We start from the raw sequence: 54,929 nt of genomic DNA, 5'->3' as shown, positions 1-54,929 counted from the left end.
AAAATGTAGGCCTGATAAGCGCAGCGCCATCAGGCAACCTGCACCGCCGGATGGCGGCTCCACCTTATCCGGCATACAAGGAACGTGCTTTCTCTAACCACCGCAAAATGAAGGCAGAAATCTGCGATACATCATTAAGATCCAAAACGGGTACCGCTACGGCAAGTGGAATATCACTGGCAACCGCAATAACATGCTCATCAAGAATTAATTCTTCCTCGCTGTGCCCACATCCCTGACGAAAAAGTAAGATCTTCGCAACTGCCTCGTGTTTAAACCCTTCTACCAGCACCATATCCAGCTTTGATGCATCCATCCGGCTCACCAGCCATGCCAGATCCAACTCTTCTTGCCCCGGCGTTTCAGTCATTAACGCCCAGCGCTGCTGACTGGCAACCAGCGTCTGTGCCGCCCCGGCCTTACGTAATTCGTAGCTATCTTTACCCGGTTTATCGACATCCATATCATGATGGGTATGCTTAATCAGCCCTGGCCGAATACCGTGCGCACAAAGTGCTGGGATCAGTTTTTTCAGCAGTGTTGTTTTTCCCGTGCCGCTCCACGCGGCAATGGCGAGTAGCGGTATCATGGTCTCTTTTGCCATTGCGCGAGTTCCTCCGGCGTGTTGACGTTCACAAATGCCTCCTTACAATCGCTAAAATCAACGGCGTGTCCGCCTGCCTGGCGCATAAAAATCATTACCCGCCGCTCGCCTGCTTGCAAATAAGCTGTCAACTGGGGCTCAACGGCACGATTAATCAACGCGATCGTTGGATGATCGCGTTCTCCATCATGAACCCAAACCACGGGTGCGCCATGACGCTGCGCTGCTAAACGATCGACCAGGTTGTGGGGGATACAGGGATTGTCACAGGGGCAAAACAGAAACCAGTCGCCTGCTACCTGCTGAAAAACGGAAAGCATACCCGCCAGCGGACCGGGAAAGTCAGCGATTGAATCCGGAATGACTTTCAGGCCGCTGGCCTGGTAGATATCCAGATGGCGATTAGCACTAATGACGACCGTAGCAAGTTGTGGCGCGAGCGCGTCGGCAACGTGTCGCCAGAGCGGTTTCCCGTCCAGTTCAAGCAAACCTTTATCCGCACCTCCCATCCGCCGGGCTTTACCGCCTGCCAGCACCACGCCGGTTATTACTTCATCCAGATTCACCGATATCGCCTCTTTTATTGTGGGATTGACCCTGCTACCGTGTCTGTATCAAGAATAAGGAGCACAGCTATGAAATGTAAACGCCTGAATGAAGTCATTGAACTCCTCCAGCCAGCCTGGCAGAAAGAGCCTGATCTTAATCTGACGCAATTTTTGCAGAAACTGGCGAAAGAGTCAGGTTTTGACGGCAAACTGGAAGATTTAACTGATGATATCCTGATCTACCATCTGAAAATGCGCGATTCCGCCAAAGACGCTGCCATTCCAGGGATTCAAAAAGACTATGAAGAGGACTTTAAAACGGCGCTTTTACGCGCCCGCGGCGTTATTAAAGAGTAAAACCTTGTAAGCGGCGCCACCGAAATCGTCACGAAATGATATCCTGAATCATTCGTAGTATTTTCCGGATGATGGGATGAACGACAACGCTTTTACTTTCCAGACGCTACACCCGGAAACCATCATGGATGCGCTGTTTGAACAGGGGATCAGGGTGGATTCCGGGCTGACTCCACTAAACAGTTATGAAAACCGCGTCTATCAGTTTCAGGATGAAGACCGTCGACGTTTTGTCGTTAAGTTTTATCGTCCTGAGCGCTGGTCTGTTGAGCAAATTCGGGAAGAACACCAATTCGCGCTTGAACTGGTGAAGGATGAGGTTCCGGTTGCTGCTCCGCTCGCGTTTAATGGCCAGACGCTGCTAGCGCATCAGGGCTATCATTATGCCATTTTCCCCAGCGTAGGCGGTCGTCAGTTTGAAGCAGACAATATCGATCAGATGGAGGCGGTAGGGCGTTATCTTGGCCGATTGCATCAGACGGGGCGAAAACGTCCTTTCACTTTCCGGCCTGACATTGGGCTTGCAGAGTATCTTTTTGAACCTCGCCAGGTATTCGAAGATGCCGCACTGATTCCCTCCGGGCAAAAAGTGGCTTTCCTGAAAGCCACTGATGCTCTACTGTCTGCAGTTACCGAATGCTGGCGCACCGATTTCGCCACTCTGCGATTGCACGGCGATTGTCATGCCGGCAACATTCTATGGCGTGATGGACCGCTGTTTGTCGATTTAGATGATGCCCGTAACGGCCCGGCGATACAGGATTTATGGATGCTGCTGAACGGCGACAAAACCGAACAGCGAATGCAGCTTGAAACCATTATTGAAGCTTATGAAGAAGTTAGTGAGTTCGATACGGCTGAAATTGGTCTCATTGAACCTTTACGCGCCATGCGTTTAGTTTATTATCTTGCCTGGTTGATTCGTCGTTGGGGCGATCCTGCGTTTCCAAAAAACTTTCCCTGGTTAACAGGGGAAGATTACTGGCAGCGACAGACAACGACTTTTATTGAGCAGACTAAAATTTTGCACGAACCCCCTTTACAATTAACGCCAATGTATTAATCGGAGAGAGTTGATCATGAAAAAGATTTGGCTGGCGCTGGCTGGTATGGTTTTAGCTTTTAGCGCCTCGGCAGCACAGATCAGCGACGGTAAACAGTATATCACGCTGGATAAACCGGTCGCTGGCGAACCCCAGGTACTGGAGTTTTTCTCCTTCTACTGCCCACATTGTTATCAGTTTGAAGAAGTGCTTCATGTGTCTGACAATGTGAAGAAAAAGCTGCCGGAAGGCACCAAAATGACCAAGTACCACGTTGAGTTCCTGGGGCCGTTGGGCAAGGAGCTCACCCAGGCATGGGCGGTGGCGATGGCGTTGGGTGTAGAAGATAAAGTCACGGTCCCGCTGTTTGAAGCCGTACAGAAAACCCAGACAGTACAATCTGCTGCGGATATCCGTAAAGTGTTCGTTGATGCGGGCGTCAAAGGCGAAGATTACGATGCGGCATGGAACAGCTTCGTGGTGAAATCGCTGGTTGCGCAACAGGAGAAAGCCGCGGCTGACCTGCAACTGCAGGGCGTTCCGGCGATGTTCGTCAATGGCAAATACCAGATTAACCCACAAGGCATGGATACCAGCAGCATGGATGTTTTTGTTCAGCAGTATGCTGATACTGTGAAATATTTGGTTGATAAAAAATAAAAAGAACGCCGGTCACTGACCGGCGTTTTTATAAGATGTTTTAATCTCTTCTATCTGTATATCTTTCTTATCCCACAGCGTATTAAGCCAACGTTGAAAACGGCGTTTGAATGTTTTGTCGTTCACGTAATCGCCGTGCAGTTCTTCATTTATGGGTTCCAGTTGCACCCGAACAACAATATGCGTCAGCCTACCGCTTAGCATATCGTAGAAGGGGTGACGATCGTTGTTTGGGTAACACAACGTAATATTAAGCAGCTTATCGAACTGTGAGCCTAAAACATTAATCGCCATTGCAATACCGGCTGCTTTTGGCGGCAACAGATGTTGATAGGGGGAATGCGTTTGCTGGCGTTTCTCATGCGTAAATCGCGAGCCTTCAACAAAGTTAACGATAGTGGTGGGATACCGACGAAACTTTTCGCAAGAGCGACGAGTTGTTTCAACATCTTTGCCGCGTCGATCGGGGTGGCGGAGTAGGTAGCTACGGGAGTAGCGCTTCATAAACGGCATATCTAATGCCCAGCACGCCAGGCCGATGAACGGCACCCAGACCAATTGCTGTTTAAGAAAGTACTTATTCATTGGGATATGCTTGCGGAACAGAACGCAAAGCACAACGATATCGGCCCAGCTGCGATGATTACAAATCAGTAAATACCAATTTTTCTTGCTCAGCCCTTCTAACCCTTCTACATCCCATTGCAAGTGCGGATTAAGGCGTAACAGCGCTGCAAGGCCAGCACACCAGCAATACATCATGAAATTGCAGAAAATGGAGACCTTGCGCCAGATACCGGGAACAGGAAAAAGGAGCTTTACCATACCGGCAACGATGATCGGTACTGAGCAAACAATAGTGACCAGGATGGTTAATACGATACTCAATGGGAGCGTGATAGCCGCGAGTATTCTCGTCATAATAAATTATTCAAAAGTTAGCCATAAACGGTGCGCGAAAAGGGCGCAAGAGGCTGATTCTATCAGAAAACGATGCTAATGATGGCGCTGAGTGAAATAGAAACACTCGTAACAACTATCCACATTATGATAACGGCATGAACCAGATAATCAGAAAAACGTGATGTTAACAACTCATTGAAAATAATGGGTAATTATTAAGAGGTGAAGGCTATCGCGCTGATTTTAAAGTAATGGTAAGAATTTACACACAAAGTTATCCACAGGTTGTTTTGCGAGCGATCCTGAAGATCGACAAAACTTTTCCGCAAATGCGGCGAAAAACTCAAGTTTTCCTCCTGTATGTGGCATCCTTTAACCATAATCTGTTAAACAGGCACGGACATTATGGTTCAGATCCCAGAAAACCCACTTATTCTCGTAGATGGCTCATCCTATCTCTATCGCGCCTATCATGCGTTTCCGCCGTTAACCAACAGCGCGGGAGAACCTACGGGCGCAATGTATGGTGTCCTCAACATGTTGCGCAGCCTGATCATGCAGTATCAGCCGACGCATGCTGCGGTGGTGTTTGACGCCAAAGGAAAAACCTTCCGTGATGAGCTCTTTGAACATTACAAATCGCATCGTCCTCCGATGCCGGATGATCTGCGTGCGCAAATAGAGCCGTTACATGCCATGGTTAAAGCCATGGGGTTACCTCTGCTGGCGGTCTCTGGCGTAGAAGCGGATGACGTTATCGGTACACTGGCGCGAGAAGCGGAGAAGGTGGGGCGTCCGGTATTAATCAGCACCGGCGATAAAGATATGGCACAGTTGGTGACGCCGAATATTACGCTGATCAACACCATGACTAACACCATCCTCGGCCCGGATGAAGTCGTTAATAAGTACGGTGTGCCGCCTGAGCTGATTATCGACTTTCTGGCGCTGATGGGGGACTCCTCAGATAATATTCCAGGCGTACCAGGCGTGGGTGAGAAGACGGCGCAAGCTTTGCTTCAGGGATTGGGCGGCCTGGATACGCTGTACGCCGAGCCGGAAAAAATTGCCGGTCTCACTTTCCGCGGTGCCAAAACGATGGCCGGTAAATTAGCGCAGAATAAAGATGTAGCGTACCTGTCTTATAAACTCGCCACCATTAAAACGGATGTTGAGCTGGAGCTGACCTGCGAACAGCTTGAAGTACAGCAGCCGATTGCGGATGAACTGCTGGGCCTGTTTAAAAAATATGAGTTTAAGCGCTGGACGGCGGACGTTGAGTCAGGCAAATGGCTACAGGCAAAGGGCGCGAAACCGGCGGCCAAACCGCAGGAAACGGTCGTTATTGATGAATCGCCCAGCGAACCGGTAGCGGCGCTCTCTTATGAAAATTATGTCACGATTCTGGACGACGTTACGCTGGAAAGCTGGATTGAAAAGCTGAAAAAAGCGCCAGTTTTTGCTTTCGACACGGAGACCGACAGCCTGGATAATATCGCCGCCAATCTGGTGGGCCTCTCGTTTGCCATCGAACCTGGCGTTGCCGCGTATGTACCTGTCGCGCATGATTATCTGGACGCTCCGGATCAAATCTCCCGCCAGCGTGCTCTGGAACTGCTGAAGCCGCTGCTGGAAGATGAAAAAGTGCGCAAAGTGGGGCAAAACCTCAAGTACGATCGCGGCGTCTTGCAAAATTACGGTATTGAGCTGCGCGGTATCGCCTTCGATACCATGCTTGAGTCTTACATTCTGAACAGCGTCGCCGGACGCCATGATATGGACAGCTTGTCCGATCGTTGGCTGAAGCACAAAACTATCACCTTTGAAGACATTGCCGGTAAAGGTAAAAACCAGCTCACCTTTAACCAGATCGCACTGGAGGAAGCGGGGCGCTATGCGGCAGAAGATGCGGATGTCACGTTACAGTTGCATCTCAAAATGTGGCCTGAGCTCCAGCAGCACAAAGGCCCGCTGAATGTTTTCGAAAACATCGAAATGCCGCTGGTGCCGGTGCTGTCACGCGTTGAGCGCAATGGCGTAAAAATCGATCCTGCCGTCCTGCACAAACATTCGGAAGAAATCACACTACGTCTGGCGGAACTGGAAAAGAAAGCGCATGACATTGCGGGCGAGGCGTTCAACCTGTCCTCGACGAAGCAGTTGCAGACCATCCTGTTTGAAAAGCAGGGTATTAAGCCGCTGAAGAAAACGCCTGGCGGCGCGCCGTCAACGTCGGAAGAGGTGCTGGAAGAGCTGGCGCTGGACTATCCGCTGCCGAAAGTGATTCTGGAGTATCGTGGTCTGGCGAAGCTAAAATCCACCTATACCGATAAGCTGCCGCTGATGATTAACCCGAAAACCGGGCGCGTCCATACGTCCTATCATCAGGCGGTAACGGCGACGGGACGTTTATCGTCCACCGATCCGAACCTGCAAAATATTCCGGTACGCAATGAAGAGGGCCGCCGCATTCGTCAGGCATTTATTGCGCCTGAGGATTATCTCATCGTATCTGCGGACTATTCACAGATTGAGCTGCGTATTATGGCGCATCTTTCCCGTGATAAAGGGCTGCTCACGGCGTTCGCCGAAGGGAAAGATATTCACCGTGCAACGGCGGCGGAAGTCTTTGGCTTGCCGCTGGATAGCGTGACCGGGGAACAGCGCCGAAGTGCGAAAGCCATTAACTTTGGCCTGATTTACGGGATGAGCGCCTTCGGTCTTTCTCGCCAGCTTAATATTCCGCGTAAAGAGGCGCAGAAGTATATGGATCTCTACTTCGAACGCTACCCTGGCGTGCTGGAATATATGGAGCGCACCCGCGCTCAGGCAAAAGAACAAGGCTATGTGGAAACGCTGGAGGGACGCCGCCTTTACCTGCCGGATATTAAATCCAGCAACGCGGCGCGGCGCGCGGGGGCGGAACGCGCGGCGATCAATGCTCCCATGCAAGGAACGGCTGCCGATATCATCAAGCGCGCCATGATTGCCGTCGATGCCTGGCTACAGGCCGAGCAGCCGCGCGTGCGGATGATTATGCAGGTACACGATGAATTAGTGTTCGAGGTGCATAAAGACGACTTAGATGCGGTAGCAAAACGTATCCATCAGTTGATGGAAAACTGCACGCGTATTGATGTGCCGTTGCTGGTGGAAGTCGGTAGCGGAGAAAATTGGGATCAAGCGCACTAAGCATTTAAGGAAGAACGCGCTTTTTTCGTAATTAAGCAACATAAGCACGGGGGTTTTGTGATGGGTATTAGAATTCCCTATGTAAAGAATGAAAAAAAATTACGAAAAGGTCTTTCTGTGTTGCTCAAAAAAGAGTAAAGTTATTCACGTAGGGTACAGAGGTAAGATGTTCTATCTTTCAGACCTTTTACTTCACGTAATCGGATTTGGCTGAATATTTTAGCCGCCCCAGTCAGTTTATGACTGGGGCGTTTTTTATTGGGCGCAAGAAAAGTTTCGCTCACACCGTAGGCCGGATAAGACGCGCAGCGGCGCCATCCGGCATAGCGGATGATTATTCCCCGTCCTGAATCTCTTCGACCGGTGCCAGTTCGCTAAACCAGCTATCCAGCTTCTGACGTAACTTATCTACGCCCTGCTTTTTCAGCGAGGAAAACGCTTCTACCTGCACATCGCCATTAAAGGCCAGCACGGCTTCACGTACCATATTCAACTGCGCCTTGCGCGCGCCGCTGGCCAGTTTGTCCGCTTTGGTCAGCAGAACCAGAACCTGGATATTGCTCTCTACAGCCCACTGGATCATCTGCTGGTCGAGGTCTTTCAACGGATGGCGGATATCCATTAAAACGACTAAGCCCTGTAGGCTTTGACGTTTCTCCAGATATTCCCCCAGCGCGCGTTGCCACTTGCGTTTCATCTCTTCCGGGACTTCCGCGTAGCCATAGCCCGGCAGGTCGACCAACCGTTTGCCATCTACGACTTCAAACAGGTTAATCAATTGGGTACGGCCCGGCGTTTTAGAGGTGCGCGCCAGGCTTTTTTGGTTGGTCAACGTGTTCAGGGCGCTGGATTTGCCTGCATTGGAACGGCCAGCAAAAGCCACTTCAATTCCGCAATCGGAAGGTAAATGGCGAATATCAGGCGCACTCATCACAAAATGCGTCTGTTGATAATTCAGGTTAGTCAAAGCGGTCGTCTCCGTCAGTCAAAGCATTGTGGCGATTATACCTGAACGCCAGCAAAAGGCGGATTTTTCGGCGCGGCGGTGCTGTAAGTAAAAGCCCTACGCTTTGTGAGACATTGTCCATTACACTTATGCGACATGACAGAGTCGTTGTCAGGCTCAAAGCCAGTTAATATAGTTAAATCATGAATTTATAGAAAGGTAATTGTCTGAAAAAAAGGGATTTGCCGTGTCGGTATCTTGTGAGTTTACCCCAAAAGAGTAAAGTAATGCACATAGCGAGGACGCTAACAGGATCAACGACTCAGGATGAGGGTCAGGAGCGCCAGGAGGCGAAGACACAGGATTGTCAGGAAGACAAACGTCCGGAGACGTTAGTAAAAGGAAATGGAAACAACATGGAATGTTCCAGGCTAAGGGAAAAACAGGGCGTGTTGATAGCCAACAGGGATGGTGGAACCCGTTAAGGGTCGTGAGTCAAGAAAAAAGGCGGCAGATTACTCTGTCGCCTTTTTTCTTTGCTTGCTTTCTGCTAGATTCCGCCTCAATTCTATACTGAATAAAACGGCTTAAAGATCTGACATCATGAAAAAACCAACCTCTGCACCGCGCAGTAAAGCCTTTGGCAAACAGCGTCGTAAAACGCGTGAAGAGTTAAACCAGGAGGCGCGCGACCGTAAACGCCTGAAAAAACATCGCGGTCATGCGCCGGGAAGTCGCGCGGCGGGCGGCAATTCCGCTTCGGGCGGCGGCAATCAGAATCAACAAAAAGATCCACGTATTGGCAGTAAAACACCTGTTCCATTGGGCGTGACTGAAAAAGTGACCCAACAGCATAAACCGAAAAGTGAGAAACCTATGCTTTCACCGCAGGCGGAGTTGGATTTACTGGAAACGGATGAGCGCCTGGATGCGCTGTTAGAACGTCTGGAAGCGGGCGAAACCCTGAGTGCGGAAGATCAAGCCTGGGTAGATGCCAAACTGGATCGTATTGATGAACTGATGCAGAAGCTTGGCTTGTCTTACGATGACGATGAAGAAGACAACGAAGAGGACGAGAAGCAGGAAGATATGATGCGCCTGCTAAGAGGCGGCAACTAACGGGTTTACACCGTGGGCTTGCCCGTCCTGCTTATAACCCTTCCGGTTATATGTTATCTGGTGTGGTTATTCGTTAAACTACAGCGATTGTCGCGGCGACAGAAATGGCTGCGCAGCCGGCTTGCCGCCCGTCATGGCGTGAAGCCGGTACGCCGTACCCGCCAGAGACGCCATCGGAAGGAGTGAGCATGTCTGAACAGCAAATAGACTGGGATCTGGCCCTGATCCAGAAATATAACTATTCCGGGCCACGATATACCTCGTACCCAACCGCGCTGGAGTTTTCTGAAGACTTCGAGGACGCCGCATTCTTGCAGGCTGTGGCGCGTTATCCTGAACGTCCGCTCTCGCTGTATGTGCATATCCCGTTTTGTCACAAGTTGTGTTATTTCTGTGGCTGCAACAAGATTGTCACCCGCCAACAGCATAAAGCTGACCAGTACCTTGACGCGCTTGAGCAGGAAATTCGCCATCGCGCGCCGCTGTTTGCAGACCGTCATGTCAGCCAGCTTCACTGGGGCGGCGGTACGCCTACTTACCTGAATAAAGCGCAAATCAGCCGTTTAATGACGCTGTTGCGTGAAAATTTCCACTTTAATACCGACGCGGAAATCTCGATCGAAGTCGATCCCCGTGAAATTGAGCTGGATGTGCTCGATCATTTACGTGCGGAAGGTTTTAACCGCCTGAGTATGGGCGTGCAGGACTTTAATAAAGAGGTGCAGCGCCTGGTTAACCGCGAGCAGGATGAAGAATTCATCTTTGCGTTGCTTAATCACGCCCGCGATATCGGCTTTACCTCGACCAATATCGACTTGATCTACGGTCTACCGAAACAGACGCCGGAAAGCTTCGCTTTCACGCTGAAGCGTGTGACGGAACTGAACCCCGATCGTTTGAGCGTCTTTAACTATGCGCATCTGCCAACGCTTTTTGCCGCCCAGCGTAAAATTAAAGATGCCGATTTACCCAGCGCGCAGCAGAAACTGGATATTTTGCAGGAGACGATCGTATCGCTTACTCAGGCCGGTTATCAGTTTATCGGGATGGACCATTTTGCCCGTCCGGACGACGAACTGGCCGTCGCGCAGCGCGAAGGCGTGCTGCACCGTAATTTTCAGGGCTATACGACCCAGGGCGATACCGATCTGTTAGGGATGGGGGTTTCTGCTATCAGCATGATTGGCGATGGCTACATGCAGAATCAGAAAGAGCTGAAGCGTTATTACCAGCAAGTGGATGAGCGGGGCAATGCGCTATGGCGTGGTATTACGCTGACCCGTGATGATTGCATTCGTCGCGATGTTATCAAAGCGCTGATTTGTAACTTCCGCCTGGATTTTAACGCTGTCGAACAGCAGTGGGGTTTGCATTTCGCTGAGTATTTTGCCGAAGATTTGCAGTTACTGTCGCCGCTGGCGAAAGATGGGCTGGTGGATATTAGCGAGAAGGGAATTCAGGTGACGGCGAAAGGTCGTTTGCTGATCCGCAATATCTGCATGTGCTTTGATGCTTATTTGCGCCAGAAAGCGCGGATGCAGCAGTTCTCGCGCGTCATTTAGCCGGGTTGCCCGGTGGCGCTGCGCTTACCGGGCCTACACGTTGCGACAACCTGTAGGCCGGATAAGCATTAGCGCCATCCGGCACATTGTCAGCTGAACAGTCCCACCAGCGCGGCACACAACACGGCGGCTAGCGCAGTTTGTGGCGTGTGGCTGTCGACCGCTCCACTCGATACCAGATTAATAATAGATTCTAACATAATGAATCCCCCCGTTTGCCGGGCATGATCATACTGAACTCATCGGAACAGTAAAGCGCAAAATAGCAGCGTTTTGCGCTCAATTATTAATCTTTACACTCGCGGGTAATGTTTACTCCATTCCCAGCTCTTTCAACTTCCGCGTTAGGGTGTTTCGCCCCCAACCGAGCAGCCTGGCGGCTTCCTGTTTATGACCCTGCGTATGGCGTAACGCCGTGGTCAGTAGCGTTCTCTCCAGTTCTGGCTGCGCTTCAGAAAGCAGGTTTTGATGACCGGCTCGCAAGGCGCGGTCCGCCCATTGCGCCAGTAATGTAGCCCAGCTATCCGGCGGCAGGTGGGACGGGCTATCCGGCGCCGAGGCTTCAAACAGTTCGCCCGGTAAATCCTGGATCAATACCTCCTGTCCGGCGGCCATGACGGTGAGCCAGCGGCAGGTATTTTCTAACTGACGCACGTTACCAGGCCATGCCAGGCGCGTTAACGCCGTTTCGGTTTCCGGATGTAATAATTTGGCTTCCACACCTAATTCACGGGCGGCGACCTGCAAAAAATGGCGCGCCAGGCGCGGAATATCCTCACGGCGTTCACGCAACGGCGGAAGATGGATACGAATCACGTTCAGGCGGTGGAACAGGTCTTCGCGGAATTTCCCTTCCTGAACGCGTCGTTCGAGGTTCTGGTGGGTGGCGGCGATAATGCGCACATCCACTTTTACCGGCGCATACCCGCCCACGCGGTAGAACTGTCCGTCAGCCAGCACGCGTAACAGACGAGTCTGGACATCCAGCGGCATATCGCCAATTTCGTCCAGAAACAGCGTGCCGCCGTCAGCCTGCTCGAAACGGCCCTGCCGGATGGTATTCGCCCCGGTAAAAGCGCCTTTCTCATGGCCAAACAGTTCGGATTCAATCAAATCTTTCGGGATGGCCGCCATATTGAGCGCGATAAACGGCGCTTTGGCGCGTGGGCTATGGCGATGTAGCGCATGGGCGACCAGTTCTTTACCGGTTCCTGATTCGCCGTTAATCAGCACGCTAATCGAAGAACGCGACAGCCGACCAATAATGCGAAACACATCCTGCATGGCGGGCGCTTCGCCTATCATGTCTGTTGTCGGGCCGTTAACCTCGATATTACGCGGCTGCTGCTGCTCCTGATAGTGGCTAATCGCGCGCTCGACCAGAGCGACGGCTTCATCAATATCAAACGGTTTAGGCAGATAATCAAACGCCCCCTGCTGATAGGCGCTCACGGCGGCATCTAAATCGGAATGCGCGGTCATAATGATGACCGGAAGCATCGGGTGACGCTGTTTAATCTGCTTTAATAGCGCCAGCCCGTCCATTCCCGGCATTCGGATATCCGACAGCAAGACGTCCGGCGTTTTACTGGCCAGCGCAGCCAGTACTTCATTACCATTCTCAAAGGTGGTACAGGTCAACCCTGCCCCGGCGAGAGCACGCTCAAGCACCCAACGGATGGAACTATCATCATCGACGACCCAGACTATTCCTCGTTGCATAAACACCTCTATTTCCGAATCGGCAGGTAAACCGAAAACTCGGTATGCCCCGGCCAACTGGTAAATTCAATTTTGCCGGCGTGTTGATCGATAAGATTGCGGGCGATAGATAACCCAAGCCCGGTGCCGCCTTCGCGACCGCTGACCATCGGGTAGAACAGCGTATCCTGTAAATGGGGAGGAATGCCCGGCCCATTGTCTTCAACGTCTATACGCGCCGCCAGGCGATAGCGTTCGCCATGCAGCGTTAACTGGAAGGCGGTACGCGTACGCAGCGTAATTTCGCCGCCTTCCGGCCCCAGCGCCTGCAAGGCATTGCGGACAATATTCAGCAGTACTTGCTCAATTTGTTCCGGGTCGTGCGGCAGTTCTGGCAGACTGGGGTCATAATCGCGGATAAGCCGGACATTATCCGGCAGTTCCATCGATACCAGCGCCACCACGCGCTCCGCGACTTTATGTATGCTCTCGGTAATGTGCATTCCCGGGTGCTGCGGCCCCAGCAAACGATCGACAAGGTTGCGTAGCCTGTCGGCCTGTTCAATGATGACTTTGGTATATTCCGTTAGCGCCGGGTCGGGCAGCGCCTTGCTGAGTAGCTGCGCCGCGCCGCGCAGGCCGCCGAGCGGATTTTTGATTTCGTGCGCCAGACCGCGCACCAGATCGCGGGCGGCGATTTGCTGCGCGTGCTGCAACTGCTCCTGACTCAGACGACGCTGGTTATCCATCGGCGCCATTTCGAGCAGTATAAAATCGTCGGGCAGACGTTGGGCGGTCAAAGAGAGAATATGCGAGCGACTATCAATCACCAGCGTCACTTCGTTATCGGTAAAGCCTTGCCCTGCCGCTAAACTTTCGCGCATCAGGTCAATGTTTAACGAAAAATAGCTCAACAGTTCAGGTAACGGCGTCCCGAACAGTTTGCGTGAGCTTTGCGCGAGCAACTGCTGCGCGGCAGGATTGGCGTAATGGATTGCCAGCGCGTCGTCGACCACTAGCACGCTGTTGATTAACGAATTGAGGATCTGCCCAGCATCGGGCTGTATGCCGCTTGCCATTCAGCAGTCTCCTGGAAAAGGTTGCACCATTTTAGTGCATTATAGCTTTTTACCACTAAAAAGCGCGTGAGATCAGATTGTTGGTGGAGAAAAAAGCCCATCCAGGGATGGGCTGAAAGTTTCCACGGCAACTCAAAAACTCCTGACGCCTTTCACGCTGCTGTTGTGTTGGCTGCTTTCGCTTACCCCAGTCACATCGCTATCTATGCTCCTGGGCATGTGCTCAGTTGCCGCCTTGCAGCAACGCGAAATTCGTCGGATTTTTAATATACGATTAAACGCTGTAGTACAGCTCAAACTCTACCGGGTGCGGGGTCATACGCACGCGGTCATCTTCTTCGCGACGCAGCGCAATATACGCATCGATCGCTTCATCCGTGAACACGCCGCCTGCTTTCAGGAACTCGCGGTCCAGGTCCAGCGCGTTCAGCGCTTCTTCCAGAGAACCCGCTACCTGTGGGATCTCTTTCGCTTCTTCCGGCGGCAGGTCATACAGGTTTTTGTCCATGGCTTCGCCCGGGTGAATCTTATTCTTAATCCCGTCCAGACCGGCCATCAGAAGGGCGGCAAAGCACAGATACGGGTTAGCCGCCGGGTCCGGGAAGCGAACTTCGATACGGCGCGCTTTCGGAGACGCCACCACCGGAATACGGATGGAGGCGGAACGGTTACGGGCGGAGTAGGCCAACATCACCGGCGCTTCGTAACCCGGGACCAGACGCTTGTAGGAGTTGGTGGTCGGGTTCGCCAGGGCGTTGATGGCTTTGGCGTGTTTGATGACGCCGCCGATGTAGTACAGCGCCTGCTCAGACAGACCGGCATATTTGTCGCCAGAGAACAGGTTGGTGCCGTTCTTCGCCAGCGACATGTGGCAGTGCATACCGGAACCGTTATCGCCGAACATCGGTTTTGGCATAAAGGTCGCGGTCTTACCGAAGCGGTGAGCCACGTTATGCACGACATATTTGTAAATCTGAATTTCGTCGGCTTTTTTGGTCATGGTGTTAAAGCGGGTCGCCACTTCGTTCTGACCTGCGGTCGCTACTTCGTGGTGGTGCGCTTCAACGACCAGGCCCATCTGCTCCATGACCAGACACATTTCAGAACGGATATCCTGCGCGGAGTCAACTGGCGGAACCGGGAAATAACCACCTTTCACGCCCGGACGATGGCCTTTGTTGCCGCCTTCGTACTTGGTAGAGGAGTTCCAGGCGCCTTCAATATCGTCAATCGCCACATGTGAGCCGGAGATAGATGCGCCGAAGCGGATGTCGTCGAACAGGAAGAATTCAGGTTCCGGCCCAAACAGGACGGTATCGGCGATACCGGTCGCGCGCAGGTAGTCTTCCGCACGTTTTGCGATGGAACGTGGGTCACGGTCATAACCTTGCAGAGTGCCAGGCTCCAGGATGTCGCAACGGATAATCAGGGTAGAGTCCGCGAAGAACGGGTCAATCACTGCGGTGGATGCGTCTGGCATCAGCACCATGTCGGATTCGTTAATGCCTTTCCAGCCGCCGATAGAGGAGCCGTCAAACATTTTGCCTTCTTCAAAGAATTCGGCATTTACCTGATGAGCAGGAATCGTGACGTGCTGTTCTTTGCCTTTGGTATCGGTGAAGCGCAGATCGACAAACTTCACTTCGTGCTCGTTCAGCATCGTCAAAACGTGTTCAGCGGACATACTTGTACTCTCCCGGATTGGTCATGGTCGGTCGTCGTGGTAACGAGATCTTCAATTCTGCTGGCCGTGTCGCCGTAAAAATATAAAGCGAAATCTGTGCCAACTTTCACATTGCCCCCAAAAGGCGTTATCATGCGCACCATCGTGCAAAAGGGCTGCACCACGGTGACTATGTTGCACCAAAATAGTGCTTTAATGTGAACATTAAGCACCACATTGGTGCAATAGAACGCAAGCCACCCTTTTAACGCTCCGTGAAAGCGATCACAAAGAGACTCTGCAATACTTGTTTGCGGAGGATGTTTGTGATCCTGTTTTGTAGTGCGATTAATCCGTGTACAATAACGCGCTATTTCTAATGCCTGAGGCAAAGTTGTGATCGAAAATTTGCGTAACATCGCCATCATCGCGCACGTTGACCATGGTAAAACTACCCTGGTTGATAAGCTGCTCCAGCAATCCGGTACGTTCGACGCGCGTGCCGAAACTCAAGAGCGAGTGATGGACTCCAACGATTTGGAGAAAGAGCGTGGTATTACTATCCTCGCTAAAAACACCGCTATTAAATGGAATGATTACCGTATCAACATCGTTGATACTCCCGGGCACGCTGACTTCGGTGGTGAAGTAGAGCGCGTCATGTCCATGGTTGACTCTGTGCTGCTGGTGGTTGACGCATTTGACGGCCCGATGCCGCAAACGCGCTTCGTGACCAAAAAAGCCTTTGCTCATGGCCTGAAACCCATTGTGGTTATCAACAAAGTTGACCGTCCTGGCGCGCGCCCTGACTGGGTTGTTGACCAGGTATTCGACCTGTTTGTTAACCTCGACGCGACCGACGAACAGTTGGACTTCCCGATCATCTACGCTTCGGCGCTGAACGGTATCGCGGGTCTGGACCACGAAGATATGGCGGAAGACATGACCCCGCTGTATCAGGCGATCGTTGATCATGTTCCGGCGCCGGACGTTGACCTCGATGGTCCGTTGCAGATGCAGATCTCCCAGCTGGACTACAACAACTACGTTGGCGTTATCGGCATCGGCCGTATCAAACGCGGCAAAGTGAAGCCGAACCAGCAGGTCACTATCATCGATAGTGAAGGGAAAACCCGTAACGCGAAAGTAGGTAAAGTGCTGACGCATCTGGGTCTGGAGCGTATCGACAGCGATATCGCCGAAGCGGGCGATATCATTGCGATCACCGGTCTGGGCGAGCTGAACATTTCCGACACCATCTGCGACCCGCAGAACGTTGAAGCGCTGCCGGCGCTGTCCGTTGATGAGCCGACCGTGTCTATGTTCTTCTGCGTTAACACCTCGCCGTTCTGCGGTAAAGAAGGTAAGTTTGTGACTTCTCGTCAGATTCTTGATCGTCTGAACAAAGAGCTGGTGCATAACGTGGCGCTGCGCGTTGAAGAAACCGAAGATGCGGATGCGTTCCGTGTATCCGGTCGTGGCGAACTGCACCTGTCCGTGCTGATTGAAAATATGCGTCGTGAAGGTTTCGAACTGGCGGTTTCCCGTCCGAAAGTTATCTTCCGTGAAATCGACGGTCGTAAACAAGAGCCGTACGAAAACGTGACGCTGGACGTCGAAGAGCAGCACCAGGGGTCTGTCATGCAGGCGCTGGGCGAGCGTAAAGGCGACCTGAAAAACATGAATCCGGACGGTAAAGGCCGCGTACGTCTCGACTACGTGATCCCAAGCCGCGGGCTGATTGGTTTCCGTTCAGAATTCATGACCATGACTTCCGGTACGGGTCTGCTGTACTCCACCTTCAGCCATTACGACGATATTCGTCCGGGTGAAGTGGGCCAGCGTCAGAACGGTGTACTGATCTCCAACGGTCAGGGTAAAGCGGTGGCGTTTGCGCTGTTCGGTTTGCAGGATCGCGGTAAGCTGTTCCTGGGTCACGGCGCGGAAGTTTACGAAGGCCAGATTATTGGTATTCACAGTCGCTCCAACGACCTGACGGTAAACTGCCTGACCGGTAAGAAACTGACCAACATGCGTGCGTCCGGTACGGATGAAGCGGTGATTCTGGTTCCGCCAATTAAAATGAGCCTTGAGCAAGCGCTGGAGTTCATTGATGACGACGAACTGGTAGAAGTCACCCCAACCTCTATCCGTATCCGTAAACGTCACCTGACGGAAAACGATCGCCGCCGTGCGAACCGTGGTCAGAAAGAAGAGTAATTAACGCTCTTACGGATAAAAACCCTGCCGAAATGAAAACTCGGCGGGGTTTTTTTATTCACATTGAGAAAGGGATAAGGTCGTCAAAAAATTAGCAATCGCTGGCGTATTATGCCGACCAATGACGCTATCCGCATAAACCTTTGCCCGAGCGCTGGCATTCCCCATCGCTACACCCAATCCGGCTAAACGTAGCATTTCCGCATCGTTATCATTATCGCCAAACGCCATCACTTCGCGCATTGCGATATGCTGTTGCTGTGCATATCTGACGAGGCTTTGTCCTTTGCTACACCCCTTCTGGAGAATATCCAGTTGATGATGCCAGGACCAGGTACAGCTTAGCTGTAATTCATGCTGTATAAACTCAGCAATATGTTGTAGTTGTTTTATGTGCCGATGAACGACGCTGATTTGCCAAATATTCTCCCTACTGCTTAGCTCATCAGCCTGAAAGATTATTTTATCATCAGCACGAATTGTCGGTTTAAGCGGATATACCCGCGCCAGTATTTTTTCCGTTTGTAAGTGCGTCAGCGGCAGCGGATGAAGGATCTGCTGTTGAGCCGGTTGATAAATATAACTTCCGTTACAACAGATCATCGGTTCGTTGAGCGCCAGCGTTTGATAATACGCATAGGCTTCACGATGAGAGCGGCCGGTGACAAGCATTATTCGGCAGCCCATGTCCTGCATCTGACGGATAGCGGTTAGCGACTCTGGCAGAATTTGTTTATTACGGTTTAGCAGCGTTCCATCAAGATCAAAAGCGATTAAACGATATCGCATGAGCGCCCGATCCTAAAGCAGCGTGAGGTATCCAGGTGATTCAGCAATGGAATATCGAGACGGTGCTGATAAGCGAGAAAACAGTGGCATTGTTTTGCCTGGCAGGCGGGAGAATTAAGCCGTTGCTGATATAAATTACCCATTTTAATTTTGCTGATATGACAAGCAAAAAGATCGCCTTCTGCATTCATAAAAATACTTTTTCTTCCTGCGGTACAGATATCCAACTGGGCTGGCCACTGCTGCGTTTCAATCACATACAGCGGATCGAGTTCGCCGAAGGCGATGGTTTCCTCAACGGTATGCCGGGTATTGGCACACTCGTTGGCGTTAAGCCAAAAATAATTCTGGTCAGGCAACTGCTGGCGTAGCCAACGAAACTGGTCGATATCTTTCATACTGGCGACAGCCCCCGCGCACCAGGTTATTCCGGCGGCAGAGAGCGCTAAACACTGCTGGAGAAAGCGCTCAGCGGTAATTTGTGAGGGATGAAAAGAACACCATAACCGAAGCTTTGAGATATCTCCGCCGCCAGCACGAAATGACTCCAGCAATGACATTAACGAAAAAGAGGCGTTAGTTTGTATGCCGACCGCCTGAACATGAGGATAGCGGCTAATTTCTGCCAGCGCCGCCATGTAATAACGCAAGCGTAGCGCCTCGCCATAAGGCGTAATCATCACATTCAACGGCGTACCTAAAAGAGGCAAATGGTCAACCATGCGCCATAGCGCGGCTTCGTCGCGTTTTTTATCGTTACGGGCGTGTTTATGGAACGGGCAATAGCCGCAATGATAATTACACGATTTAAGATAGCCGCGATAAAACAGCGTGTGAATATCGCGCAGGGCGGGGGTGCTCATCTCTGCCGATTCTCCCGTAGCATCACCTCAGGCGAAACGAACACAGGAGCAAGGCAATCGGATAATGCCATACCGGTCTCCGTTAGCCGGAGGCGACTGCCATTCTGATAACAGTAGCCCTGCCGTATAAAGCGTTCCAGGTCGGGGAAATCCCTTAGCGCATCGCTGGCAAAATATTGCTGATAATCGCTAAGAGAAAGTCCCTGCCAGAAAAATAGATTTTTAATGATAAAGCGGCGTTTCATTTCATCAGGGGGAAGCAGATAACCGTGATTAATGACGGTCTTATCCGGGCTGTCGATAAACGCCTGAATGATTTTTCGTGATGTCTGCAGGTTCGACGACCACGGCGAACAGTAATGCAGATTGCCAAGATAACTTCTGCCGCCCGCGCCGAGCGCCAGTGAGTTTTCAAATCCGCAGCTTTCCGCCGCGGCGGATGGCGCTGGATTAAGGACGAAACGGCGCATGGACGTTTGGGTGTAGCCCGCGTTGCGTAAAAGATCGCGGGCTAAAACGTAGTAGCTATGCATATTTTCCTGGCGAGGCATATTATAAAGCGGATAAAGAAACAGCTCTTCCGGTTGATAAACGAGCGCCTGATGTAACGATTCCGTCAGGCTTGCGTGAGTCTGACCGGGAATGCCGTAAATAATATCAATATTGAGTGATGGAAAATGACCTGCCTTTAGCCATTCCAGCGCCTGGTGCGCGCTGGCGGCATTGTGGCGGCGATGCAGCGTATGTAACTCGCTATCATGAAAACTTTGTACGCCAATACTGACGCGATTAACGGAAAAGGCGTTTAATAGCGCTACTTTTTCTGCCGTGGTATCCGTAGGGGAAGTTTCAATTGTTTTATAAATATTCCAGTCAACATTGAGCACATCAAAGACGGAAAAAAATAACTTCTCTAATTGCGCAATGTTTAATAGCAGAGGTGTGCCGCCGCCTACGGTAAAGCTTGCCCAGTGGACGGGCGCCAGCGCCATTTGTCGGCCCTGGGTAATAATCGCGTCGATATAGCTATCAATGAACGTATTATCTGCGCCTGTGCAGGTAAATAAATTACAGAACCCGCAGCGACTTTGACAAAACGGCATATGAACATACAGATGTGTGTCGTGCTCGTAAATGCGCGGTTTTACTTCGCTAAAGCTGACGTTCTCCAGCTCCCGATAAGCCGTCTTATGCGGATAACTGTACATATACTGACGATAAATATCATTGTTATTCATATTAATGATTACAGCTCAGCAAGAAATGCATATAGGGAACGGTATTAACGATCGGATGATTAAAACTATGGAAATATTTCCCGTCTTCGCCATAGCAGGTACCGTGATCGGAACAGACAATAACGAACGTTTCGCCGCCGGTTTGGCGGAAAATGTTTAGTAATCCGTCGATGCGGGCGTCGATATAGCGTAGCGCGGCGGCATGGGTCTCTACGGTATCGCCTGGGGCCGCGCCCTCAACGTAAAAATGGTTAGGGTAATGAATCGTATCAATATTGATATACATCATGACCGGTTGGCTGCCAGCACGCTCGGCCATGATTTTCTGGATATAATGGATCTGATTATCCATACTTTCTTTAACCGTACAGGCAAAGCGTGGATGCCAGTAACTCTCTTTAAACATCGACGGGAACACTTTTCCCATGCCGGAGCGGTTATTAAAGAAAGAGACGCCGCCAATACAGATGGTCTGGTAGCCTTTATTTTCCAGACTTTTTATCCATGTTGCGTCATCAAAGGCAAATGCATTTTTCGGCCCTTTACGACCAAGTCCGATATCTTTTGGGAAAAACAGTATGGTCTGATTAACGGTATCATCAATAGGTTTTGGCATAAAACCTGAAAACATGGCGTGATGCGAAGGCCAGGTAAAATTACCGGCCGCCTCGCATTTCGTCCATTGTCCATAATGATTAAGGTTTGGCGTATTTCCGGCGGTTTGTTCCTGAAGCGCAATATCGTAGCGTAACGAGTCCAGCACAATAAAAAGAATATGAACGTTATTACTAATTAGCGCATTCATATTGAGTTCGCCATCGCCGGTGTCAATCGACGCGTGTAGCGAGACGGGGACTTCATCCATTGAATTATACATTTTGCTTCCTCATGGCCCGGATTTGCGCCTGATAAATTAGATTGTTCTGCTGCGCATCCTGATAAATCAAATCACCCTGGCCATTAATTTCAATAATATACGGCGTCAGGCTGGTAGTAAGTAAAACATCAATACCCGCTAAGCGAATGCCAGGAAAAAGCCGCATGGCATTTTGACAGAGCGTATCGATCTCAGTCACTTTTGCGGCAGATAGCTCCAGACTTTCGAAGCGGCAAGCCTGGTTTTGCAGATGTAAGTTAGTAATGGGCTGCGAGGAGGTTCTGACTACTCGCCAGATAATTTCGCCATCCAGGCAGACGATACGTAAATCATAGGTTTTACGCTTTACGCTGGCTTTGGGCAGCCACTGCTCGACGAGGTTTTCCTGCTGAAGAACGCCATCAATAATGAGCTGGATATCTTCTTTCTGACGATACTGTTGGATTTTTTTGCTGTTAAATAGCTGTTGTCCTGATATGGCAATCGCGCTGTAAAGCACCTGCTTTATGCCATCAGGGTGGCGACGCAAAGCGATAACGCCCGCCGCGCCAGAACCCAGCGAGGGCTTAATGAACACGCTGGCGACCTTTTTTTCCTCCATGATAGCGGTGAGATGTGCAAAACTTTTTACGTCTTCCGCTACCAACGGCGGCGTGGGGATGCCGTGTTCTAGTAAGCGCCGCTTGCAGCGTTTTTTATCCAACAGGTGAACGAGGCCCGCCGGATGGTTAAGCCAGGTGACGCCAGGACGCGCCGCCATGTTCTGCAAAAAATGGATATAGTCCAGACCGATCGCGTTTATTTTGCGGATGTCAGTTTCACTGTGTACTGGCGGGTCGATTTTAACGATGCCAGAGGTCAGCGAAGCGTCCAGCGCGTGCGGATGAGTCAGCGCCGTGACGGATTCCCCAAGTACGGCGGCAGCCTGCATAAAATAATGTGTGCGCTTGCTCTGACGGGGGCCAATGAGCGTAATCACAATAAATCCCTTTATCGGTGAGTAGGGGAATGTGCACATTCCCCAACACAATCACTCGGTGTACATCGCATTCATATAAATATCGCCATCGTAATCATCAGGCTCCAGCGCTTCTGAAAGATTAAGGGTTATCGGCAGCGCGGCTTTTAGCTTTTCCTGCATCTCCGGCGTCAAATAGTGGTGGTAGAGATCGAGTGTTTCCAGATGCACAATTCGGTCTTTATGCTCCAGCAGCGCCTCTGCGCCGTTGTCCGTTAAGGTACCGCACGAGAGTTCCAGCACGTTAAGCTGCGGCAGGATATTACTTTCCAGCACCCGGCGGACGATATCATCCTGCTCTTCGCTGTTCATCAACCCCAGATGGGTGAGCTGAGGGAAAAGGTCTTTGGATGCCAGCGCCATCACGTCATCCAGCGAACCGTCAAAACCGTATTCCTCTACGCCCAGGAAGAGCTTCAGCGTTTTTAATGCAGGGAGCTGCGCATTTTGTAGTTCGGCAAGTACGTTAGAAGGGATGCCGCCGGAAATGATTTCCAGGTGCTCCAGTTTCTCATGATGTATAGCGCCCAGTCGCAGATCCGACGCGCCTTTAATGATCAGTTCTTTCAGATTGGGTAACGCCGCATAGAGCCTGGAATAGTTACCTTGTTTAATCCAGGAGATCTCGCAGTCTTCGCTCTCCATATCACCGATAAACAGTGATTCCAGGTGAGCAAAGCGGGGGGCGTTCTCCACAATCATATCAATAATAGGCTGGCAGGTTTCGTCTTCCCAACAATCACCCCAGTTACCAATGGTCAGTGAGCGAAGCTTTGGCAGATCTTCATCGGTTAAAATCAAATTAATGAGCTGTTCCTGGGTTAATTTATTGTCCCAATCAATATTAAATCGCTTATTCATTTGTTTCCCTTCTCTATAAGCATGAATACGGTAAAACGCTTTGCGAATATTATCATGGCGCTTAGGGGCGGGATATCGGGAGTCTGATTCAGGATGAATGAGCGGGCAGAACAACTACCCGCTGTGATGCAGATTCGGAAAATAGAGGCGATAATATCAGAAGAAATACTTCGCCCCGATACGAATCTGGTTTTGCTCTCTATGGTAGGGGCCCACGTTACGATCTAACCAGCGTAATTCAAAGTAGGGCAGCCAGTGTTCATTGATACGATAACGGAAGGTATTAGTGATTTCCCAATGATGCTTCGTACCATTACTACTATTAAAATCATTAACGTTATAAAAATAGTGTGGTTCAAAGGTATAAGAAAATTTATCGGTAATGGTAAAATTCCAATAGTTACCGATTTCATAGCTGTCATTATTATCCAGTTCGCCATTCAAATCGGTTGAACTATAATTATTGTGATTATATCGGTTACGTACCGTAAGATTAAACCACGGGGTAAATTTATAGTTAACATCCAGATAGACGGCGCCGCCGGAACCAATGCTTTTGTCGTTTATTAACCCGCCAGGCTGGATGGTTAATTTATCTGTAGGTTTAAATAACGGATACCAGCCCTCAATCTCATTATAACCGTGCTTTAATTCATCATCACGCTGTAGCGTATAGGTATTGGTCAACATAATTCCGGCCCCCATATCGGAGTTATAGCCGACGCGCAGCATAAACTCCATTTGGTCAGACGCCAGGTTATAGGCCTCACGGTTTTCTACATAAGCGCCAGCAAAAACAGAGGTGGATATTACAGAAGTTAATATCACTAGAGTATTCAGAGATTTCATAATAAATCCATTTTTCAAATGTAGGGAAGCCGCCATCCATCGGGATGGATAAAGCGGCAAGTGTCGTTTAATTATTTACAGTAGAAATACTTTGTTTATTATTAGTCGCGACAATTTGATTACCTGTTTTCTTTCGTTGGGCAATTTCCTCGATAATAAAAGCGAAACGTTGTTCATTGAGCTTATAAAAAAAGCCCATCGTTAGTGCTGCGATAATGGCAAGACCGCAAGGCCATAAAAAAATGAGCTGACGCAAACCAAGCAACGTGGTGTCACTTTGAGCTATGTTGGGGATATAACCGATTTGCGTCAGCATAATACCTGGCAAAAAGCCAGCAAGCGCAGCGGAAATTTTGCGGGAAAAGGTATAACCCGTATACACCGAGCCTTCAGCGCGAATACCCGTTTTCCATTCACCGTAGTCAACCGTATCCGGAACCAGTGCCCAGTTCAGGCTGTTGACGAAAGCGGTACCGAAAAAGGCGATACAAGAGAAAATAACAAACAGGAATGACGTTCCACCCCAGATAAAATTCAGGATATCGCCAACGGCCCACAATATCAGACCACCAAGATAAACCTGTTTTTTCCCGAAGCGTTTTACCGCAGCAGGTACTAATAAAACACCAATCAGGATACAGCCCATGCTGAAAAAACCCATCCATGACAACAAATGAATATCGTTCAGCACGTACTGAGTGTAATAAACCTGAATGGCCAGCTTGATATTAAAGGCGGCCAGCGTGCACAAATTGGCAACGCAGAGCACCAGCAACGGCGGATTACGAAAAATCGCGCAGAAGGACTTCAATATGCTGGGTTTATGCGTGTCAGGCACGGTTTCGATATACCGTTCTTTCACCCCGCTAAAGCACCACCACATGCTGAACAGCCCGCAGACCGAAAAAATGACTGCTGCAATCAGATAACCCAGCGAAGGGGAACGGGTAAACAGCGCCTGAATGGGCATAAAACCTACAGTACAAAGAAGAAGGCCAATGGTAGCGCCGCCTTGTCGCCATGCGGCGAGCTGGGCGCGCTCATGCGGATTTTTGGTAATAGCGGGTACCATCGCGCCGTATGAGCAGTTCATCAGGCTGTAGAACAGACCGAACAACATAAACAGCACCGTCGCGAAGGCTGTTTTAACGGGTAAAGTAAAGTGAGTGGCAAAGAATTGCGCAGTAGCAACCAGAGCGACCGGAAATGACGCATACAGAATAAAAGGCCGAAACTTTCCTTTTGCGCCAATATTACGGCGTGAATCCAGCAATACGCCGGTGAGCATATCGGTAAAAGCGGTGAAGAATTTCGCCACCAGAAAGATAATTCCACCGTAATATGCAGGCATCCCGAGTTCATCGGTATAAAACTTCAGTAGATACAGCGTACCGATACACAGCATCAGATTTGAGCCGAAATCGCCCACGCCATAGGCGCATTTTTCCCGCAGGCTCAACTTTAGCGTTAGCGGATCATGATTAGACATAATCGCCTCTCAAAACGCCCCGCAGGGCGTTATATTTTATTGTTGTTAAACCGTATGTTTCCGGGCCTCAATCTCTTCCACAATTCGCACGTACATCTTCTCGTTGAGGTTGTAGAAACAGCCCATCGCAATAATGGTGATGACCGCCAGCACGCAAGGATAAATAAAGATCAACTGGCGTAGGCCTTCGACGGTGCCTGCCGATTGCACCACATTCGGGATATAACCGATTTGCGTCAGCATCCAGCCGGGGAAGAACCCTGCCAGCGCCTGGGAGACCTTACGGAAGAACGTGAAGCCGGTGTAAACCGTCCCTTCCGAGCGGACGCCGGTGCGCCATTCACCGTACTCCACCGTGTCGGAAACCAGCGCCCAGTTCAGGCTGTTGACGAAGGCGGAACCGAAGAACGCCAGGCAGGAGAAGGCGACAAAACTGACCGAGCCGCCGCCAAAGAAGTAGTTGAGCAGATCGCCCGCCACCCATATTAACAGCCCGCCGATATAGACTTTCTTCTTGCCAAAACGCCTTACTGCGCCGGGCATCAAAAAGACGCCGATAAAAATACAGCCCATGCTAAAGAAGCCCATCCAGGAGAGGAGGATCGGGTCGTTAAGAACGTACTGGGTGTAATAAACCTGAATCGCCAGTTTGACGTTGAAGGCGCCAAGAGTACAAAGGTTGGCGATACACAGAATAAACAGCGGACGGTTACCGGCGATGGCGCGGAACGACTGCAATAATCCGGGCTTTTGCGCGTTATCGACAGGTTTCACTTCGACGTAGCGCTCTTTAACGCCGGCGTAGCACAGCCACATAAATAGCAGGCCAAACAATGAAAATAGCGTGGCGGCGAAAATATAGCTGAGTTGGGCATTGCCTTCGATCAGGTTCATGACCGGCACAAAGCCAACGGTACACAGCAGCAGGCCGAGAGTGGCGCCGCCCTGACGCCAGGCGGCAAGCGAGGCGCGTTCATCCGGGTTCTTGGTAATCGCGGGCACCATCGCGCCATACGAGCAGTTCATCATGCTGAAAACCAGCCCATACAACATAAACAGCATCGTTGCGACGACGGTTTTTCCCGTAACCTCAAACGGTGTGCCGACAAAGTTAGCAATCGCCAGTAGCGTTACCGGAAATGCCGCGTAAAGCACGAACGGGCGGAATTTGCCCTTCGGACCAATTTTACGCCGCGAGTCGAGCATAATGCCGGTACCCATATCGGTAAATGCGGTAAAAAATTTGGCGATCAGGAAAATGATCCCGCCGTAAGTCCCTGGTAAACCCAGCACATCGGTATAAAATTTGAGTAAATAGAGGGTCCCGATATCTAACAGGATATTGGAACCTAAATCCCCCAGTCCATAGGCAAGTTTTTCTTTAAACGGCAAGCGTAGCGTTGCCGGATCAGCAGAGGTCTGACTCATTATTCTTCTCCATCTGCCCGCAGGTTTCCCTGCGGGCGAGCCGTATTAGATATTCCGTAAAGAAGCAAAAAGTGAAGCCCACTCGCTCTTCGCGCGATAGAAGACCGGCGGCTTGCCAATGGGCGCATCCACGGTAATTTCACCGCCGTGGTGAGCTTCGCCGGTCCAGATATTCACCCAGTGATCTTCCGGCAGGTACAGCGTCCAGTCGCAACGCCCCTGCTCATGAACCGGCGCGACCAGCAGATCCTGACCGAGCAGATATTGATATTTCAGGGTGTAGGTTGCGGCATCGTTCTCGTAGTGCAGGAATAGCGGACGCATGACCGGCAGACCGGTAGCCGCGTTTTGCGCCACCGCCTGCTTGAGATACGGTTTCAGCGTGGTAAAGACGGTGGTCATGCGGGCAAAGTGGGCAATAGTTTCCGCGTCGCCGTCGAACTGCCAGTTATCGCCGGGGCGGTTGCCTTCATGGGTGCGCATCATCGGCGTAAAGGCGCTGAAATCGCACCAGCGCAGCAGCAACTCTTTGCTGCGTTTCATGTCAAACAGGGTGGTGTAGCCGCCGATATCGCTGTGATGCAGACCATGACCGGTCATCGCCAGCGACAATGCCGCAGGCACGACAGAGGCCAGACCATCATCAAGGCTCCAGTCAACGTTCTGGTCACCTGCCCACATCATGGTGGAATATTTCTGACTGCCGGTATAACCCGCACGCATAAAGAACAGGATCTCGCCGAGCTTGCCGGACTCCTGTAGCGCTTCGTAGTTACATTTCGCCCACAGCGCAGGCCAGGCGTTATGCATGATCTCGGCGCTGACGCCGTTGTGCAGATACGTGTCGGTCGGCAGATATTCGCCGAAATCCGCCATCCAGCCGCTGCAGCCGAGCGCGATCATGTTCTTTTTGATGACGTCTTTGAACCAGTCGTAAGCTTCAGGATTGGTCAGATCGACCACGCCGCCATAGAATTCGCCAAACTCGACCAGATAGTCGCCGCCCGTGGCGTCTTTCGCCAGATAGCCGTGTTTCGCCGCCTCGGCGCAGAGGTCTTTATCACTGGCGACGTATGGGTTGATATAAGAGAGGAACTGGACGCCTTCTTCTTTCCACTGTTTGATCCGGCTATCCAGTTGTGGATAGTTGTCGCTATTCCACTTCCAGTTCCACATCACGCGCTTGCCGAAAGAGGTCATACGAATGCCGGACCAGTCCTGCGCCCAAATACCGTTCACTTTTACGCCTGCGTTGCGCATGGTATCCAGTTTTTGCTGACAAACTTCCGTACCGCCCTGAATGCCGAGCGTGACGCCGTCGTAAACCCAGTCCGGCAGCTCCGGCTGGCGGCCTAACAGCGCAGTCAGTTTTTCCAGTAGGGCGATGTAGGTGTCGGCACACTCAAAACGCAGCGTAGTTTTATCTTCCCACAGCGCCAGTTCGTGATACTCCGGCGCGCTGAAGTCGAAATTCATATAGCAGCTATTATCGACGTGGCAGTAATACTTCTGCGTGCTGACAAAGGTTGGCTGGGGGAAGAAGGTCCAGTAATAGTCGCCGCCGGCGTTCTCTTTACAGTCTGCCTGCCAGGTGACATAGCTGGTTTTATTACGGCCAACGCCCTGTTCGCTGGTCCACAGCGGGAACGGCTTGCCGCGCAAATCGAAATAAGAGAACTGTTCGCCGCAGCCGTAGATATGGTCGTCTGGATTAGCCGCGAGGCGTAACCAGATACGGTTATGGTGCAGGTCGTCGTTTTGCAGATCCAACGTCAGGCGTCCCGCCTCATCGGCGGAGATGCGAAGGGTGGCGCTAATTGTTGCGCCACGGCTGAATTGTATCAGCCAGCCGTCGGGTAGCTCGCTGACCGTGGCCTCCGTTAATGCAATCTTCTCGTTAAGTTTGTCTTTGATGCTGAAGTTGCCGCGAAACATATCAATGTCGGCAACGCCCGCGCCAATCCACAGACAGGGATTTTCGGCGCTGTGGCGTAAAATCAGGCGCTGCTGCCAGTTAAGCGCAAAACCATCCTGTGATGTTGTCAGTTCAAAATCGGTTGACCGTTGTGGTAGAGAATTCATTGTAATCTCCGTGAATGTAGGGTAATTCGGTAATCCATTTGGGCTAGTCGCAGCCGATGGAAAAATGCAGTTGATGGATCGCTTTTGGGGCAAGATGAATCAGTGCGATCCCGGAATTAAATGCATCGGGCGGGCAGCTCATAGGCTCTACCGCGAGACCTTTTCGGCTGAGTTTTTCGCCGGTATAGATCTGTAGCCAGGGTTGGTTGCTGCGTAAAAATGTAGACATGTTCTGCGTTGGGCTGGTAAGTCTGACCTCCCACTCAGCCGGGGTAGTCGCGGTCTTAACCGCATGATCAAGGCGCGTTTCGCCGAGCAGGCATGATGCGGAAAAATCCCTGCCTGCGGGCAATTCTTCGCTTGCAGGCAGTGTTAATACACAGCTATCGATGCTTTGCAGATTACAAGTCAAATAAGGATGTGCGCCCGCGCCATAAGGGGCTGATTCATCGCCAATGTTTTGCGTACGAATAAATACGTGCAGCCCACTGGCGGCATCTAACCGATAAATCACTTCCGATATCAACGCAAAGGGATAGCCGTAAGAGGGCGGCAGAAAAATCGTTAGCGACGCTTCCGTCGCCGACTGATAATTAATCTGCCAGTCTCGCCAGGCTAACAGACCGTGAATGGCGGTCTGCGAAACCGGGTCGTTAACGGCAAGCTGGAAAACCTTGCCGTTATAGGAGTAGCAGCCATTTGTCACGCGATTGGGCCAGGGAATCAATACTTTCCCCAGATGCGCCATGGGTATTTCTTCCGGTTTATGCGGGATGACCACATGGCGTCCATGATGGGTCAGTTCCGCCAGACCTGCGCCAACCGTGACGATTTTCGCCTGGTAATGGCCCGCATTAAGCTGAATAGTTTTTCCACCGCTGTGCATGGCTGCCACCCTCATGACCTATTTCGCGTTGATATCCAGGAGACCCGCCGCGACCGCTGGAGCCAGGCCCGGCGCCAGTGGCAGACGAGGAATGACCAGACAGTGCAGCAGATGGTAAATATCTTGCTTGCCGTCCCACACTTTGGTGGTCACTTTGTTATCGGCGTCCAGCTCTTGCCACCAGGAACCATTTTCATAGTCCATCAGGTACTTAATGCAGTAGTCCCACCATGTTTGATACCAGGTTTCGTATTGACGATCCCCTGTTAAGGTATAGAGGGCATAGGCTGTCCCCATCGCTTCTACAATTGGCCAGCGTACACGTTCACGTACGATAGGTTTACCGTCCCAGTCGACTGAGTAGACAATGCCGTCTGCCCCATCTGGAGCCCAGGCATCGCGTACTGTAGCGTGGAACAAACCTTTAGCATCTTCCAGCAGCCATGCCGGGGGTTGTTCGCATCTGGCTTCCAGTGCTGCGTGGATATGCAGCATTAAACGACCCCATTCGATCCAATGGCCTGGCGTGCCGCCAAATGCGCGGAAACGGTGTGCTGGATTATCTTTGTTGTAGTCGCGGATAGGATTCCATTGAGTATCAAAGTGCTCATTCACACGGTAATGGTTGTTTCTGGCGACATCATGAATGATGACAGATGCGATTCTGATAGCGCGATCCAGCCATTTTTTGTCATGGGTAACGTCATAAACAATCAGGAACGCTTCGACGGCGTGCATATTGGCGTTGCCGCCACGGTAGTCTTCTGTTTTGCTGAAGGCTTCGTCCCAGGACTCCAGGCACATCTGCTCTTCTTCACTCCAGAAGTATTTCTCAATCACTTCTATGGTGTAATCCAGCAATTTCCTGGCTTCAGGATGCCCGGTCGTGACGGCGCTGGCCGCGCCCAGTAGGGCGAAGAAGTGTTGATAACCCTGCTTAGAGGCATCCACCACGCCCTGATCGTTAACGCAGGCATACCAGCCGCCGTATTTTTTGTCGCGCAGCGCGCCGTTCATGGCTTTGATGCCGTGATCGACCAGATCATAAGCGCCCGGTCGGCCCATCGACGCCGCCACGGAATAAACGTGCAGCATACGCGCCGTGATCCAAAGATGGGTGCCCATCTCTTCTTTAATTTGCCCTTTATTTCCCAGCCAGCCGAAGCCTGTCGGCACCGCGGCGTTTTTACCGAAATTAAAGATGCGGTCGGTTTCCTGCTCCAGCCAGCGGTTGTGGCTCAACGTGTTAAACCATTTCATTCTTTCATCCTCGTATTAACGACGTTTTGCCATAATTTCATCGACGATCTCGCCCAGTCGTTGCAACTTAGGCGCGGAAACATCACGTAGCATCAGCTCGGTATCCGGTAAACCAATCACTGATGACCAGACCGCGCGTCCCGCCAGGAACCCGGATGCGCCAGCTTCCATGGCGACCCTGACCGCGCGAGGGAACAGTTTTTCGTCCACACCGGAAGAGAGGATGACCCACGGCATATTGATATGCCCATTCAGGCGTTGTGAGGCGGTAAGAAGATCGGAACGCGCGCCTTTGCCGTAGAGCGGCATTTCAACTTTGTAAAGATCGGCGCCGCTGTCGCCCAGCTCTTTGGCCGCATCGATAATCGCCTGCTCGCGATCGAACTTGTCGCCGCAGCGCGGCGGACGTACAACCGGTTCGATAATGCTCAGCAAACCATTGGAGTGGCATAATTCATTGAATTCTTTGACCATATCCAGACGCTGCTGCGCGTCTTCGTCGCTGCGCCACAGCACCAACAGTTTTAAGGCTTTCGCGCCATCCCGTTTTACCGCCTGCGCATTAATTTTTTTATCAATGACCACGTTATCAACGGGAATACCGTTGCCCGGGATGAAATCATCCGCCGCGACGATCATGGCGCAGCTTTTAGCGACCGCGTTTTGTTCTACGGCCTGGCGATAACAGAACTGCTGATCCAGCAGAACGGCAGAGGCATACGGGGAAAGAATTTTCGCCGCATTCACTTTGAAATCCGTCAGCACGCTATCGGCAACGGGTGTTTTCGCACCAGCAGCAGCAAACATTAAACGCATCGCCTCGCGCTGATCGACAGCCAGCATGGCAAACCCGCCGGACGCTCGCGTAATGTCTTTGATGGTGTAGTTGTTCATTCAATTTTCCTTTATACAGTCGTTACTTTTTTACGTTGGCGGTCAGCCCGGCGCTGATGCGCACCTGTTCCAGGATGGCGCTCCAGTCTTCCCGACCGCGGCCTGCGGCCCGCGCCAGGTTATAAACTTCACGGGAGGCGGCGCCGAGCGGCATCGGTACGTGCAGTTGATTGGCGACATCCAACGCGATGCCAAGATCTTTGTGCGCCAGATCGATCATGAAGGCGGGAGACAGATCCCCTTTCATCACTTTATTCGGCCAGGTGGTGGTGAAATGCCCTTTGCCTGCGGCAGTGCCGTTCATCACTTTTAAAGCCACGTCGAAGGAAAGCCCCAGCGCTTCACACAGCACGGCGGCTTCGGCGGAGAGCGCATTTAGCGCAATACTCATGTAGTTGTTGATCAGTTTTACGCGAATACCCATTCCCGGGCCGCCGGTGTTGACCAGCTCATTACCCATCGCCATCAGAACAGGGGTAGCGCGCTCTACTTGCTCCGCCGTACCGCCTGCCAGTAGCAACAATGTGCCGGTAATCGCGTTGTCGGATGTCCGGCCTACCGGCACATCCATCATGCTGAACCCTTTGCTCTGCATGTCGGCAATCAGCTTATCGGTTTGCAACGGATGAATAGTGGACATATCAATGACCAGCGCTTCACGGGAAAGGGTTTCACAAACGCCTTGCTCGCCAAACAAAACGGAACGAACCAGATCGCCGTTCGGGAGCATGGTGATAACAAATTCAGCGCCGATGGTTGCCTGAGCCGGGCTGCTTGCAGGTTGCGCGCCTTTGTCTACCAGACGCTGTACGGCGTCGGGATTAACATCGAAGACGCTGAGTTGATGGCCCTGCTTTAGCAGATTGCTCGCCATAGGGGAGCCCATCTGTCCCAACCCGATAAATGCTATAACTGCCATATCGTTCTCCTGAACACGGTGGTGTCATTTTTTGTCATTAATGAGCCTTTTTCTGTCTGTTTGTGATCGTATTTGTAATTTATAGTCAAAAAATTGACAGCCGTCACTTTTTAAACATTTCGTGAAATTAAAATGAGTACATCGCAAATGCTTAAGGAATGACCATGGTTCGTATTGCTTGTGTAGGTATTACCGTGATGGATCGCATCTATTACGTGGAAGGATTACCAACCGAAGGGGGTAAATATGTGGCGAAGCGCTATACGGAAGTGGGCGGCGGGCCTGCGGCGACCGCTGCCGTGGCTGCGGCGAAATTGGGCGCGCAGGTGGACTTTATTGGCCGTGTGGGCGATGACGACACCGGAAACAGCCTGCTGGCGGAACTGGAATCCCTGGGGGTAAATACCCGCTATACCCGCCGCTACACGCAGGCCATGTCGTCGCAGTCAGCGATTATGGTGGATGCCAAAGGAGAGCGGATTATCGTTAATTATCCCAGCCCGGATTTATTACCTGACGCCGACTGGCTTAACGACATCGATTTTTCGCAGTGGGATGTGGTGTTGGCGGATGTGCGCTGGCATGACGGCGCAAAACAGGCGTTTACGCTGGCGCGTCAGGCTGGCGTCATGACCGTTCTTGATGGCGATATTACGCCACAGGATATTAGCGAGCTGGTGGCGTTAAGCGACCACGCCGCCTTCTCCGAGCCAGGGCTGGCACGCCTGACGGGGATGAGTGAAGCCATTGATGCGCTAAAAAAAGCACAAATGCTCACAAATGGACATGTCTATGTCACGCGAGGCAGTGAAGGCTGCAACTGGTTGGAAAAAGCGGCGGTACGCCACCAACCGGGTTTTACCGTGGAGGTGGTGGATACTACCGGCGCGGGCGATGTTTTTCATGGCGCACTGGCATTTGGCCTGGCAAGCGGATACGCCATCGAAGAGGCTGTCAGATTCGCCAGCGGCGTTGCCGCGCTGAAGTGTACGCGCCCGGGTGGCCGGGCGGGTATCCCTGATTGTGAGCAAACCCGATCTTTCTTGTCACTTTTTGTATAATATGAGCAGTAGGAAGCTTTTAGAGGAATGCTCATGAGTCTTACCGAACTGACCGGTAATCCGCGACACGATCGGCTGTTAATGCTAATTGATGAGCGCGGCTATATGAATATCGATGAGTTAGCCAGTTTGTTGGAGGTCTCTACCCAGACGGTTCGCCGCGATATTCGTAAATTAAGCGAGCAGGGGCTGATTACGCGTCATCACGGCGGTGCCGGCAGAGCGTCTAGTGTGGTCAATACCGCCTTTGAGCAGCGAGAGGTCTCCTGGACGCAAGAGAAAAAAGCCATTGCGGAAGCCGTGGCTGACTATATTCCGGATGGCTCCACGATATTTATCACGATTGGAACGACGGTTGAGCAGGTGGCGCGCGCGCTGCTCAACCATAATCATCTGCGCATTATCACCAATAGCCTGCGCGTCGCGCACATTCTTTATAATAACCCTCGCTTTGAAGTGATGGTGCCTGGCGGCACGCTGCGCCCGCATAATAGCGGCATTATCGGGCCATCCGCGACGGCGTTTGTCGCGGGGTTCCGGGCGGACTATCTCGTCACCAGCGTAGGCGCGATAGAGAGCGATGGCGCGTTACTGGAGTTTGATGTCAACGAAGCCAGCGTAGTGAAAACCATGATGGCCCACTCGCGACATATTCTGCTGGCCGCCGATCATACGAAATACCATGCTTCTGCGGCGGTTGAGATCGGCAATGTGTCACAGATTACCGCTCTGTTTACGGACGAGTATCCCGGTCCGGCATTACAGAATTTACTTCAATCCCAGCAAATCGAAGTGGTTCAGGTGAGTCCTTCGCTGGACGACGCCGTTTCAGCGTGACAAGCGCCCTTGCGCCGGATGGTCGCGTCAGCGCTTTATCCGGCTAATAAAACGGCGCTGTGATGCAGGCGATATTGAACATCGTCTACGTTTCTATTGTCTTTTTGTTAATTGATTTATAAAGGGATACATAGTCAAACCTCTCCTTTCCCGCTACAGTTATTCATCCCCGGTTAGCAAGGAGAATGACATGCTCTACATCTTTGATTTAGGTAATGTGATTGTCGACATCGACTTTAACCGCGTATTAGGTGTGTGGAGCGACCTGAGTCGAGTACCGCTGGCTTCGCTGAAGCAAAAATTTACGATGGGCGAGACTTTTCACCAACATGAACGCGGTGAGATAACGGACGAAGCGTTTGCTGAAGCTTTCTGTCATGAAATGGCGTTATCGCTCAGTTATGAACAATTTGCGCACGGCTGGCAGGCGGTATTTGTCGGATTACGGCCCGAAGTGATTGCTATCATGCATAAACTGCGCGAGCAGGGGCATCGCGTGGTGGTGCTATCCAATACTAACCGACTGCATACCCACTTCTGGCCGGAAGAATATCCGGAGGTGCGCGCTGCCGCCGACCATATCTATTTATCGCAGGATTTGGGAATGCGTAAGCCGGAAGCGCGTATTTATCAGCACGTCCTGCAGAAAGAAGGTTTTTCCGCTGCCGATGCGGTCTTTTTCGACGACAATGCCGATAATATAGAAGGGGCCAACCAGTTGGGGATCACCAGCATTCTGGTGAAGGATAAAACCACCATCCCTGACTATTTCGCGAAGCTGTTATGCTAAAAACCGTTCACCAAAAAGCTGGACGCCATACGCGCCATGTTCGGGCTTGGCTCAAGCTATTATGGCAGCGTATCGATGAGGATAATATGACGACTCTGGCGGGAAATCTCGCCTATGTCTCATTACTCTCCTTAGTACCGCTTATTGCCGTCGTTTTTGCCCTTTTCGCTGCTTTTCCGATGTTTTCTGATGTCAGCATTCAGTTACGCCATTTTATTTTTGCTAACTTTATGCCAGCCACCGGAGACGTGATTCAGCGCTATATTGAGCAGTTTGTCGCTAACTCCAACAAAATGACGGCGGTGGGCGCCTGTGGACTGATTGTGACGGCATTGCTGTTGATGTACGCCATTGATAGCGCCTTAAACACTATCTGGCGTAGCAAACGCACACGGCCAAAAGTGTACTCTTTTGCGGTGTACTGGATGATCCTCACGCTCGGCCCGCTTCTCGCTGGCGCCAGCCTGGCGATCAGCTCCTACCTGCTTTCTTTACGCTGGGCCAGCGATCTGAATACGGTCATCGACAATGTATTGCGCATCCTTCCGCTGCTGCTCTCGTGGATCTCATTCTGGTTACTTTACAGTATTGTCCCAACAACTCGCGTACCGAACCGTGACGCTCTTGTCGGCGCGTTTGTCGCCGCGTTGCTGTTCGAGGCCGGAAAGAAAGGTTTCGCGCTTTATATCACCATGTTCCCGTCATATCAGCTCATTTATGGCGTACTGGCAGTGATCCCTATCCTGTTTGTCTGGGTATACTGGACTTGGTGTATAGTCTTGCTTGGCGCAGAAATAACTGTCACTCTCGGGGAATACCGAAAACTCAAACAAGCCGCAGAACAAGAAGAAGCTGACCAACCATGATTGCATTAATTCAACGCGTAACCCGTGCCAGCGTCACCGTGGAGGACGAGGTGACGGGTGAAATCGGCCCAGGACTTTTGGTGTTATTGGGTGTCGAAAAAGAAGATGACGAACAAAAAGCGAATCGTCTGTGCGAGCGCGTGCTGGGATACCGTATCTTCAGCGATGCTGACGGTAAGATGAATCTGAATGTACAACAGGCTGGCGGCAGCGTGCTGGTGGTGTCGCAGTTTACGCTGGCGGCAGATACCGAGCGCGGTATGCGACCAAGCTTTTCCGGCGGGGCTGCGCCGGATCGCGCGCAGGCGCTTTATGAATATTTTGTCGAACGCTGCCGCCAGCAGGCGATAAACACGCAAACCGGACGCTTCGCTGCCGATATGCAGGTTGAGCTGGTTAATGACGGTCCCGTGACATTCTGGCTCCAGGTATGAGTCAGCTTCCGGCGTGGCCGCGGATAACAAGAGAGAGTACGGCTATGTATCACCTTCGAGTTCCGCAAACAGAAGAAGAATTAGAACGTTACTACCAGTTTCGCTGGGAGATGCTGCGTAAACCGCTGCACCAGCCGAAAGGGTCGGAACGGGATGGCTGGGATGCGTTGGCGCACCATCAAATGGTGGTGGACGAAGAAGGAAATTTAGTTGCAGTGGGCCGCCTGTATATCAATGCAGATAACGAGGCGTCTATTCGTTTTATGGCTGTACATCCCTCGGTACAGGATAAAGGGCTGGGGACATTAATGGCGATGACCCTGGAGTCTGTCGCCCGCCAGGAAGGCGTTAAGCGCGTCACCTGCAGCGCGCGCGAAGATGCGGTTGAGTTCTTTGCCAAACTCGGATTTGTCAATCAGGGGGAGATTACTACGCCCACAACCACGCCAATCCGCCATTTTCTGATGATTAAACCGGTAGCATCGCTGGATGATATCCTGCATCGCGGTGACTGGTGCGGGCAGCTTCAGCAGGCCTGGTATGAGCACATTCCATTGAGTGAAAAGATGGGGGTGCGCATTCAGCAGTACACCGGGCAAAAATTTATCACCACGATGCCGGAAACCGGTAATCAAAATCCGCATCACACGGTGTTTGCCGGCAGCCTGTTCTCCCTGGCGACGCTGACCGGATGGGGACTTATCTGGCTGATGCTCCGTGAACGCCATCTTGGCGGGACGATTATTCTTGCTGACGCCCATATTCGCTACAGTAAACCGATTAGCGGAAAGCCAAACGCCGTGGCTGATTTGGGGTCGCTAAGCGGTGATTTGGACAGGCTGGCGCGGGGTAAAAAAGCGCGTGTCCAGCTGCAGGTTGAACTGTTGGGCGGCGAGACCGCCGGGGCAATTTTCGAAGGCATTTATATCGTACTACCTGCGAAACCGTTCGGCCCGTATGAAGAGGGCGGGAATGAGGAGGAGTAGCTGGACATATCCAACTACTCGATGAAGGCATCCGCTGGTAGTTTAAAGCGTTGTGTAAGCGCTTTAATATGATTAACCGTTAGTGCTCTGCGGCCATTTAAGATGTTGCTGACGTTCGATTTAGAACCAAGTTCGTTGGCAAGATCTGCTGCTTTGAGACCGTATTGATCCATGAGCGTTCGCAATACTGAAACGCCAGGGGGCGTTTTCTCCAGGTGTTGGTTGAGTGCTTTGAATTCCGGCGCATGTTTTTCGTATTCACTGATTCGGGCACAGAGCAATTCAAATAGTGGGTTTTCAAGATCGTCGTGGTCGACCAGAAACTCCACTAGCGCTAGTGCCCTGCGATACTCATTGTCATTTCGGTCTTCCCCCATCAGTGGGACGCTTTTTACCGCATCGCTGAAGGTATCAACGATCTTTTTTGCGCTGGTTGCATCCATCTGACGATGAGTTCTCATTCTTTATTACCCCGATAATATGCGGTCAGTTTGTCATATTCGGCATGGGAAACGATATGTTTCACAAATATCTTATGTAACCTGAAATCTATGTAGGAAATGAGTCTCAGGCTGTTACCAGAAACATCAATCACCCACCATTTATCTCTGTACTTAAAATTATCCAGTGAAGGAATATACCGCTTCATCTCTTCAGGCTGAGTGAATGTTTTTTTCTCCAGAACATTCAGCAACTCAGTGAGAGCAAGCTCATGGTTTGGATACATGAGCATCGCTTCATTGAACGGTTTTCGGCTGATAACATGCACAATGTAGTTCCATTACAAAGTTTTCAACCTGAAAACAATTTAGCGCAACGTTATCCAGTTTTCAAGTTGAAAACAAAATTGAATTTTAGGTCATTTTGCCTGTTGATGGACTTACAACACGCCGGGCCACATCTCGCATGGCGCTTCGTGCCGCCTGGCTCACGCCTGCGAGCTGGAAAAAGCCATGAATGACACCGAGATAGCGCTGGCAAGTACACGCCACGCCCTGGTCGTTCAGACGGTGATATAGCGCTTCGCCTTCATCACGCAGTGGGTCGAACTCTGCGGTGAGGATATGCACCGGCGGTAAACCGGCAAAATCTTCACGCCATATCGGACTGGCTTCCGGGTGACGGAGGTCGGTACCGTGGAGATACATTTCGAAGCCTGATAGTAGTGTGTCGCGGGTGATGATGTAGTCTTGCCCGTTGCTGGCATAGCTGGGGAAACTGGCAGTAGCGTCAAGCATCGGGTAGATCAACAGCAGCTTCGCCGGAGACCAGTGGGCGGTGGATTTCAGGCGTAGCGCGCTGACCAATGCCAGGTGCCCGCCTGCGCTGTCGCCAGCAAGCGTGATATGTTCACGATCGATGCCTAACTGCTCCGCGTATTGATGGACGATATTGGCCCCGCGTTCAGCGTCGTCATGAGCCGCGGGGAAGGTGTGCTCTGGCGCAAGGCGATACTGAATGGCAATCACCTTACAGCCGCTTTTCCAGGCCAGTTGCCGTAGCTGGGGGTCATGAGTCAGAAAGCCGCCGCTAACAAAACAGCCGCCGTGATAGTAGAGGATACAGGGTAGCGAACCTGATGCGTTTAGCGGCGAAACGACGCGAAATGTCATCCCTTCCAGCACGATATCTTCAGATTTTACGCGAATCTCTTTCTCGCCCGCCAGCGACGTGCTGGCAATATAACCCGCTCTCCGATCATCAATATTCTGCTCTCGTGAAGAGGGACGGCCCGCGGCGATAAACCCAGCGACCAGTTCGGCAATTCCTTTTTCCAGTGGCATATAACGCTCCTTTGACTGTATGTATGTACAGTTTATAACCTGGTTCGTTGGGGATGGAAAGTGGTGAAACGAGGGGATGATGATTCTGGATAGAGGTTCGCAAAAAATGGAATGCGGTTGGCGCTGGGTTTTTAATTTTTGTACTGTGAAATGACGATACTATACGCCATTGACGTATAGATTATTTTCACTACTATAAGCTAATGGCGTAGGGAATATGCAATTTATAGAAACGGAACTCTTTACTGAAGATGTTAAAAAACTGCTCGATGAGGATGAATACCATAAGCTTCAGGTTTTTATGGCTCAGCATCCAGATTGTGGTGATGTCATTCAGGAAACGGGCGGCCTGAGAAAAATGCGCTGGGGATCGCGAGGCAAAGGAAAGCGTAGTGGCGTGCGAATTATCTATTTTCACCGTAGTCAACGGTATGAGATTCGCTTGCTTCTGATTTATCAAAAAGGCATTAAAGATGATCTCACGCCGCAGGAAAAAGCGGTGCTTCGTATGCTGAATGAGAGGTGGTAGATGGATAAAGTGTTATTTGAGCGATTAACTCAAAGTATGTCTCAAATGAATGAAATCATTGAAGGGACCCGTGAGCCTTCTCGTACCTTTCATATTGATGCAATGAAGATTAAAGAAATACGGCAGGCATCTGGGTTGTCGCAATCTAAGTTTGCAGAACTGATTTCGGTCAACGTGGATACGCTGCGCAACTGGGAGCAAGGAAGACGTTCACCGACAGGGCCAGCCAAAGCGTTACTTCGCGCCATTGCCAACGACCCGAGAAACGTTATACAAGCATTGCGTTAGTGAGCAATGATCCGGCTAACGTAGATTGCTAGCCGGTATACCAGAGAACTTATTCCCCTTCCCCCGGGAACAGGAACGGGTTGATGGAACTGCGGGCGAAGCCCTCCTGCTCCATGCGCGCGTCCAGCACCAGCGAGGCGAGGTCGTCGGCCACGGCTTCCACTTTCGGGTCTTTTTCCTGATAGAGAATCTTCAGGTAAGTCCCGCAGTCGCCGCAGCTTTCGGCTTTCACCGCAGCCTGCTCATTTTCCAGCGACCAGTAGTGTAAGTCGCGGCTCTGTTCGCAGTTACTGCATTTTACGCGCACGACATGCCATTCGGTTTCGCACAGGTTACAGTGCAGATAACGCAGCCCCTGCGTGGTGCCGATTTGCACCATGCTGGAGACCGGCATCGAACCGCACACCGGGCAATACTGGCGCGCTTCACCGTATTCCGCGCGGGCTTTGCCTGGAATCAAGCTGGCCATTTGCGCCCAGTAAAGGGAGAGCGCGGCCCAGATAAACGGGGCTTTATCGCTGCTGACGGAGGCAAAATCTGAGGTAAACAGCGCGCTGGCCATCTGCTCCAGCTCCTGCTCTGAGGCTTTCTCCAGGTTCTCAATCACCGCCAGCGCGGGGCCGCTCATCTCGGGTTTTAGCTCGGCAATTAACGAATGCAGCAGTTTTTGCCAGTGCTTATCACGCGGCAGCACGTGGATATCCAGCGGCGGTTTGCCCTGGTCGTTCGCTTCTTTAATACGTGCGGTCAGATCCATCTCCAGCGGATGGTCGTACAGCACCACTTCCTGCGCGTGCGCGATAAGCGCGGCAAAGCGCAGGTAATCGCCCAGCGGGTTATTTTCAGCCAGCTCGCGCAGACGTTCGGCGCGGCGGTTGTAGACGTTTTTGAGTCGGGGGAACAATAACGGCGGAATTATATCCGCCGTACGTTTCTCGCTCGACCCCAGCTCATCTTGCGGGATTATGCGAATACTCATTCAGTTTCTTTTTCCGTTGTCTTGCGGACTTCTCGGTACCAGCGCGGGTGATGCTTCTTCGCCCACGACCGGGTTACCCAGCCTTCCACCATCGCGGTAATGGTGCCTTTCACCCAAAGGGCGGCGTAGATATGCACCATGATAACCACAATTAACGCTACTGCGGCAAAAGAATGCAACATTAACGCGAATCGGATCACCGGGATTGAGAAAGCAGGCGCAAAGTACGGACGCCAGATAATTACCCCGCTTACCAGCAGCAGCACCAGGAAGATAATCGCCGCCCAGAATACGCATTTCTGACCGAAGTTATAACGCCCGGTGTCACCCACTTCCTCGTTGACGACGATCTTACGAATATTCTTCGCCCAAAAGATATCATCCCGATTGATTAGATTGTGGTGCCAATAACGGAAAAACATGATGATGAACGAGGCAAACATAACCACGCCCACAAACGGGTGCAGAATTCGCGCCAGTTGTGGGGTGCCCAGGATATGCATCAACCAGTTGAAGGATGGGAATAAAAAGCCCAGCCCGCTCACCGCCGCCAGCACGAAGCAGAAGGCGACGATCCAGTGGTTGATGCGTTCCGGCGCCGTATAGCGCACGATGGTGTCACGTCGTTTCATTTGCGCACCTCGTCTTTCTCTTCATGCAGGTTGTCATCTTCCTCTTCCGCACGGTTCGGGCCGACGCCGACATAGTGGAAGACGCTGGCGGCAAAGGTCGCGGCAAAACCGAACGCGGCGAGCGGTTTCCAGACGCCTTTCCAGAACTTAACGGTTTCGCTGATTTCCGGGTTCTCCGGCAGACCGTGATACAGATTCGGCTTGTCGGCATGATGCAGCACGTACATGACATGCGTACCGCCTACGCCCGCCGGATCGTACAGACCCGCGTTGTCATAACCACGGGTTTTGAGTTCCGCCACCCGCTCGCCCGCCAGCGTTTTCATATCCTCTTTCGAGCCAAAATGAATGGCGCCGGTTGGACAGGTCTTCACGCAGGCCGGTTCTTGCCCCACGGTCACGCGGTCGACGCACAGCGTACATTTATAGACGCGGTTGTCTTCCGGGTTAAGGCGCGGCACGTTGAACGGGCAGCCAGCGATACAGTAGCCGCAGCCGATACACTGCTCGGACTGGAAGTCGACAATACCGTTAGCATACTGAATGATCGCCCCTTCCGCCGGACAGGCCTTCAGGCAGCCGGGATCGGCGCAGTGCATACAGCCATCCTTACGGATCAGCCACTCCAGTTTGTCGTTCTGTTCCACTTCCGAGAAGCGCATTACCGTCCAGGATTTCGCGGTCAAATCAGCCGGGTTGTCATACACCCCGACGTTATTGCCCACTTCATCACGGATGTCGTTCCACTCGGAGCACGCCACCTGACACGCTTTACAGCCGATACAGGTGGTGACGTCGATGAGTTTCGCCACCTCTTCCTGGTGGTCCCGCGCCTGGGGCGCGGGGGTGAAACCGTTAGTGGCGGAACGACGAATGATGTCTTGCGATTGATAAGCCATAGGTCGTCTCCGTTACACCTTTTCCACGTTCACAAGGAAGGATTTAAACTCCGGCGTTTGCGTGTTCGCATCACCGACGAAAGGCGTTAACGTATTGGCTATAAAACCTTTTTTCGCCACGCCTTCGTAGCCCCAGTGAATAGGAATACCGATGGTATCGATATCCTTGCCGTCCGCTTTCAGCGTGCGAATACGCTTGGTCACCACCGCTTTGGCTTTGATATAGCCGCGGTTCGAGGAGACCTTCACGGTATCGCCATGCGCGATGCCGAGCTTATTCGCCAGCTTCTCGCCAATTTCCACAAACTGTTCCGGCTGGGCGATAGCGTTAAGCAACGCGTGCTTGGTCCAGTAGTGGAAGTGCTCGGTCAGACGGTAAGTGGTTCCGACATACGGGAACTTATCCGCTTTACCCAGCGCGTCGGCATCGTCTTTAAAGATACGGGCGGCAGGGTTAGAGATAACGTTCGGGTGCAGCGGGTTAGTGCCCAGCGGCGTTTCAAACGGCTCGTAGTGTTCCGGGAACGGCCCTTCCGCCATCTTATCGATAGCAAACAGGCGACCCATCCCTTCCGGCTGCATGATAAACGGTCCGACGTCGCTGCCGGGCGCGGCGGCGCTGTAGTCCGGAATATCCCATCCGGCCCATTTTCCGCCTTCCCATTTCAGTAGCTGACGTTTCGGGTCCCAGGGATTACCCTGCGGATCGGCGGAGGCGCGGTTATAGAGGATGCGGCGGTTAAGCGGCCATGCCCAGGCCCAGCCCAGCGTGTTGCCGAGACCAGACGGGTCGGCGTTATCACGACGCGCCATCATGTTGCCTTCCTGCGTCCAGCTACCGGCGAAAATCCAGCAGCCGCTGGACGTCGTACCGTCATCGCGCAGTTGCGCGAACGAACTGAGCTGTTGACCTTTCTTCACCACCACCGCGCCGGTTGCCGGGTCGATAAGATCGGCCAGCGCTTTACCGTTACTTTCCATCGCCACTTCTTCAGAGGCGGGTTCGTATGGTTTGGTGTAGTTCCAGGTCATATTCAACACCTGTTCCGGGTTGGCGCCGCCCTGTTCAGAGTACATCTTACGCAGGCGTAAGAAGATACCGGCGAGGATTTCGCCGTCGGTCATGGCAATTCCCGGGGCGTCCGCGCCCTTCCAGTGCCACTGTAACCAGCGACCGGAGTTAACGATGGAACCATTTTCCTCGGCAAAACAGGTGGAAGGCAGACGGAACACTTCGGTCTGGATTTTTGCGGGATCAACGTCGTTCGACTCACCGTGGTTTTGCCAGAAGGTGGACGTTTCGGTGTTGAGCGGATCGATAGTCACCAGGTACTTCAGTTTGGAAAGCGACGCGACCACTTTGTTTTTGTTCGGGAATGAGGCCACCGGGTTAAAGCCCTGGCAGATATAGCCGTTGACCTTGCCCTGTTTCATCATCTCGAAGTACTGCAACACGTCGTACCCTTTGTCCCACTTCGGTAGCCAGTCAAAGCCCCAGCTATTTTCCGCTGTCGCTTTATCACCAAAGAAGGCCTTCATCATTGAGACGAAGAATTTCGGATAGTTGCCCCAGTAGTTGACCTGATCCTTCAACAATGGCTTCGGCGTATTGGCAGCCAGATAGGTTTGCAGGTCGGTCTGTTTTTCGCTCGGTAGCGTCAGGTAGCCCGGCAGACTTTGCGACAGCAGTCCTAAGTCGGTCAGTCCCTGAATGTTGGAGTGACCGCGCAGGGCGTTAACGCCGCCGCCCGCCATCCCCATGTTACCGAGCAGAAGCTGGATCATCGCCATAGTACGGATGTTCTGCGCGCCGATGGAATGCTGCGTCCAGCCCAGCGCGTACAGGAACGACGCGGTTTTATCTTTTGCGCTGGTTTCTGCAATGTACTCGCACACTTTCAGGAAGTCCGCTTTCGGCGTACCGCAGATATTTTCTACCACGTCCGGCGTATAGCGTGAGACATGCTGTTTCAACAGATTCCAGACACAGCGCGGGTGTTGCAGTGTCGTATCGCGTTTGGCAAAACCGTTTTCGTCCAGCTCATAGTGCCAACTGGTTTTATCGTACTGCCGCTTGTCTGCGTCATAACCGGTGAACAGACCATCATCGAAGCCAAAATCTTCACGCACGATCAGGCTGGCATTGGTATAGGCCTCGGTGTATTCACGGTTGTATTTTTCGTTGGTCAGCAGATACAGCATCACGCCTGATAAGAAGGCAATGTCAGTACCAGAGCGTATTGGCGCATAGAAATCGGCCACCGACGCGGTACGTGTAAAGCGCGGATCGATCACAATCAGCTTCGCGCCGTTGTGAATTTTGGCTTCCATCGCCCAGCGGAACCCGACCGGGTGAGCTTCTGCGGCGTTACCGCCCATCACCACGACGAGGTTGGCGTTCTTGATGTCGACCCAGTGGTTGGTCATCGCACCGCGACCAAATGTTGGAGCAAGACTTGCTACCGTTGGTCCGTGTCAGACACGCGCCTGGTTGTCGACCGCGAGCATACCCAGCGCGCGGGAGAATTTTTGCGTTAAATAACCCGTCTCGTTACTGGATGCGGAAGCGCACAGCATCCCGGTGGTGAGCCAGCGGTTAACGGTAACGCCTTCGGCGTTCTGCGCCTGATAGTTGGCGTCGCGATCTTCCTTCATCAGTTTAGCGATGCGGTCAAACGCGTCTTCCCAACTGATCTGTTGCCACTTATCTGAACCCGGCGCGCGGTATTGCGGAAATTTCAGGCGGCTTTCAGAGTGGATAAAGTCCACCAGACCGGCCCCTTTCGGGCACAGCGCGCCACGGCTTACCGGATGATCCGGGTCCCCTTCGATATGGAAAATAGATGCTTTGGCGTTTTTCGCACCGTCGCCGAGGCTGTACATCAACAGCCCGCAGCCAACGGAACAGTAGGTGCAGGTGTTACGGGTTTCGCGGGTGCGCAGCAGTTTATATTGCCGTGTTTCCGCTAGCGCTACGCCGGGCGCGAAGCCCAGTGCCGCCGCCGTGGTGCCTGCCATACCGCCAGCGCAGATCTTAAAGAACTGCCTTCTGCTGACCTGCATGGTTTGCTCCTTGTTTCGACATTGTCACTTCTCTTTCACATTTCTCTATCCGAAACGCTCAGGGAGTGGTTGTTATTTTTCTTTGCGGACGGGCCCGCAAAGGTTCAGAATTGGATAAATTTTCCTCCATCCGGGAGGAGTTGTAACAGAATACCATAATGTTGGTGTGTGTGTTCTTATATGGTTAAAAGAAAGTGAACAATATACTGTCTGAAGAAGTCCTAAATGTGACTGATTTCACAACCTCACGCCAGTTGACTCTCTGGAAACGCGAGGATTTGCAGTCCCCCCAACTTGATGATGTTGCCGAGGAAGTGCCAGTGGCACTGGTGTATAACGGTATTTCGCATGTCGTTATGATGGCTTCTCCGAAAGATCTGACGCATTTCGCAATAGGGTTTTCTCTGTCGGAAGGGATCATTGACAGCCCGCGTGAAATCTATGGCATGGACGTTGTGCCGTCCTGTAACGGACTTGAAGTGCAGATTGATCTTTCCAGCCGTCGATTTATGGGGCTGAAAGCGCGTCGTCGCGCGCTGGCTGGACGCACCGGTTGCGGCGTGTGTGGCGTGGAACAGCTCAATGACATCGGTAAGCCGGTGCAACCGCTGCCGTTTAGCCAAACGTTTAATCTCGGTAACCTTGATCGCGCGTTAAAACATCTGAATGATTTTCAACCGACGGGTAAGCTGACGGGTTGTACGCACGCTGCGGCGTGGGTCATGCCGTCGGGTGAACTGGCGGGGGGCCATGAAGATGTCGGACGCCACGTTGCGCTGGATAAACTGCTCGGCCGCCGCGCCACGGAGGGTGAGGAATGGCGGCAAGGCGCGGCGCTGGTTTCCAGTCGTGCGAGTTACGAAATGGTGCAGAAGTCGGCGATGTGCGGTGTGGAAATTTTGTTTGCGGTTTCTGCTGCCACTACGCTCGCGGTTGACGTCGCTGAACGGTGTAATCTTACGCTGGTGGGGTTCTGTAAGCCGGGTCGGGCGACCATTTATACCCATCCGCAGCGGTTAATCGCAGACTAAAATAGTACCCTCTACATTTGCGTAAAATATATATTATTAATTTAATATATATTTTATGTAGAATGATGGCATATAAAATATATATTTTCTGGATTTTACAGCTTCTCTTAATAACGGAATCACGTATAGTGGCGAGGCCATATTTTCGTTAAAATAACAGAACCCCAACGTAAATATACAAAAGGCAATTAAATGAAAAGGAATTTATTATCCTCAGCGATAATCATTGCGCTAATGACCCTGGGCGCAACAGGATGTGATGACAATAATGTTAAAACCGAGGCGACGCCGGCCGCCAGCAGTCAGCCTGCGACGCCAGCGCCTTCTCAGACGCCGGAAACGCAATCTGGCGAAAGTCCAGCGCAGCCCCCAGCAGCGAAGCCAGAATCGGCAACTCAGCCCCCGGCGGCGAAGCCAGAAACGCCAGCTCAGCCGGAGGTTGACGCTGAAGAAGTTTATAGTGAAAAAATGGATGTCTATATCGATTGTTTTAATAAACTTCAATTGCCCGTCCAGCACAGTCTGGCGCGTTACGCGGATTGGGTGAAAGACTTTAAAAAAGGTCCGACAGGGAAAGAGAGCCTGGTTTATGGCATTTATGGTATTACGGAGTCTTACATAACGAATTGCCAGAAAGAGATGAAACAGGTGGCCGCCTTAACGCCATTACTTGAGCCTATTGATGGCGTTGCCGTTAGCTATATTGATAGCGCCGCCGCGCTGGGTAATACCATTAACGAAATGGAAAAATATTATACCCAGGAAAACTATAAAGATGATGCCTTTGCTAAAGGTAAGGCGCTGCATCAGACATTACTGAAGAATATCGAGGATTTTAAACCCGTCTCGGAAAAATATCATGAGGCTATTCAGGAAATAAATGACAAGCGGCAATTGACACAGTTGAAGAAAATAGAAGAATCGGAAGGTAAAACATTTAACTATTATTCTCTGGCTGTCATGATTTCGGCAAAGCAGATCAACAAGGTTATTTCTGCCGATACCTTTGATGCCGAAGCGATGATGAAAAAAGTCGCGGAACTGGAAACAATGATTGCGCAATTGAAACAGTCGGATACTGATGGACGGAATTTTCCTTTCGTTAATTCTGCAGCGGATTATCAGCTAAAAGCTAAAAAATATATTCGTCGCATCAGAGACAATGTTCAATATTCTGATTTTGAAAAGAAACGGGTGCAGGACCCTGCAACAGGATGGATGGTTGCGGATTCTTATCCGGCGGCGTTGAGAAGTTATAACGAGATGGTGGATGATTATAATCGCCTGCGTTGAGTGACGGCACATTAACTGCGCGCAGGCTGGCGCAAGTGCCTATAAAATTACGCTATAACGCCAATAAAAAGCGCCGATCAGGCGCTTTTTTCGTTTATGTATTCTTCATCAGGCAATATCCGTAAAAATAGCTGACGTAAACATTAACTAAAGAGAGCTATTAGAAAAACCAGTAATCTGAAGCTATCACAAGATGTTGACGTCACGCTGGAAGGTACTGGTAGTGTCATTGAGGATCGGCATTTATATGGAAAGCATTTATCCCGCCTGATGCGAAAATTCTGAGCCACTTCAGCATAGGGCGGCCCAGCCTTCATCACTTATAGGGTGTCACGTCCAACTGTTCTGTAAGACGTTAATTAATACCCGCCATTCGTAATAACGCGGTCACTACCGCGGCGGCGATAATCACCACAATAAGCGGCATTTTACGCCAGGCTAAAAATACGGCGAAGCCAACCCCAAGAACGCGCGCCATGCCAGCGAAGTGTTCGCCTTCGTAAAAGGTGGTCGCCAGCGCGACGGAGAATAGCAGCACCGTTGCCGCATCCGAGAGCAGCGCCTGTGAGCGCTCAGACAGCGCCAGACGGCTGCCAAGTTTCGCGCCGCCGAGGCGCATCAAATAGGTTCCCGCAGACAAAAGAGCAATACCGATAATAAATAGCGTCATATTGCCCATTATTTTTTCCTCGCCAGTAGGCCAAGCAGCGAAAGCAACACCGGCAATCCGGCCGCCACAAAGGGAACGGCGGCAAGCGACAGCGCGGCGCCGCTGCAACCACGAATCAATGTGGTGCGGTTTTTAAACGCCGGGATCACCAGCGCCAGTAAGATTGCCGGGAATACGGCATCCAGACCGATGGTTTCTGGGGCCGGGAGCAGTTTGCCGACACCTGCGCCAATCAGTGTGCCAATCGGCCAGAATAGGGCGACGCCCAGACCGCATAGCCAGTAGGCGGCTTTACGTTGTTCGGGTGTTTTTTGCGACAGGCCGAACACCACGCTCTCATCATTCATAATATGGCAGCCGAAAAAGCTGGCAGCGCGGGTGCCAACCAAATCGCGCACCGTTACGCCAAACGGCACGTGGCGCGCATTCACCAGCAGTCCTGCCGCCGCCGCCGCTAACGGATTGCCGCCGCTGGCAACAATGCCGATAAACATAAATTCGGACGCACCCGCCAGTACAAAAATAGAGAGGACAAACGGCACCCACAGTGGGAAACCGTAGGCCATCGCCAGTGAGCCATAGGACATGCCGACGACGCCCACGGCCAGGCACACTAAAAATATCGCTTTTATCGTGTCTCCTTTGAGACAGGAAAAATAGTGTTTCATCTTCTTTAGTCATATCGAACGAATTTTCATTATAATGAACGGAACAGATTTGCTTTACAAGACGAACATTTCGTTCGTTATAGTGAACGTTGGATGCTTTATGACACAACCTATTAGCGTCATTGCCAGAAGCCTGGTACGCGAACGCCAGCGAACCGGACTGTCGCTGGCGGAGATTGCGCGGCGCGCAGGCATCGCTAAATCTACGCTTTCACAACTGGAAGCAGGGAACGGCAACCCCAGCCTGGAGACGTTATGGTCGCTATGCGTCGCGCTCGACATTCCCTTTGCCAGGCTGCTGGAGCCGCAGGTACAAAAAACGCAGGTGATTCGCCGCGGAGAAGGCACCAAAGTCGTGGCGGAGCAGGCGCATTATCAGGCGATATTACTGGCGGCGTGTCCGCCCGGCGCGCGGCGTGATATCTATCTGCTGTTGACGCAGCCGGGGGCCGACCGGATCTCTCACCCGCATCCGCCGGGGTCGGTGGAACATATTATTGTGACGCAGGGAAAAGCCCTTGTCGGCTTAACCGAGGCGCCGGAAGAGCTGGCGGAGGGCGATTACATTTGTTATCCCGGCGACCAGGCGCATATCTTTAAAGCGCTGGAACCGGATACTCAGGCTATCCTGGTAGCGGAGCAGAATTGAAATTGCCGGATGGCGGCGTAACCGCCTTATCCGGCCTACAAAAAATAAAACCGTAGGCCCGGTAAGCTTGCGCCACCGGGCACACGACTTACTGCAGATAGAACACCTCTTTTAGCTCTGCGCTGACCGGGCTGTTATCCGGATTCGCGGGCATAACGTCACGCATATGTTTCCACCAACGCTGGCAAACGTCGGTGCTGGCAACGGCGTTCCAGCGCTCCTCGGATTCAATCTCAACGGTGGCGAACAGCAGATTGCGCTCCTGATCGAGATAAATCGCGTAGTGATGCGCGCCGTGAGATTTTAATACGGCTTCCAGCTCCGGCCAGATTGGGTTATGACGACGCTGATACTCCTCGTGCGCGTCGGCATTTACCTGCATCACAAAGGCTTTGCGGATCATAACGCCTCCAGGTACAGCTCGCGAACTTCATCGCGGCTGGCGGTGCGCGGGTTACACGGCGCGCACGGGTCGGCGAGGGCTTTATCCAGCCAGCCTTCGATATCTTCTTTTGTGACGCCCAATTTGCTGAAACCGTCTGGAATGCCGACGCGTTTGCTCAGCGTACGGATAGCGTTAATCGCTTCCTGACTTGCGGCTTCGTCAGACATACCGCGCGTCTCCACGCCCATCGCCTGTGCGATGCGGGCAAAACGCGCGACGGCGTTCGGACGGTTAAAGTTCTCGACAATTGGCAGCAGGATAGCGTTGCAGACGCCGTGCGGCAGATTGTGGGTTGCGCCAGGCTGGTGCGCCAGCGCGTGAACCAGCCCCAAACCGGCGCTGTTGAACGCCATACCCGCCAGGTACTGGCCGAATGCCATTTGCTCACGGGCTTCGAGGTTATGACCATCGTCAACCGCTTTCGGTAGCCACACATTGATTAAGCGAATCGCTTCCAGCGCGTTAGCGTCGGTGAGCGGGTGCGCGCCAACGGAGACATAGGCTTCCACCGCATGGGTCAGGGCATCCATGCCGGTTGCGGCGGTCACAGAAGCCGGGATTTCCAGCATGACGCTAGCGTCATCCACGGCAATATCCGGGATGATATTCGGGTCGATGATCACCTCTTTGACCTTACGGGCAGAGTCGATAATCACCGCGTTGCTGGTCATCTCTGCCGCGGTACCTGCCGTAGTATTAATCGCTACCAGCGGTACGCCGGCGTTTTTCACTTTGCCGACGCCGGAGTAGGCGGTAGATGGACCTGGGTTGGCGGTCAGAATTTTCACCGCTTTAGCGGTATCGATCGGGCTGCCGCCGCCGAAGGCGATAATGTAGTCACATTCTGCGCTCTGATACGCCGCAAAACCTTTCTGCACCAGCTCTTCTGTCGGGTTTGGGAACACCTCATCAAACAGGTGGTAAGACATTTGATGTTCATCCAGTGCGCTAAACAGGCTATCCAGCAGGCCCAGCTTTACCAGTTGACCATCGGTAACGATCAGCGCTTTGCCCCATTGCTTATTCGCCACAAGGTTCACCATATCGGCAATCGCTCCAGCGCCATGCAGGCTAATTTTTGGCAGTGCCAACATAAAGCTCATCACTATTCTCCTTAAAAAAATTCCCTGTTGCCCGATGGCGCTACGCTTATCGGGCCTACGGTAAAATGCGCACCGACCTGTAGGCCGGATAAGGCAAAGCCGCATCCGGCGTTGAGTTGGGAGGTATCAGTACAGCGCTACGGCGCTGGCCAGCGGTGTCACGCCAAATCGTTTGCCGAGTGCGACCAGTTCTTCGCGCGTGATGGTCTGCTTCATACCGCCCATCGAATAGATTTTGACTAATACCTCAGCGGATTTCTCTGCGGTATCTATCAAACCGAAGGTTTCATCCAGCGTAGGTCCGCTTCCGAACACGCCGTGGAACGGCCACAGTACCAGCGAATGTTTCTGCATTTCTTGCGCGGTGGCCTGGCCGATTTCATCGGTGCCTGGCACCATCCACGGCAGAATGCCGACACCGTCCGGGAATACCACCAGGCATTCGGTGCTGCCTTCCCACAGTTTGCGGGTGATCAGCGCAGTGTTGTTTTCCAGTACGTAGGTGAGGGCGATCAGGTTAGTCGCATGGCAATGCATAATGACGCGGTCTTTGCCGTGGGTGGCTTTGATGCGTTCGCAGTGGGAGAGGAAATGCGCCGGGAGTTCAGAGGTGGGGACCGCGTCGTGGGTTAAGCCCCACAGAATGTGGTAGCCTGCGCCGTCGCTGTCGATTTTGACCACGCCTAAATTAGCTGCCGGATCGAGCTGCACGTTGCGGAAGAATTTGCCGGAACCGGTAACGATAAACGGCGTATTCGCCAGCAGCGGCATGGGTTGACTTAGCGCGATATAGCGTGGTTTTTCGTGGAAATTAGCCGCAAAAGGCGCGATGTCTGCTTCATCCAGACGCAGCGTCAGGTTACCGCCATTACGTTCGTCCCACCCTTTCAGCCACGCATCAGACGTAGCTTTAATCATGCCCTGGACAAACCAGGAATCGGTAATATTTTGCATGTTCGTGTTCCCATTTATTGCCCGAAGGTTATTCGGGTCTTACGTAGGCCGGATAAGCGCAGCGCCATCCGGCAATCGTGTTTCATTTATTGCCGGATGGCGACGCGGGCGTCTTATCCGGCCTACAGATCAGGTGTCGCTGTCAGCTACGTTTGCTCAGGATCTCTTTTTCGTAGGCGCGAACGCTGTCCAGCCACTGGCTGCCAGCCGGCGTGTCGTGACGCTGGCAATACATTTCCCAGACGGCCTGCCACGGCAGAGATTTTTGCTCTTCCAGCAGCGCCAGACGCGCGGTGTAATCGCCGCTGGCCTCAAGCTGACGCAGTTGATCTGTGGGTTCCAGCAGAGCGCGCAGTAGCGCTTTTTTCATGTTGCGGGTACCGATAACCCACGCGGCGACACGGTTGATAGAGGCGTCGAAGAAATCCAGACCGATATGCACACGGTCGAACAGGTTATGACGGACGATCTCGCTGGCAATTGCCTGGGTTTCATCGTCCAGGAGCACCACGTGGTCGCTATCCCAGCGTACCGGGCGGCTGACGTGCAGCAGCAGCCGTGGCACATAGAGCATGGCGGCGGAAATTTTGTCGGAAATCACTTCAGTGGGATGGAAGTGGCCCGCATCCAGGCACAGCGCGGTCTGACGGCTGGTGGCGTAGCCCATGTAGAACTCATTGGAGCCGACGGTGTAGCTTTCCGCGCCGATGCCAAACAGTTTGCTTTCGACGGCGTCGATGTGGTGCGCCGGGTCGAATTTCTCGCTAATGACCTCATCCAGCGCTTCCAGCAGGCGCTGGCGCGGGGCTAAACGGTCGACGGTAATGTCTTTCATGCCGTCCGGGATCCAGATGTTCATCACCGACGGCGTACCGAGCTGCTCACCAAAGTATGCCGAGACGCGGCGGCTGGCTTTGCAGTGATCGATCCAGAACTGGCGAATTTTCGCGTCGGGATGAGAGAGGGTAAAACCGTCAGCGCTCAGTGGATGAGAAAAACAGGTAGGGTTGAAATCCAGCCCCAGCCGGTTCGCTTTCGCCCACTCCACCCAGTGTTTAAAATGCTCCGGTTTGATCTGGTCACGGGCAACCGGCGTATCCGACTCAAGATAAATGGCATGCAGGTTCAGCCGTTTTGGTCCTGGGATCAGACGCAGCGCCTGTTCCAGATCGGCGCGCAGTTCGGTGGCGTTACGCGCTTTGCCCGGATAGTTGCCGGTTGACTGAATTCCGCCCGTCAACGAACCTTCCGGGTTCTCGAATCCGGCAACATCGTCGCCCTGCCAGCAGTGCATGGAAACCGGCAGGCGATCGAGCTGGCGCAGCGCCTCCTCGACATCAATACCTACTGCGGCGAAACGTTGTTTTGCCAGTTCCCAGGCTTGTTCCAGTTGAGTGGTCATGCGCAAAGCTCCTTTGTCTGTCGTTTGGGTTGAAACTGCGCAACGTGGCGGGCAATTTCACTATCAGGATTAGGGATATAGGTTGTCAGGTCGTAGTTAGCGCTGACGACCTGACGGAAGTCATCGACGTTGTTTAATTCGTCGAGGGTCATAAGCTGAATACCAATATTGCCAAGGGTGGAGGCTTCAACCGGCCCGGCCATCACGCGAATGCCACATGCATCGGCGCACAACTGGTTGAGTAGCGCGTTTTGGCATCCGCCGCCGACAATATGCAGTTGGGTAAATTTTTCGCCGCGCAGATTTGCCAGTTCGTGCAGAATGTCGGCATACAACAGCGCCAGACTGTCGAAAATGCAGCGCGCCAGTTCGGCATCGCTGACGGGAACGGGCTGGTCGGTCTCGCGACAGGCGGCCTGGATTTCAGCGCGCATATCGTCAGGATTGATAAAGCGATCGTCATTCGGGTTAATCAGGAAACGGCAGGCCGGCAGCGCTTCTGTTTGGGCGATAAGC

General features: G+C 52.2%; 55 protein-coding genes (1 of these 55 only partly in view). 19 read left to right on the top strand and 36 right to left on the bottom strand.

What is annotated here, in order from left to right; all coding sequences use genetic code 11:
• Positions 1-64 precede the first annotated feature (64 nt).
• The gene (mobB, locus tag ACLD4K_RS08780) at positions 65-589 is read right to left on the bottom strand and encodes a molybdopterin-guanine dinucleotide biosynthesis protein MobB (RefSeq protein ID WP_023250332.1); all 525 of its coding nucleotides are present in this window, start codon (positions 587-589) and stop codon (positions 65-67) included.
• Positions 586-1,170 (bottom strand): molybdenum cofactor guanylyltransferase MobA, encoded by a 585-nt coding sequence (gene mobA / locus ACLD4K_RS08775; protein WP_183059544.1) that lies wholly within the window; start codon positions 1,168-1,170, stop codon positions 586-588. The genes mobB and mobA overlap by 4 nt, the downstream gene beginning before the upstream one ends.
• A 69-nt stretch (positions 1,171-1,239) precedes the next feature.
• Here mobA and ACLD4K_RS08770 point away from each other — a divergent pair, with 69 nt between their 5' ends.
• The 3 genes from ACLD4K_RS08770 to dsbA all read left to right on the top strand — a co-directional run bounded on the left by ACLD4K_RS08770 (position 1,240) and on the right by dsbA (position 3,212).
• On the top strand, positions 1,240-1,509 hold the full coding sequence (locus ACLD4K_RS08770) for a YihD family protein (RefSeq protein ID WP_000649858.1): 270 nt from the start codon (positions 1,240-1,242) through the stop codon (positions 1,507-1,509).
• A gap of 76 nt (positions 1,510-1,585) precedes the next feature.
• Positions 1,586-2,572: a serine/threonine protein kinase gene (locus tag ACLD4K_RS08765; RefSeq protein ID WP_411011712.1), complete on the top strand. Its 987-nt coding sequence runs from the start codon at positions 1,586-1,588 to the stop codon at positions 2,570-2,572.
• Between the two features lie 16 nt (positions 2,573-2,588).
• On the top strand, positions 2,589-3,212 hold the full coding sequence (dsbA, locus tag ACLD4K_RS08760) for a thiol:disulfide interchange protein DsbA (RefSeq protein ID WP_000725364.1): 624 nt from the start codon (positions 2,589-2,591) through the stop codon (positions 3,210-3,212).
• Positions 3,213-3,224: 12 nt separating this feature from the next.
• Here the strand turns inward: dsbA and ACLD4K_RS08755 are convergent, their stop codons facing one another.
• Complete coding sequence (locus ACLD4K_RS08755; RefSeq protein WP_411011711.1) at positions 3,225-4,133, bottom strand: acyltransferase; 909 nt, start codon at positions 4,131-4,133, stop codon at positions 3,225-3,227.
• 387 nt (positions 4,134-4,520) lie between these two features.
• Here ACLD4K_RS08755 and polA point away from each other — a divergent pair, with 387 nt between their 5' ends.
• The gene (gene polA / locus ACLD4K_RS08750; protein WP_411011710.1) at positions 4,521-7,307 is read left to right on the top strand and encodes a DNA polymerase I; all 2,787 of its coding nucleotides are present in this window, start codon (positions 4,521-4,523) and stop codon (positions 7,305-7,307) included.
• Positions 7,308-7,641: 334 nt separating this feature from the next.
• Here the strand turns inward: polA and yihA are convergent, their stop codons facing one another.
• Positions 7,642-8,274 (bottom strand): ribosome biogenesis GTP-binding protein YihA/YsxC, encoded by a 633-nt coding sequence (gene yihA / locus ACLD4K_RS08745; RefSeq protein WP_000183327.1) that lies wholly within the window; start codon positions 8,272-8,274, stop codon positions 7,642-7,644.
• Between the two features lie 239 nt (positions 8,275-8,513).
• On the opposite strand from yihA, the gene ACLD4K_RS08740 reads away from it, so the two are divergent.
• The 3 genes from ACLD4K_RS08740 (at position 8,514) to hemN (ending at position 10,934) form a co-directional block, all read left to right on the top strand.
• A complete protein-coding gene (locus tag ACLD4K_RS08740; RefSeq protein WP_001541209.1) occupies positions 8,514-8,738 on the top strand; it encodes a hypothetical protein in 225 nt (74 codons plus the stop codon).
• Between the two features lie 118 nt (positions 8,739-8,856).
• Positions 8,857-9,372 carry a Der GTPase-activating protein YihI gene (gene yihI / locus ACLD4K_RS08735; protein WP_411011709.1) on the top strand — a complete coding sequence of 172 codons (516 nt, stop codon included), beginning with the start codon at positions 8,857-8,859 and terminating at the stop codon, positions 9,370-9,372.
• 188 nt (positions 9,373-9,560) lie between these two features.
• Positions 9,561-10,934 (top strand): oxygen-independent coproporphyrinogen III oxidase, encoded by a 1,374-nt coding sequence (gene hemN / locus ACLD4K_RS08730; protein WP_000003520.1) that lies wholly within the window; start codon positions 9,561-9,563, stop codon positions 10,932-10,934.
• Between the two features lie 89 nt (positions 10,935-11,023).
• Here the strand turns inward: hemN and ACLD4K_RS08725 are convergent, their stop codons facing one another.
• The 4 genes from ACLD4K_RS08725 to glnA all read right to left on the bottom strand — a co-directional run bounded on the left by ACLD4K_RS08725 (position 11,024) and on the right by glnA (position 15,398).
• A complete protein-coding gene (locus ACLD4K_RS08725) occupies positions 11,024-11,134 on the bottom strand; it encodes a YshB family small membrane protein (RefSeq protein ID WP_001578131.1) in 111 nt (36 codons plus the stop codon).
• A gap of 112 nt (positions 11,135-11,246) precedes the next feature.
• A complete protein-coding gene (gene glnG / locus ACLD4K_RS08720) occupies positions 11,247-12,656 on the bottom strand; it encodes a nitrogen regulation protein NR(I) (protein ID WP_411011708.1) in 1,410 nt (469 codons plus the stop codon).
• An 8-nt stretch (positions 12,657-12,664) separates the two neighbouring features.
• Positions 12,665-13,714, bottom strand: a complete 1,050-nt coding sequence (glnL, locus tag ACLD4K_RS08715; protein ID WP_000146194.1) for a nitrogen regulation protein NR(II) — start codon at positions 13,712-13,714, stop codon at positions 12,665-12,667.
• A gap of 274 nt (positions 13,715-13,988) precedes the next feature.
• Positions 13,989-15,398, bottom strand: a complete 1,410-nt coding sequence (gene glnA, locus ACLD4K_RS08710; protein ID WP_001271699.1) for a glutamate--ammonia ligase — start codon at positions 15,396-15,398, stop codon at positions 13,989-13,991.
• 375 nt (positions 15,399-15,773) lie between these two features.
• Between glnA and typA the strand changes: the two genes are divergently transcribed.
• Positions 15,774-17,597, top strand: coding sequence for a ribosome-dependent GTPase TypA (typA, locus tag ACLD4K_RS08705; protein WP_000572064.1), 1,824 nt, complete (start codon positions 15,774-15,776; stop codon positions 17,595-17,597).
• Positions 17,598-17,651: 54 nt separating this feature from the next.
• Here the strand turns inward: typA and ACLD4K_RS08700 are convergent, their stop codons facing one another.
• The 14 genes from ACLD4K_RS08700 to yihU all read right to left on the bottom strand — a co-directional run bounded on the left by ACLD4K_RS08700 (position 17,652) and on the right by yihU (position 33,050).
• Positions 17,652-18,386, bottom strand: coding sequence for a Cof-type HAD-IIB family hydrolase (locus ACLD4K_RS08700; protein WP_411011707.1), 735 nt, complete (start codon positions 18,384-18,386; stop codon positions 17,652-17,654).
• Positions 18,371-19,249, bottom strand: a complete 879-nt coding sequence (locus ACLD4K_RS08695) for an STM4011 family radical SAM protein (protein WP_411011706.1) — start codon at positions 19,247-19,249, stop codon at positions 18,371-18,373. Before ACLD4K_RS08695 ends, ACLD4K_RS08700 begins: the two co-directional genes overlap by 16 nt.
• A complete protein-coding gene (locus ACLD4K_RS08690) occupies positions 19,246-20,487 on the bottom strand; it encodes an STM4012 family radical SAM protein (RefSeq protein WP_411011705.1) in 1,242 nt (413 codons plus the stop codon). Before ACLD4K_RS08690 ends, ACLD4K_RS08695 begins: the two co-directional genes overlap by 4 nt.
• Position 20,488: 1 nt before the next feature.
• Positions 20,489-21,364 (bottom strand): STM4013/SEN3800 family hydrolase, encoded by an 876-nt coding sequence (locus tag ACLD4K_RS08685; protein ID WP_411011704.1) that lies wholly within the window; start codon positions 21,362-21,364, stop codon positions 20,489-20,491.
• The gene (locus tag ACLD4K_RS08680) at positions 21,357-22,382 is read right to left on the bottom strand and encodes an STM4014 family protein (RefSeq protein ID WP_411011703.1); all 1,026 of its coding nucleotides are present in this window, start codon (positions 22,380-22,382) and stop codon (positions 21,357-21,359) included. The genes ACLD4K_RS08685 and ACLD4K_RS08680 overlap by 8 nt, the downstream gene beginning before the upstream one ends.
• 12 nt (positions 22,383-22,394) lie before the next feature.
• Positions 22,395-23,243, bottom strand: a complete 849-nt coding sequence (locus ACLD4K_RS08675) for an STM4015 family protein (RefSeq protein WP_183059535.1) — start codon at positions 23,241-23,243, stop codon at positions 22,395-22,397.
• A gap of 156 nt (positions 23,244-23,399) precedes the next feature.
• Entirely contained in the window at positions 23,400-24,092 is a 693-nt protein-coding gene (gene ompL / locus ACLD4K_RS08670) for a porin OmpL (protein WP_000838829.1), read from the bottom strand.
• Positions 24,093-24,159: 67 nt separating this feature from the next.
• Positions 24,160-25,581, bottom strand: coding sequence for an MFS transporter (locus ACLD4K_RS08665; RefSeq protein ID WP_000064888.1), 1,422 nt, complete (start codon positions 25,579-25,581; stop codon positions 24,160-24,162).
• Positions 25,582-25,626: 45 nt separating this feature from the next.
• Positions 25,627-27,009 (bottom strand): MFS transporter, encoded by a 1,383-nt coding sequence (locus tag ACLD4K_RS08660; protein ID WP_411011702.1) that lies wholly within the window; start codon positions 27,007-27,009, stop codon positions 25,627-25,629.
• A 45-nt stretch (positions 27,010-27,054) separates the two neighbouring features.
• Positions 27,055-29,091, bottom strand: coding sequence for an alpha-glucosidase (locus tag ACLD4K_RS08655; protein ID WP_411011701.1), 2,037 nt, complete (start codon positions 29,089-29,091; stop codon positions 27,055-27,057).
• Between the two features lie 43 nt (positions 29,092-29,134).
• Positions 29,135-29,992, bottom strand: a complete 858-nt coding sequence (locus ACLD4K_RS08650; protein WP_411011700.1) for an aldose-1-epimerase — start codon at positions 29,990-29,992, stop codon at positions 29,135-29,137.
• Between the two features lie 3 nt (positions 29,993-29,995).
• Positions 29,996-31,237 carry a sulfoquinovose isomerase gene (gene yihS, locus ACLD4K_RS08645; protein ID WP_411011699.1) on the bottom strand — a complete coding sequence of 414 codons (1,242 nt, stop codon included), beginning with the start codon at positions 31,235-31,237 and terminating at the stop codon, positions 29,996-29,998.
• Between the two features lie 15 nt (positions 31,238-31,252).
• The gene (gene yihT, locus ACLD4K_RS08640) at positions 31,253-32,131 is read right to left on the bottom strand and encodes a sulfofructosephosphate aldolase (protein WP_411011698.1); all 879 of its coding nucleotides are present in this window, start codon (positions 32,129-32,131) and stop codon (positions 31,253-31,255) included.
• Positions 32,132-32,153: 22 nt separating this feature from the next.
• Positions 32,154-33,050: a sulfolactaldehyde 3-reductase gene (yihU, locus tag ACLD4K_RS08635; protein WP_000268247.1), complete on the bottom strand. Its 897-nt coding sequence runs from the start codon at positions 33,048-33,050 to the stop codon at positions 32,154-32,156.
• Between the two features lie 164 nt (positions 33,051-33,214).
• On the opposite strand from yihU, the gene ACLD4K_RS08630 reads away from it, so the two are divergent.
• From ACLD4K_RS08630 to fabY, 6 genes are all read left to right on the top strand, one after another.
• On the top strand, positions 33,215-34,111 hold the full coding sequence (locus ACLD4K_RS08630; protein WP_001520529.1) for a sugar kinase: 897 nt from the start codon (positions 33,215-33,217) through the stop codon (positions 34,109-34,111).
• A 33-nt stretch (positions 34,112-34,144) separates the two neighbouring features.
• Positions 34,145-34,948, top strand: a complete 804-nt coding sequence (locus tag ACLD4K_RS08625; protein ID WP_023249108.1) for a DeoR/GlpR family DNA-binding transcription regulator — start codon at positions 34,145-34,147, stop codon at positions 34,946-34,948.
• Positions 34,949-35,138: 190 nt separating this feature from the next.
• Positions 35,139-35,738: a glucose-1-phosphatase gene (yihX, locus tag ACLD4K_RS08620; RefSeq protein ID WP_000965696.1), complete on the top strand. Its 600-nt coding sequence runs from the start codon at positions 35,139-35,141 to the stop codon at positions 35,736-35,738.
• Complete coding sequence (locus ACLD4K_RS08615) at positions 35,732-36,604, top strand: virulence factor BrkB family protein (protein WP_411011697.1); 873 nt, start codon at positions 35,732-35,734, stop codon at positions 36,602-36,604. The genes yihX and ACLD4K_RS08615 overlap by 7 nt, the downstream gene beginning before the upstream one ends.
• Complete coding sequence (dtd, locus tag ACLD4K_RS08610; protein ID WP_000560969.1) at positions 36,601-37,038, top strand: D-aminoacyl-tRNA deacylase; 438 nt, start codon at positions 36,601-36,603, stop codon at positions 37,036-37,038. The genes ACLD4K_RS08615 and dtd overlap by 4 nt, the downstream gene beginning before the upstream one ends.
• Before the next feature lie 44 nt (positions 37,039-37,082).
• A complete protein-coding gene (gene fabY, locus ACLD4K_RS08605) occupies positions 37,083-38,024 on the top strand; it encodes a fatty acid biosynthesis protein FabY (RefSeq protein ID WP_001518251.1) in 942 nt (313 codons plus the stop codon).
• A gap of 14 nt (positions 38,025-38,038) precedes the next feature.
• Here fabY and ACLD4K_RS08600 read toward each other — a convergent pair whose 3' ends face one another.
• The 3 genes from ACLD4K_RS08600 to ACLD4K_RS08590 form a co-directional block, all read right to left on the bottom strand.
• Positions 38,039-38,485: a type II toxin-antitoxin system HigA family antitoxin gene (locus tag ACLD4K_RS08600; protein ID WP_001259009.1), complete on the bottom strand. Its 447-nt coding sequence runs from the start codon at positions 38,483-38,485 to the stop codon at positions 38,039-38,041.
• Positions 38,482-38,793: a type II toxin-antitoxin system HigB family toxin gene (locus tag ACLD4K_RS08595; RefSeq protein WP_000558166.1), complete on the bottom strand. Its 312-nt coding sequence runs from the start codon at positions 38,791-38,793 to the stop codon at positions 38,482-38,484. The genes ACLD4K_RS08600 and ACLD4K_RS08595 overlap by 4 nt, the downstream gene beginning before the upstream one ends.
• Before the next feature lie 85 nt (positions 38,794-38,878).
• A complete protein-coding gene (locus ACLD4K_RS08590; protein ID WP_411011696.1) occupies positions 38,879-39,808 on the bottom strand; it encodes an alpha/beta hydrolase in 930 nt (309 codons plus the stop codon).
• A gap of 217 nt (positions 39,809-40,025) precedes the next feature.
• Between ACLD4K_RS08590 and ACLD4K_RS08585 the strand changes: the two genes are divergently transcribed.
• Together ACLD4K_RS08585 and ACLD4K_RS08580 are read left to right on the top strand one after the other, a co-directional pair.
• The gene (locus ACLD4K_RS08585) at positions 40,026-40,337 is read left to right on the top strand and encodes a hypothetical protein (protein WP_023138876.1); all 312 of its coding nucleotides are present in this window, start codon (positions 40,026-40,028) and stop codon (positions 40,335-40,337) included.
• Entirely contained in the window at positions 40,338-40,625 is a 288-nt protein-coding gene (locus ACLD4K_RS08580) for a helix-turn-helix domain-containing protein (protein ID WP_020838185.1), read from the top strand.
• Positions 40,626-40,674: 49 nt separating this feature from the next.
• Here the strand turns inward: ACLD4K_RS08580 and fdhE are convergent, their stop codons facing one another.
• From fdhE to fdnG, 4 genes are read right to left on the bottom strand one after another with little or no spacing between them, the layout of a single operon-like run.
• Positions 40,675-41,604, bottom strand: coding sequence for a formate dehydrogenase accessory protein FdhE (gene fdhE, locus ACLD4K_RS08575; protein WP_411011695.1), 930 nt, complete (start codon positions 41,602-41,604; stop codon positions 40,675-40,677).
• Positions 41,601-42,236, bottom strand: coding sequence for a formate dehydrogenase cytochrome b556 subunit (gene fdoI, locus ACLD4K_RS08570; RefSeq protein ID WP_000829025.1), 636 nt, complete (start codon positions 42,234-42,236; stop codon positions 41,601-41,603). The genes fdhE and fdoI overlap by 4 nt, the downstream gene beginning before the upstream one ends.
• Complete coding sequence (fdxH, locus tag ACLD4K_RS08565; RefSeq protein ID WP_000331361.1) at positions 42,233-43,135, bottom strand: formate dehydrogenase subunit beta; 903 nt, start codon at positions 43,133-43,135, stop codon at positions 42,233-42,235. Before fdxH ends, fdoI begins: the two co-directional genes overlap by 4 nt.
• Before the next feature lie 12 nt (positions 43,136-43,147).
• On the bottom strand, positions 43,148-46,198 hold the full coding sequence (fdnG, locus tag ACLD4K_RS08560) for a formate dehydrogenase-N subunit alpha (RefSeq protein ID WP_411011694.1): 3,051 nt from the start codon (positions 46,196-46,198) through the stop codon (positions 43,148-43,150).
• Between the two features lie 194 nt (positions 46,199-46,392).
• On the opposite strand from fdnG, the gene fdhD reads away from it, so the two are divergent.
• Together fdhD and ACLD4K_RS08550 are read left to right on the top strand one after the other, a co-directional pair.
• A complete protein-coding gene (gene fdhD / locus ACLD4K_RS08555; RefSeq protein WP_001059739.1) occupies positions 46,393-47,229 on the top strand; it encodes a formate dehydrogenase accessory sulfurtransferase FdhD in 837 nt (278 codons plus the stop codon).
• 192 nt (positions 47,230-47,421) lie between these two features.
• Positions 47,422-48,522 carry a DUF3829 domain-containing protein gene (locus tag ACLD4K_RS08550; RefSeq protein WP_411011693.1) on the top strand — a complete coding sequence of 367 codons (1,101 nt, stop codon included), beginning with the start codon at positions 47,422-47,424 and terminating at the stop codon, positions 48,520-48,522.
• A gap of 355 nt (positions 48,523-48,877) precedes the next feature.
• On the opposite strand, the gene ACLD4K_RS08545 is transcribed toward ACLD4K_RS08550, so the two are convergent.
• Positions 48,878-49,201: an AzlD domain-containing protein gene (locus ACLD4K_RS08545; RefSeq protein WP_000527677.1), complete on the bottom strand. Its 324-nt coding sequence runs from the start codon at positions 49,199-49,201 to the stop codon at positions 48,878-48,880.
• A complete protein-coding gene (locus ACLD4K_RS08540; RefSeq protein WP_000683586.1) occupies positions 49,201-49,860 on the bottom strand; it encodes an AzlC family ABC transporter permease in 660 nt (219 codons plus the stop codon). Before ACLD4K_RS08540 ends, ACLD4K_RS08545 begins: the two co-directional genes overlap by 1 nt.
• Positions 49,861-49,960: 100 nt before the next feature.
• Here ACLD4K_RS08540 and ACLD4K_RS08535 point away from each other — a divergent pair, with 100 nt between their 5' ends.
• The gene (locus tag ACLD4K_RS08535; protein WP_001517951.1) at positions 49,961-50,509 is read left to right on the top strand and encodes a helix-turn-helix domain-containing protein; all 549 of its coding nucleotides are present in this window, start codon (positions 49,961-49,963) and stop codon (positions 50,507-50,509) included.
• An 88-nt stretch (positions 50,510-50,597) separates the two neighbouring features.
• Here the strand turns inward: ACLD4K_RS08535 and rhaM are convergent, their stop codons facing one another.
• From rhaM to rhaB, 5 genes are all read right to left on the bottom strand, one after another.
• Positions 50,598-50,912 carry an L-rhamnose mutarotase gene (rhaM, locus tag ACLD4K_RS08530; protein WP_000619478.1) on the bottom strand — a complete coding sequence of 105 codons (315 nt, stop codon included), beginning with the start codon at positions 50,910-50,912 and terminating at the stop codon, positions 50,598-50,600.
• The gene (gene fucO, locus ACLD4K_RS08525; RefSeq protein ID WP_411011692.1) at positions 50,909-52,057 is read right to left on the bottom strand and encodes a lactaldehyde reductase; all 1,149 of its coding nucleotides are present in this window, start codon (positions 52,055-52,057) and stop codon (positions 50,909-50,911) included. The genes rhaM and fucO overlap by 4 nt, the downstream gene beginning before the upstream one ends.
• Before the next feature lie 126 nt (positions 52,058-52,183).
• Positions 52,184-53,011 carry a rhamnulose-1-phosphate aldolase gene (gene rhaD, locus ACLD4K_RS08520; RefSeq protein ID WP_001179685.1) on the bottom strand — a complete coding sequence of 276 codons (828 nt, stop codon included), beginning with the start codon at positions 53,009-53,011 and terminating at the stop codon, positions 52,184-52,186.
• A 142-nt stretch (positions 53,012-53,153) separates the two neighbouring features.
• Positions 53,154-54,413 carry an L-rhamnose isomerase gene (locus ACLD4K_RS08515; protein ID WP_411011691.1) on the bottom strand — a complete coding sequence of 420 codons (1,260 nt, stop codon included), beginning with the start codon at positions 54,411-54,413 and terminating at the stop codon, positions 53,154-53,156.
• On the bottom strand, positions 54,410-54,929 hold the 3' end of the coding sequence (gene rhaB / locus ACLD4K_RS08510) for a rhamnulokinase (protein ID WP_411011690.1). It continues 950 nt past the right edge of the window; the window shows 520 of its 1,470 coding nt (coding positions 951-1,470); its start codon lies beyond the right edge, outside the window; the stop codon is at positions 54,410-54,412. Before rhaB ends, ACLD4K_RS08515 begins: the two co-directional genes overlap by 4 nt.

It is taken from the genome of Salmonella sp. 741265055_HSA, assembly GCF_046569525.1.
Taxonomy (GTDB): domain Bacteria; phylum Pseudomonadota; class Gammaproteobacteria; order Enterobacterales; family Enterobacteriaceae; genus Salmonella; species Salmonella enterica.
The sequence above is the reverse complement of the archived record's forward strand: the minus strand, read 5'-3'. Positions and strand labels throughout refer to the sequence as shown.

Excerpts from the sequence above, each read along its gene's own strand:
- mobB (WP_023250332.1), bottom strand. The coding sequence starts at position 589 with ATGATACCGCTACTCGCCATTGCCGCGTGGAGCGGCACGGGAAAAACA.
- ACLD4K_RS08770 (WP_000649858.1), top strand. The coding sequence starts at position 1,240 with ATGAAATGTAAACGCCTGAATGAAGTCATTGAACTCCTCCAGCCAGCC.
- ACLD4K_RS08765 (WP_411011712.1), top strand. The coding sequence starts at position 1,586 with ATGAACGACAACGCTTTTACTTTCCAGACGCTACACCCGGAAACCATC.
- dsbA (WP_000725364.1), top strand. The coding sequence starts at position 2,589 with ATGAAAAAGATTTGGCTGGCGCTGGCTGGTATGGTTTTAGCTTTTAGC.
- ACLD4K_RS08755 (WP_411011711.1), bottom strand. The coding sequence starts at position 4,133 with ATGACGAGAATACTCGCGGCTATCACGCTCCCATTGAGTATCGTATTA.
- polA (WP_411011710.1), top strand. The coding sequence starts at position 4,521 with ATGGTTCAGATCCCAGAAAACCCACTTATTCTCGTAGATGGCTCATCC.
- yihI (WP_411011709.1), top strand. The coding sequence starts at position 8,857 with ATGAAAAAACCAACCTCTGCACCGCGCAGTAAAGCCTTTGGCAAACAG.
- hemN (WP_000003520.1), top strand. The coding sequence starts at position 9,561 with ATGTCTGAACAGCAAATAGACTGGGATCTGGCCCTGATCCAGAAATAT.
- ACLD4K_RS08725 (WP_001578131.1), bottom strand. The coding sequence starts at position 11,134 with ATGTTAGAATCTATTATTAATCTGGTATCGAGTGGAGCGGTCGACAGC.
- glnG (WP_411011708.1), bottom strand. The coding sequence starts at position 12,656 with ATGCAACGAGGAATAGTCTGGGTCGTCGATGATGATAGTTCCATCCGT.
- glnL (WP_000146194.1), bottom strand. The coding sequence starts at position 13,714 with ATGGCAAGCGGCATACAGCCCGATGCTGGGCAGATCCTCAATTCGTTA.
- glnA (WP_001271699.1), bottom strand. The coding sequence starts at position 15,398 with ATGTCCGCTGAACACGTTTTGACGATGCTGAACGAGCACGAAGTGAAG.
- ACLD4K_RS08700 (WP_411011707.1), bottom strand. The coding sequence starts at position 18,386 with ATGCGATATCGTTTAATCGCTTTTGATCTTGATGGAACGCTGCTAAAC.
- ACLD4K_RS08695 (WP_411011706.1), bottom strand. The coding sequence starts at position 19,249 with ATGAGCACCCCCGCCCTGCGCGATATTCACACGCTGTTTTATCGCGGC.
- ACLD4K_RS08690 (WP_411011705.1), bottom strand. The coding sequence starts at position 20,487 with ATGAATAACAATGATATTTATCGTCAGTATATGTACAGTTATCCGCAT.
- ACLD4K_RS08685 (WP_411011704.1), bottom strand. The coding sequence starts at position 21,364 with ATGTATAATTCAATGGATGAAGTCCCCGTCTCGCTACACGCGTCGATT.
- ACLD4K_RS08680 (WP_411011703.1), bottom strand. The coding sequence starts at position 22,382 with ATGTGCACATTCCCCTACTCACCGATAAAGGGATTTATTGTGATTACG.
- ACLD4K_RS08675 (WP_183059535.1), bottom strand. The coding sequence starts at position 23,243 with ATGAATAAGCGATTTAATATTGATTGGGACAATAAATTAACCCAGGAA.
- ompL (WP_000838829.1), bottom strand. The coding sequence starts at position 24,092 with ATGAAATCTCTGAATACTCTAGTGATATTAACTTCTGTAATATCCACC.
- ACLD4K_RS08665 (WP_000064888.1), bottom strand. The coding sequence starts at position 25,581 with ATGTCTAATCATGATCCGCTAACGCTAAAGTTGAGCCTGCGGGAAAAA.
- ACLD4K_RS08660 (WP_411011702.1), bottom strand. The coding sequence starts at position 27,009 with ATGAGTCAGACCTCTGCTGATCCGGCAACGCTACGCTTGCCGTTTAAA.
- ACLD4K_RS08655 (WP_411011701.1), bottom strand. The coding sequence starts at position 29,091 with ATGAATTCTCTACCACAACGGTCAACCGATTTTGAACTGACAACATCA.
- ACLD4K_RS08650 (WP_411011700.1), bottom strand. The coding sequence starts at position 29,992 with ATGAGGGTGGCAGCCATGCACAGCGGTGGAAAAACTATTCAGCTTAAT.
- yihS (WP_411011699.1), bottom strand. The coding sequence starts at position 31,237 with ATGAAATGGTTTAACACGTTGAGCCACAACCGCTGGCTGGAGCAGGAA.
- yihT (WP_411011698.1), bottom strand. The coding sequence starts at position 32,131 with ATGAACAACTACACCATCAAAGACATTACGCGAGCGTCCGGCGGGTTT.
- yihU (WP_000268247.1), bottom strand. The coding sequence starts at position 33,050 with ATGGCAGTTATAGCATTTATCGGGTTGGGACAGATGGGCTCCCCTATG.
- ACLD4K_RS08630 (WP_001520529.1), top strand. The coding sequence starts at position 33,215 with ATGGTTCGTATTGCTTGTGTAGGTATTACCGTGATGGATCGCATCTAT.
- ACLD4K_RS08625 (WP_023249108.1), top strand. The coding sequence starts at position 34,145 with ATGAGTCTTACCGAACTGACCGGTAATCCGCGACACGATCGGCTGTTA.
- yihX (WP_000965696.1), top strand. The coding sequence starts at position 35,139 with ATGCTCTACATCTTTGATTTAGGTAATGTGATTGTCGACATCGACTTT.
- ACLD4K_RS08615 (WP_411011697.1), top strand. The coding sequence starts at position 35,732 with ATGCTAAAAACCGTTCACCAAAAAGCTGGACGCCATACGCGCCATGTT.
- dtd (WP_000560969.1), top strand. The coding sequence starts at position 36,601 with ATGATTGCATTAATTCAACGCGTAACCCGTGCCAGCGTCACCGTGGAG.
- fabY (WP_001518251.1), top strand. The coding sequence starts at position 37,083 with ATGTATCACCTTCGAGTTCCGCAAACAGAAGAAGAATTAGAACGTTAC.
- ACLD4K_RS08600 (WP_001259009.1), bottom strand. The coding sequence starts at position 38,485 with ATGAGAACTCATCGTCAGATGGATGCAACCAGCGCAAAAAAGATCGTT.
- ACLD4K_RS08590 (WP_411011696.1), bottom strand. The coding sequence starts at position 39,808 with ATGCCACTGGAAAAAGGAATTGCCGAACTGGTCGCTGGGTTTATCGCC.
- ACLD4K_RS08585 (WP_023138876.1), top strand. The coding sequence starts at position 40,026 with ATGCAATTTATAGAAACGGAACTCTTTACTGAAGATGTTAAAAAACTG.
- ACLD4K_RS08580 (WP_020838185.1), top strand. The coding sequence starts at position 40,338 with ATGGATAAAGTGTTATTTGAGCGATTAACTCAAAGTATGTCTCAAATG.
- fdhE (WP_411011695.1), bottom strand. The coding sequence starts at position 41,604 with ATGAGTATTCGCATAATCCCGCAAGATGAGCTGGGGTCGAGCGAGAAA.
- fdoI (WP_000829025.1), bottom strand. The coding sequence starts at position 42,236 with ATGAAACGACGTGACACCATCGTGCGCTATACGGCGCCGGAACGCATC.
- fdxH (WP_000331361.1), bottom strand. The coding sequence starts at position 43,135 with ATGGCTTATCAATCGCAAGACATCATTCGTCGTTCCGCCACTAACGGT.
- ACLD4K_RS08550 (WP_411011693.1), top strand. The coding sequence starts at position 47,422 with ATGAAAAGGAATTTATTATCCTCAGCGATAATCATTGCGCTAATGACC.
- ACLD4K_RS08545 (WP_000527677.1), bottom strand. The coding sequence starts at position 49,201 with ATGGGCAATATGACGCTATTTATTATCGGTATTGCTCTTTTGTCTGCG.
- ACLD4K_RS08540 (WP_000683586.1), bottom strand. The coding sequence starts at position 49,860 with ATGAAACACTATTTTTCCTGTCTCAAAGGAGACACGATAAAAGCGATA.
- ACLD4K_RS08535 (WP_001517951.1), top strand. The coding sequence starts at position 49,961 with ATGACACAACCTATTAGCGTCATTGCCAGAAGCCTGGTACGCGAACGC.
- rhaM (WP_000619478.1), bottom strand. The coding sequence starts at position 50,912 with ATGATCCGCAAAGCCTTTGTGATGCAGGTAAATGCCGACGCGCACGAG.
- fucO (WP_411011692.1), bottom strand. The coding sequence starts at position 52,057 with ATGAGCTTTATGTTGGCACTGCCAAAAATTAGCCTGCATGGCGCTGGA.
- rhaD (WP_001179685.1), bottom strand. The coding sequence starts at position 53,011 with ATGCAAAATATTACCGATTCCTGGTTTGTCCAGGGCATGATTAAAGCT.
- ACLD4K_RS08515 (WP_411011691.1), bottom strand. The coding sequence starts at position 54,413 with ATGACCACTCAACTGGAACAAGCCTGGGAACTGGCAAAACAACGTTTC.